Genomic DNA, 55,973 nt, shown 5'->3' with positions numbered 1-55,973 from the left:
TTCACTGTCGTAATCATCTTCGACAATCCAGAACCGCCGCTCGGCAGCCATGTGCAACAATTGTTGCCTGCGAGGTTCCGACAAAATGACGCCAACCGCACACTGGTGCGACGGCGTAACAAACACAAGCTTGGACGCAGGGGGAACATGGTCGACGCAAAGTCCGTACTCGTCAACCGGAACGGGAACAACTTGCATACGCCGATACTTCATCGCCATCCAGGCAGCAGGGAAGCCGGGATCTTCTACCGAAACCGTCTCTCCTTCTTGCAAAAGCGCTTGCGCGATCAAATCGAGACTGTGCTGTGCGCCAGAGGTTAACAGGATTTGGTCGCTATCCACATGAACGCCCCGTTCGAGCGACAAATAGCGTTGAATTTGCTCCCGCAGCGGCAAAAATCCATAAGGATCGCCGTAAGCCCAACTGTCCAGGCTTGTTTCTGTGGCAGCCTGCAAAAAGGATTGCCGCCAATTTCTTTGAAAATGCTCATCCAAATACGGCTCGTGGGGAGTGAAATCGATCGCTATTTTTGGATTGTCTTTAGCGCCGAACCAACTGTGCAACTGGCCGACCGCATCGTTTAATAAAGGCAACTCGGGCGGAAAAAGCTCCGGGGGCGAAGCCTCCTCTGCCGGACGAGCTGCATAAATCCATTCGCTCACTCTCGTTCCGCCGCGGCGAGAAGTTACCGTGTAGCCCCGGCTGTACAGCTCCTCGTAAACGATCTGTATGGTTGAACGGGAAACGCCAATCAATGGAGCAAGCTCGCGGGACGGGAGCAGCAGCTCGCCTGGCGGCCATTTTCCGGTTGTAATGTTATGAATCGCCTGATCCAAAAGTTGCTGCCAGATGGGCCGGGCGTCATCGCGGTTTACTTTTAGCATTTGTTCACCTTCGCGTGTTTGTACTGTTAGTATGGATTGCACGAGATGCTGGTTTATTGCTAAAAAGTGTCAATCCAATAATTGGTATACTAGCACGACAATCTTTGCTTTGGCAACACGGCAAGGCTATAGAAGAAACATAGCCGACTTTCCTCAACAGGAAGATTGGCTTTTTACAGTTGGAGCCTCAAGCTGCTCCTGCTGGCGTACGTCTTGTGCCACTCGGGAGTTGTGGTATAACTAGAAAAGAAGAACTGGCAGCGAAAGAGGTGACATTCCTTTTATGGAAGCAACCCTTCACGTTTGGAAAGAAGGCGGCATCATGCAGTGGGAAAGCACGCAGCCGTCCATCGAGATTACGTGCTTTGCGCCTACGATCCTCACTCCCATGACGGGCCGGATTCGCGTGAACGATGGCAAGAAAACGCTACAGCTGGAGTCGATGAGGATGCTGTTTTTGCGTCCGGGCGACTCGGTCACGTTGGTCCGGGACGGGGCGGAACTTCCGGCTGTCTGCCGCATTTGCTTCGAAAGCTATCGGTTGGCCCAGCACGATGACGACACCATTATGTACCGCAATGATCGCAGCGGTTTGCCTGCGAGCGGCTGGATCACCAACAAACTGCCGTATCGGGCAACTGTGCTCGTGAACGAACTCGTGCGTTTGCAGGCGAATCCGTCTGGGCATACGGCAAAAGCGGAGCGGCACCACCACCTTTTCAAAGAGCTGATGCAGCTCGTTTTGCACTATGAGACGACACCTGAGCTGGATTGGGAGCCTTCCATTCACAGGGCGATCACGTATATCGACGAGAACTACCGAAGCCCGATTACCCGTTCCGAGCTGGCGCGTCTGGCCGGGTTTCATACGAGCTATTTTTCCACGATGTTTGCCAAAAAGCTGGGGTGGGGCTATTCCGAATATTTGAATCGCGTACGGATTGACCGGGCAAAAGAGCACTTGCTGGCGTCGACCATGACGATCAACGAGATTGCCCTTGAGGTCGGCTACAGCAACGGCGAATATTTGAGCCGAAAATTCAAGCAGCTGACAGGCATGTCTCCCGGCGAGTTTCGCAGTCGTCCGGCCCCGAAAAAAATCGCGGCCTTTCAATTCGCAGGGGCCTTGCTGGCGCTCGGTGTCACGCCTGTAGCCACAGATGCCGAATTGGTGCGCGGCTCGCTCCTGTTGCAGGAGGAATTGCGCGATGTTCCGATCATAAAGGGAGCGTACGATGACGAACAGCTCGGCAAGCTGAAACCGGATCTCATTTTGGCGCCTACATACTTTTACCATACGCCTGGCCGGATGAAGCAATTGGAGAAGATCGCGCCTGTCCTCACTCTGGAATGGGCCAAGCTGGACCCTCTGGCGGAAATGCAGCTGATCGGCAAGCTGATTGGCAGAGAATCGGAAGCACAGCGATGGCTGACAAAATATCAGGCACAAGTTGACGAAGCGAGACAAAGTCTGCGCGCATTGATTGACAGAGGGGAGACGGCAGCCGTCTATGAATGGCGTAGCGACGGCATCTTCATTTGGGACAAAACAGCTCGCGGAGCGTTTAACTTGTACGAAGCTCTTGGCATCCGCCCGCCTGAAACTGTGCGCCGCGATGTACTCGTGCGAGGAAAGCATCTTTGGATAACGGAAGACAGGCTGCCCGACTACATGGCAGACCATATGTTTGTGATCGATGCCCGCGACGACCAGAGTGACGAGGGAGAGCATGTATTGGCGAGCATGCATGGAAAGGGACGGGTGTACCGACTGTCCTTGAACGAATTTTGGAGCAGCGGCGGCCTGGCATTGGAGCGGCAACTGCGCATCCAGACGAATTGCCTGATCGCTGGTGAGTCGGAGTGAACATTTATCCATAAAAAGCGGCAACATTATGAAATAGACGGCCTGTGGAAAAGCTTGCTATGATGAGTACGGATTTTAATGATAATGATTATCGTTATTGCTTTGATCTTTTCTCATTATGAAGCAAGAAGGAGCTGTGCAGGATGAACAGAACAAGCGAGCGAGTATCCCGGCCGCTGATGAAATTGGCCATGTGGCTGCTGGTCATGACGGTGTTGCTGGCTGCATGCGGCGGTACCGCAGGAACAAATCCGCAACCGGAGGGGCAAAAAGACACGGCTGCTGCGTCTGACGAACAGAGCAAGCCAGCCACCCGAAAAATACAGACCGTCAACGGAGAAATCGAAATTCCCGCTGAGCCGAAGCGGATTGTCGCCCAAGGATATTTGGCTACGTTCCTGGCGCTTGGCGTCAAGCCTGTCGGAGCGCCGTTTTGGGATATCGATTCGCCGCACATCAAATCACAGACGGCTGGCATCGAGGATATCGGAACGATTGACGCCGGCAGCGTCGAGAAAATTTTGTCGCTCAATCCCGATCTGATCGTTACGTTGAGCGATGATCCCAAGCTGTATGAGCAGTTGAGCAAAATCGCGCCGACGATCGTCTTCGTCCATACGACCTTCAAAGACTCACGCGATCAAATTCGGACGTTTGGCGAGATTTTGGGCAAGGAAAAAGAAGCCGAGGCGTGGATTGCCTCCTTCAACGACACCGTTGCCAAAGCCAAACAAAGAATCAAGGGAGTCGTCGACGAAAATGCGACCGTGGCGATCATGGGCGGGTTTGAAAAGCAGCTGGTCGTTTACGGGCAAGGTCTGTGGCGAGGAGCGGAAGCGATGTACAGGCACCTCGGACTGAAACGGCCGCCACAGGTGCAAAAATTCGTCGATGAGGGCAAGGAGAACATGACGATTTCGCTGGAGCAGGTCAAAGAGTTTTCGGGCGACTACCTGTTTGTCGAGTCTGGCAAGCAGGCGGGACTTGACCCGGAGAGTCCGATCTGGAATACGCTGGACGTCGTCAAAAAAGGGCATGTCTACCAGATGGACACCGATTATTTTTGGCCGTACGACCCGATTGCTGTCCAAGCGCAAATCAATCTGATTGCCGATATGCTCGTGGAGGGCAAGCACAAATTATAAGCGCAACCCGTATTCACACAACCGCATCATAGCTCGCCAATCGGCTCGTGCCTTTTTCCAAAAGGACGGGCCGATTTCGCTATTCCGAAGTGTTTGCTCCCTGATGAGTGTTGTTGTTTCCGGAAGGGCGATCCGCGTCTGTCGCGCCAGAACAGCGGCGTTTTTGGAGAATTGTGCATGTCCCTTTAGGTTTCTGTGTATTTCCAATTGCGAGCGCCCTTGCTACACTATGTATCGAGAATGATTATCAATCGAACTCGACATGAAAGTGCTGCTGCTTTGGAGAAGACAAGGCGGGCAGCCATGGCAAAAGAAAGGGATGATCGGCAAGCAGGGGAGCAAACGGAAAGCGCAAGGCCAGGTTTTCAATACAGGAATGAAACGATGCTGGAGGAACCGACATGAATAGATGGACAGGAATCATTTTTTCGCTAGTTTTGCTGATGGGAGTGCTGGCTGGCTGCGCTGGAGGGGGAACGGAGCAGACGCCTTCCGCGAGTTCTTCGTCAAAAGGCGAATGGCCAAGGACGATTACCGACGGTGCGGGTCATTAAGTGACGATCAAGGAGCAGCCGAAGCGCATTGCTGTGCTGCATCCTCTGTTCCTTGACTACTTTTTCGCATTGGACGTGCCGCCGATTGCCTCGGGCAGTGCAGAGAGTGCGCTGAAAGAATACGCGACCTTGCAGCCGTATGTGGGCAAGGCGGAGATTATCGATCTGGGCAGCGGCAAAGATTTGAACCTGGAAGCGATCATTGCGGCAAAGCCTGACCTGATTGTCAGCTTCAAAGGCCATGGCGATGCCCAGTACGACGATCTGTCGAAAATCGCGCCCTTCATTCAAATTGACTACAGTGACAAATGGGAAAACGCCACCATGCTGTGCGCACAGGCGATCGGAAAAGAACAATTGGGCGAACAGCTCGTCAAAGATACGAAAGAGAAGATCGCCAAAACAAAAGAGCGGCTGGGCGATCTGAAAACAAAAACGTTTGCCTTGCTGCGGGTGAGCAGCAAAAACGGTTTTACCGCCCAAGGGACGAAAAATACGGTTTACTACAACGAGACAGAAGGATTTGGCCTGAAAAAGCCAGATCAGTACCCGGAAGAGGGGGGCGAGCTTTCCCTGGAAGCCCTTGCGGAAATGAATCCCGACTACATCATCATTCAGCACAAGCTTGACGCTGCCCAAGCAGCCATCCAGGACAAGCAAGGATCGGCTGTATGGAACTCGTTGAAGGCAGTCAAAAACAACCAAGTTTTACTGTTTGATAACTCGTTGAATACAGGCAGCGTGTTGGCGATCCGCCTGGCTGCCGACAACTTTTCCAAGCTGGCGGGGAAATAGGCGAAACAGCCACCGGAAAAGAAAGCCTTGCAAGCGAGATGGAATGAGAAGCGGACCGAAGCAGCTTTGTTTCGGTCCGTTTTCGCATGTTTATGATTCCCTTGGTTGTCCCAAGCTTTTGCGTCGCCCGTTGATGAACAAGAGAGACAAGGCGAGCAGGAAGAGGACGGCTGCAAAAAGCACAACCCCTTTTGCCTGAAGAATGAGGCCGACCAGTAGCGAGGCGAGGATCGTCCCGGCGTAGCGGGCTGTCATGAACAATCCGGTGGCGACGCCAATGATCTCTTTTGGCGTGGAGCGGAACAAGGCGGCCTGCATGCCTACGCTGTTCAGCCCGTTGCTTACGCCAAACGCTGCCAATGCCACACAGACGCTGATCACCGGGGAGGCAGGATTCAACATCGCGAGCCAGACAGCGCCGAAGAGCATCAAGACAGCAGAGACGAGCAAAGCAGGGCGGGGTCCAGACTTGTCGATCCAGCGTCCGGCTAATGGCGATGCGATCAGCGAACCCAAGCCAAGGCTTAACATCAAGAGTCCGGTATGCAGCTCGGAGACGTGACGAACGGTTTGCAAATAAACCGGCAGGCCGAAAAATATCGCGTAAAACACGACGTTGACGAGGACAAATTGGATATGAACCCATGTCATGGCACGGTATTTGGCGAATGCGTGCAAAGGCAGAAACGGTGACGGTACCCGCAGCTCGTGGCGAATGAAGACCGCCAAGTTCACCAGGCCGATTCCGCCGAGAATGACGTTGCCATAAGCGAGAGGCCCGGCCGACTTCGCCTGGAAAAAGCCGATGAGCAAGGCGACGAGCCCCACTGTGAACAAGGCAATTCCCGGGATGTCCAACAGCGCAATCCATTGGCGCAAGGAAAGCTGCCGGGATACGCACATGGACGGCTCGTCGCGCGGAATCATTTTCCACACGAGCAAAAAACTCGCCAAAGCGAACGGAAGATTGACGAAGAAGATAGAAGGCCAATCCCACCAATGAATAAGCACCCCGCCAATAAAAGGGCCGATGGCAGCGGCCGTAGACTGGAACAAGGATAACACGCCAAGCGCCGTCCCTTGCTTTTCCGTAACATGATGCCGCACGATGGCGATTCCGACTGCCACGACCATGCTCGTGCCAATCGACTGCCCGATGCGACAAACAAGAAGCCAGCCAAACGTGGCGGAGAAGGGGGCAAGCAACGAAGCGATCCCGGCGATGACCAGCCCGACGAGAAAAATGCGTTTTCGCCCAAACATATCGCTGGCCTTGCCCATCACGGGCTGCGCGATTGCGCTTGTTATGTAGAACGAAAACAGAATCCAGGAAACGGTAGCAAAGTCCAAAGCATACACTTGTTGCAGTCTGGCAATGGCAACGGCGATCATCGATGAATTTAACGGATTCAGCAAGATGCCCAGTCCGACGGCGACCATCAGCCACTTTTGACGAATCTCCATGTTTGTTCCTCCCATACGTTATTGCTGTCATCGTACGGGAAACCATTCATTTATTCCAACGCATTTGATGCTATACTTTCATTGATTAAAAGGAATGAATGGAAGAGGGATGGCGGCATGGAACTTTTGCAGTTGCAATATTTTCTCACGGTAGCCAGGCTGGAGCATGTGACCGAGGCTGCCCGAAGCCTGCATGTGACGCAATCGTCGTTAAGCAAAACGATTCAGCGGCTGGAAGAGGACTTGGGGGCTCCGCTATTCGATAGAGTGGGCAGAAGGCTGCGTTTAAACGAGCACGGCAGCCGATTTTTGCTCCGGGCTGAGCGGGCTTTGCTGGAACTGGAAGAAGGCAAACGGGAAATTCGCGATTGGACCCAGGCTGAGTACGGAACACTCAAGTTGGCGGTGACCAATGCGAGCACGCTGCCCGGGATTTTGAGTGAATTTCGGAAACAATGGCCGATGATTCACTTTCACGTCCAAATGGTGACTACGCAAGAGATGCTGACGGCGCTCAGGCGCGGGGAGGCGGATTTTTGCCTGTCGTCTTTTCCGGTACAGGACGACGAAATCCAATGCCAGACATTGTTTCTCGATCCGATTCTCGTCGCTGTGCCCAAAAACCACCGACTGGCTGGACGGCGAAGTGTCGCTTTGGCTGAGCTGCAAGGCGAGTGGTTTGTCGGAGTCAAACGGGGGTATGCCACACGCGACTTGGTGGATGCGGTTTGCCACGAAGCCGGATTTGAGCCTGCCTATGTGTACGAGGGCGATGAACCTGCGAGGCTCGTCACCTTCGTGGAAACAGGGATCGGCATCGCTTTTATTCCGTGCACAGGGAGGAGCCTGCACGAACAAGTCCACTATTTGCGAATCGAGGATCAGCGGCTGGCACGAGAGATTACGTTGCTATGGCACAAAAGTCGGTATATTTCCCGTGCTGCGCAACATTTTCGCCGCGTCGTGGAAGCGTATTTCGCCGATGTGACCGGAAATGCCGTGCTGTCTTTTTGCCAAGCCGATTCTCCGCCGGACTGCTCTTGCTGATGCCAGTCCAGGTCAAGCAAGCCGAAGCCATGCTGCCAGCCCGAGTGGAGCATGGCTTCGGCTTTTGGAACTTGGACGATGCATTCACCGGCGTCTTGACACTGGAGCAGTTTCCCGCCATGTGGACATGAAAAACCCCGTTTCCTTGCGAACGGCAAGCTTTTGCCAGACGCAGGAAAGCGGGGATTTTTTTGTGGAAAAAGGCTAGGCAGATGTTTGTTTGCTTGGTTGACTTTGCCTGGTTCGCGCATTCGCCACCAAACTGAGCAAAATCAGCGCGAGGTTAAAGGCCATGGCGATTGTAACTCCTGCGGCCATGGACATTCCGGCGGTTTGGCTCATGGCGACTACGGCTCCGCCGATCCCGACCGCCACGCCGGGGGTAAAGGAGTCCGCGAATTGCAGGTTGCCAGATACTTGACCAGCTTCCCCTTCCCTGACCAGAGTGAAGGCGACTGTTCCGCTTACGGTATGCGCCAATCCGATGCCGATCCCGATGATGACTTCCCCGATCACCGCCATCGCAATCGTCAGGGATGGCACCCACAGCATGACGCCGATCCCGACAAGCATCAGCAAAATCCCGAGCGTGATTCGCTTCGAGCGTCCGCGACCTTGATCGGCTGCGTCCCAGCGAGCCTGCAAAATCGCCACGATGCACCAGCTGAACGCCGCGCTTGCCACGATCAGCCCCGCTTTGTCCAGAGCAAGCCCTTTCGTTTTTGTCAAAGCGAGCACGAGAAAATTTTGCGTGCAGACATAGGCGGCGAAAAAGAGTCCGCGGGAAGCGAGCAGAGCCGACAAGCCAGTTTGAAAAGTAAAGGTTCCTGAGGGCAGCAGCTTGCGGAGAGGTTGAACCATCAAAGCGAGGCCCACGATGATGAGCGCGACTCCCCATGCTTGCGGCAGCATGCCAAGTCCGCTCAAAAACAGCCCGGTTCCGACCGCGAGCAGCACAGACAGGCCGACCACGCCGGATTCGTCTTTCGCTGGAACAGCGGGGATCGTCAGCTTGCGGAAGGCAGGCAGCGTGAGAAGCACGGCAAGAAGCATGAAAGGCAGCACGCCCCAAAAGACGAATCGCCACGAAAAGTGTTCGGCAATCAATCCGGCTACATAGGGCCCGAGCATGGAGGGGAGCACGTAAGCAGTGCCTAGTGAACCCAATATTTTGGCGCGAAGTTCATCGGGATAACTCAGCGAGATGGCCGTGTACATGCAAGTGTACATGGCTCCCGCACCGAAGCCTTGCAAGACGCGCGAACCGATCATGACGTACATGTTGGAAGCGATGGCGGCTGCGACGAGTCCGAGCGCGAACAAAGCGACAGCGATGGTGAAAAGCAGGGCAGGCCCTTTTCGGTCAATCTGACGGCCGACCACGAGCGTACCGACAATTTGCGCCAGCAAATAAGCGCTGAATATCCAGCCGAACAAATGAATCCCTTGCAAATCGCCAGCAATGACCGGAGCGACTGTTGTGACGGCCAATCCTTCGAAACCGATCGCCATCGCTGACAAAATGATCCCAATCGATAAAGCAAGATAACGCGGGCCAAAAATGCTTTGTGCAGACAAGCTGGTCACCTTCCTTCGCGGATTGTAAACAGAGCGGCCAAGTATCCGGATACTTTGTAAAGAAATTTCTTTAATTAACAAATTATACCTGTGCTTTGACTTTGTCAATATTTTTCTTTATAATCTAGACAGTCCGAATTTTGAAGGTGATGGGATTGAAAAAGTCGAACACAAATGCAAAAGACGGGGCAGAAAGAACGAGGCGGTCGATCATCAATCTGCTCAAGCAAAACGGCGCCATGGACGCCAATCAGCTGGCGAGCGAGCTGGGGGTGACCGCCATGGCGGTGCGGCAGCATTTATACGACCTGCAAGAGCAAAGGCTCGTCACTTTTTCCGAGGAACCGCGCTCAATGGGCCGACCGGCCAAAATGTGGGCGTTGACCTCTGAGGCAAACCGCCTGTTTCCGGACGGCTATGCCGATTTGACTGTCAGCTTGATCGAATCGATGAAGGAAGCTTTCGGCGAGGAAGGCTTGGAGAAGCTGATTGAAATTCGCAACCGCAAGCAAGTGCTGGACTATCAGAGCAAGGCGCCGCTTAGCTTGCCGTTGCAGGAAAAATTGCTTGCTTTGGCCAAATCGCGGACGGATGAAGGCTATATGGCAGAGATCATTGCCAACGAAGACGGCTCGTTTTATTTTGTCGAGAAGCACTGTCCGATCTGCGAGGCGGCAAGGGCCTGTTCCGGCTTGTGCAACAAGGAACTGGAGATGTTTCAGGCCGTGCTCGGCGCTGGCTTGACGATAACGCGGGACGAACATATTTTGGCTGGGCATAATCGCTGTGTGTACCGGATCGTTCCTCAGGCCGATTCTGTCTGAATGTTTCGGCACAGCTTGCTGTGCGCTGTTGCTCCACAGGACTCGTAACAAAAGCGGGCTTGGCTACGGGTTACGGGTCTTGCGGGTCTATTTTCGCTATTCTTGACTTTAATTTCACGTGTGTTACAATAAAATGCAGAAAAGAACCTCTGGGCGCAAAGATGAGCCAGAAGTTCGCAAAGCCACTTGCGCTGGCGAGTAGGTCGCAGAAGCGTGCGAGTGGACGTGCCTTTGTTTTGCGGGTGTAGTTCAATGGTAGAACTCCAGCCTTCCAAGCTGGTCGCGTGGGTTCGATTCCCATCACCCGCTCCATAGCGTTTGGCGGTGTAGCTCAGCTGGTTAGAGCGTTCGGTTCATACCCGAAAGGTCGGGGGTTCGATTCCCTCCGCCGCTACCTGATCTGATTGTGTCCATGGCGGTCGTGGCGAAGGGGTTAACGCACCGGATTGTGGCTCCGGCACTCGTGGGTTCAAGTCCCATCGATCGCCCCATACAGCAAAAGGGAAAAGCCCAGCAGGTTCTTGCACGAGCCTGGCTGGGCTTTTTTGTGTTCTCGTCTTTTCGCGGGAAACAGCTTCTCCCAGCTTACGGAAAAGGATGCGGCTGGAAAAAGTGAATCCGGTTGCCAAAAGGGTCTGTCACAGACACTTCATGCGTTCCCCATGACGTCTTTTCCAAACCCGGCCGGGCGTATTTGTACGACTTGCCAGCCAGTGTCTGGTGAAGCAGCTCGATGTCCTCGACCTGCACGCGGATCGCTGCACCCGGGCACGCATCTCCGTGATGCTCAGTCAGATGCAGCACGCAGTCAGGCGAGGAGACTTGCATGTACAGCGGAAAATTGTCCTCATAGCGATGCTCCCAATCGACCTGAAATCCGAGAAAGTCGACGTAAAATTCCTTCGCTTTTGCTTCGTCAAAAATGCGAAAAATCGGCATAACGGCAAGCGTCATCTTTTCACAAGCCTCCTTCATGTAGGAATCGCAATCTCTTCATACCATTCCATGCGACCACCCCGATTTCCTATCAGCTAGAAAAGAGAGAGAACTGTTAACCGCAAGCGCTCACATCCCCGTTCATGCAAAACGTCGAGACGTGTTTCACAGAAAAAAGCGTGCCGAGTCCCCGGTGGACTGACACGCTTTTTCGGTTACATTCCTTTTTTCTCCAGGACATGTGACGGAGCAAACAGTTTGCGCCATTTGATTTGCGGCACGCAGATGGCAGCCAGGATCATCAGAACGCCGCTCCACTGGGAGAGAGTAACTGTTTCATGCAACACGAAGCTGGACAAGAGAACGACCGTCGGCAATTCGACTGCGCTCAAAATCGTCGCAAGCCCGTTGCCGATCCGGGGTACGCCTACAGCCAGACAAAAGATCGGGATGACGGAGCCGAATACAGCGACCAGCAAGCCGAGCGGCAGCAGACCTTCCAGCAGGCGTCCGTTGAGCAAAAACGTTGGCGGATAGACGATGGACAACATGACGGCAGCCATGCTGATCGTAATCGCGCTGCGCAAGTAAGGATTCATGCCGGGCAGGACGCGGCCGCTGAAGAAAATGACCAGGGCAAAGGTAGCGCCAGACAGCAGTCCGTAAATCAGGCCAGTGACGCTCACGTTTTGCAAGCCGCCTTCGCTAAGCCCGCTGGCGAGCACCGTTCCGCCTCCCAGCATGAGCAGCGAAACCCATTTGGCAGCTGACGGCCACTTGCGATCGACCACAGATTCGAGCAAAACCCCGATCCAGGTGAATTGGAACAACAGGACGATCGCGAGCGAAGCAGACACGCGGCTGACAGCCTGATGGTAAAAAATGCTGGTAGAAGCCATCATCAGACTGACAGGCGCGAGGATCAGCAAGTATTTGAACTGGAATCGTTCCCGCGAGAAGAACAAGGCCGCCACAATCATGATCAAGCCGCCGAAAACCAGTTGACTTCCGCTCATTTCATAGGGAGTGAAGCCCAGGGCAAATGCGTGTTTCATGAACAGCGACAACACGCCATAGCTGCATGCGCCAAACAAAACGAACAGAACAGAACGCCAGTATGTCATAGGTAAAAATTCCTTTCTTATGACTAAACTCGGTTGAATAATGCCTATTGTACACCAGTAAGAAAAATGGTACAATAAAAAATTTAGCTTTGCTTTATTGTGTTACTGAGGTAATCAACTATCTAGGTAACTCACTACTATGGTAGCGAAGGAAAGTATCTGAAACGCTTATATTGAGCATGAATACATAGCCGTTTGGCGGCAATTCCGGTACACTACTCTATATGTGTGGCACATGGCAAACTCGGTGGAGGCAGAAAAAATGAAACAGGGGATCTTTTATGCGGTTGCGGCGTATTTTGCATGGGGTTTGCTCCCTCTGTACTGGAAGCTGTTTCAGTCAATGGGTGCATGGGAAATCCTCGCTCACCGCATCGTCTGGTCCGTTCTTTTTGTCGCAATCATTATTCAGGTAACGAAACGCTGGAAGACGATGTGGGGCTCGGTAACCGGGGGGAAGATGTTCGCGGCTCTTGCCATTTGTTCGCTTCTGATCAGTGCGAACTGGCTGATTTACATTTGGGCGGTCAATAACAACCAGATCATGCAAACAAGCCTCGGCTATTACATGAACCCGTTGTTTACCGTGTTGCTCGGCGTCATCTTTTTAAAAGAAAAAATGCACGCAGGGCAGTGGGTTGCGCTCATTCTGGCAGCCTGTGGCGTCCTGTTTGTCACCTTTCAATACGGCGAAGTTCCGTGGATCGCGCTCTCTTTAGCCGTGACGTTCGCATTTTACGGTCTGGCGAAAAAGCTCGTAAAGCAAGAAGCGATGATCGGGCTTGCCTGGGAGACTTTGTTTGTCGCTCCAATCGCTCTCGGCTATTTGCTTATGCTCCAGGCGAACGGAACGGAGACGATCGCGACTCTCGCCTGGTGGCAAATGTTGCTGCTTGCGCTCGCAGGAGTTGCGACTGCGATGCCGCTGTACTGGTTTGCGCAGGCTGCCGTGCGCTTGCCGCTGTCGATTGTCGGCTTCATCCAGTATTTGTCTCCGACGATTTCTTTGCTCACGGCCGTCTTCCTTTATAAAGAACCGTTTACAACCACGCATTTGATCAGTTTTGCCTGCATCTGGTCTGCGCTGATCATTTTTACCGCAAGCTCGATGCGCAAAAAACCGGCCGCTGCTCCGATCAAACAGGAAGTGGCGATCAAAAAGCAGGCGTGAACGTGAACGAAAAAAACTCCTGACCAGTTCCGAGGCATATGCTTCGTCCGGTCAGGAGTTTTTTGTTTGCGCAAAAGCTTAGGCTTGCTGTTTGCGGCGATACGCGCCATGGTCGGTTGGACCGACGTACTGATTGAGGGCAAAGGAGTGGCGAATCGCTTCTGTAATGAAATCTTTCGCGACAGCAACGGCTCCGCGCACGGAGTTGCCTTTTGCCAGCTCGGCACAAATCGCAGCCGAGAATGTGCAGCCTGCTCCGTGTGTAAACGTAGTGTCAATGCGCTCGGACTCAAGCACTTCAACGGATTGGCCGTCATAGAAAACGTCGACGGCATGGCCGCCTTCCAGCTTGGTGCCGCCTTTTACGACAACGTAAGCGGTGCCGAAGTCATGAATGCGTTTTGCCGCTTCTTTCATATCATCAACGCTTTTCAGCGCGCCCATCTCACTGAGGATGCCCGCCTCGAACAAGTTCGGGGTTGCCACAGTCGCACGCGGAAGCAGAACTTCACGCAAGCTGATGGCGATTTCCGGGTGGAGCGCTTCAGCGCCTTTACAGATCATCACCGGGTCAACGACAACGTTTTTCAATTGGTATTGTTCTATTTTGCGGCTAGCAAGCTCTACCAGTTCGGTTGTACCGAGCATGCCCGTTTTTGCTGCGTCTACGCCGATTCCGGCCAGTACCGTCTCGATCTGCTTTTCGAGGATGGCCACATCGATCGGAAACACTTCATGGTTCCAGTTGTTGTGCGGGTCTTGGGCCACGATGACAGTAAGCGCTGTCAATCCGAATACGCCAAGCTCCTGAAACGTTTTGAGGTCTGCTTGTTGTCCAGCTCCGCCGCTGGTATCGGAGCCTGCAATCGTGAGTGCTTTTTTCATGGTCATTTTGATTATCTCCCTTATGTGCAGCAGCGAAGTGAATGCAGATCTTTACTGTCATGCACTGTAATGTCTCCCTCTATATTAAGAGGAAAAAAACGGCGATGTCAATAATATCTCCACAAATAAAAAACCGCTTCCCCGAGATGAGGAGCGGTTGCAGATGTGTGTATGCAATTAATTGGAAGCAGCGTGGTGGAAGGAAAAGCTGATTGGCGTGGACAGAGTGCGGGAGCGCTTGGTAGCGAGCTGTTTGGCTTGCTTCGCTGCTTCAAACATGCTTGGTGCCTTGATGATTTCCACCCATCTGCGCGTTGCGGTTTCAAATAAAAAGCGGTAGATTGTCATCGGTCATCGACCCTCCGTGTTTTCTTCACTCTCTTATTGTAGTACGGATTTGGCAGCAGTTGGTTACGCGTTTGTTACATGATTTTGAAGATCTTGCATCTTTTTTGTAACAAAACAAGGGAAAAATTGTTTTTCAAAAAGCCGTTACGTTTTGAACGTTTTTGCGTCTTTAGTATGAGAAATGAACGAATGAGGTGCTGTAAAAGATGGCCAACACAAAAGGAGAGCTGACAGTAACCGGGGTCAATCACAGCTACGGAACAGGGAAACTCAGGGTGCCCGTACTGTTTGATATTAACCTGCACATCAACCGCGGCGAGTTTGTGGCTCTGTGCGGTTCGTCCGGTTCAGGGAAGTCCACACTGCTGAATCTGCTCGCGGGCCTGACCAAGCCGGAAGAAGGAAGCGTGACGGTAAGCGGAGAGGAGATCTCCAAGTTTAGCGAAAACCAGTTATGTCTGTTTCGGCGCAAAAACATGGGCTTCATTTTCCAGTCGTACAATTTGCTGCCCAACCTGACTGCGCTGGAAAACGTGGAGCTTCCGCTGATCTTCGCGGGCGAAAGCGTCAAGAAGCGTCGGGCGAAAGCGACGGAGATTTTGAATCGCGTCGGGCTGGATGGGCGGATTCATCACCGTCCAAACGAGCTGAGCGGTGGTCAGCAGCAGCGTGTCAGTATTGCGAGAGCGCTGGTCAACCAGCCGGATATCATTTTGGCTGACGAACCGACGGGGAACCTCGATTCGAAGACGGAGCAAGAAATCCTTCATCTTATGAGGGAAATGAACAAGGAAAATGGGACTACGTTCATCATCGTTACCCATGAGCAGGAAGTAGCAGAACAGTCCGACCGCGTGATTTACTTGCAAGACGGCCGGGTTGTACAAAAAAGGACGAGACCAGCGTAGGCGAGGGTATGAGGTGAACATATTGTGAAGGTAATAGATTCGTTTCGCATCGTCTGGAGAAATCTGTGGCGAATGAAGCTGCGGACGGCTCTGACGTCCGTCGGTGTAATGATCGGAACGGCGGCCATTGTCGCCATGATGGCGCTCAGTCTGGGCCTGAAGGAAAGCGCTGTGAAAAGCTTGGAAAACTTCGGGAACCTGACGGAAATGGACGTCGAGCCGATGTATTACAATCAGGAAAAGGACGAGCCGATCCCGGATGACCAGCGCAAGAGGCTGAACATGGAAGCCGTGCAAGAACTGAAAAAGATCCCGGGAATCGCCAGCGTCATGCCCGTCAAGCGGCTGAACGAGCAGGCGAAGCTCAAAGTAGGCAGGCGCGAGGGCTACGTGGAGCTGGTAGGGGTAGACGTGAATGAATCGGCTGCCTACCGGAAAAACGATGTGGAAAAAGGGAACTATTTGACAGGCTCTCCGCAGGAAGTTGTTGTGGCATACGATGTTCCAAGAGAAATGCGCGATGTGGAAAAAGAAAAACGCGAGGCGCGCAGACGAAATTCCGGAGGCGGCAGGCAGTCCGACATGCCGCCGGATATGATGGGCGGCGGTGGCGAGGGAGCAGCCTTCAACATCGTCGACAAAGCGGCCACACTCGTTTTGACGCGGGAATACCGCATCGACGACGAACCGAAGTTTGAGAAAAAAGAACTGCGGGTGAGAGTCGTCGGACAGTTGCGCAAATCGGAAAACTTCCGATACTCCAGCGCTGTGTACGTGCCGCTCAGTGTCGTCAAAGAGCTGAACGATTGGGTCAACCGCAGCCGGGGCAACGAGAGCGATGAAGGCTCACCGCGCCGTACGCGCGAGCAAGCGAAGAAAGACACGTTCGAATTTGACCAGATGACCGTCAAGGTGGAATCGCGCGAGCAGGTAGAGAGCGTCGTCAAAGCCTTGAAAGAAAAAGGCTACGAAGTCTGGTCGCCAGCGCGCGAGCTGGAAACGATCAACAAATTTTTCTTCGTGATTCAGATGGTCTTGGGCGGTATCGCGGCGATCTCCTTGCTGGTAGCCACGATCGGGATCGTCAATACGATGATCATGTCGATTTTGGAGCGAACGAAAGAAATCGGCATCATGAAAGTGATTGGCGCAACGGTATTCAACATTCGCTGGCTGTTCCTGATGGAGTCGGGCTTTATCGGTCTGATCGGTGGATTGGCCGGGCTTGGCATGGCCTGGGGCGCTGTAGAACTGGTGAATTATTTCGGAGCCTCGGGCGGCATCATGGACAGTTTGAACATGGGGTATGGCGGAGGCGGACCGGAAGGCGAACCGAGCAAATTGGCAGTCATTCCAGCCTGGCTGGCACTGTTTGCCATCGGCTTCTCCTTTGTTATCGGTTTGCTCGCAGGGATTTTCCCGGCTATTCGGGCTTCCCGTTTAAGCGCACTTCAAGCGATTCGATCAGAATAAGAAATGTGGGGAACGAAGATGAACAAGAAAAAATGGATCATACTGGCAGCAATCGTGGTCGTTCTGGGAGGGGGCGGCTACGGTGGCTACGCATACTACCAGTCGCAAAACACGGTGGCAGAAGAACCGCCGGCAGAAGAGCCTTCCTTCCCGACGGCTGTCGTAGATGTAGGGGAAGTGAAGAAAACGATTTTCTCTTCCGGGACCGTGGAAGCAAAAGCGCGTGAGGAAGTCCGGTCCGAGAGCAGCGGCAAGGTGCAGAAACTGCTCGTGAAAGAAGGACAAGCGGTGAAAAAAGGCGACGTGCTGTTTACCGTAGACAGCATGGACGCCCAGCTTGAATTGCAAAAGCTGGAGCTGGGGATCACCCGCTCGCAAAAAGAGTTGAGTGAGCTGAAAAACAAGAAAGACCGGATTGTCTCCAACAAAGCCGGGAAGGTGAAAGAGCTGCTCGTGAAAGAAGGAGACTCGGTTACTCCTGACACGGTTGTAGCGAAGCTGGTCAACACCGACAATTTGAAAATTGTCGGGAAGTTTACGGCGTTTGAAGCGGATCAGTTCCGCGTCGGCCAGCCTGTGAAGGTGTTTGTCACCGCCTCCCTCTATTATGTGGATGGAGTGGTGACGAAGGTCGACAAGATCGGGAAAAAGGAAAAAGGCGTGGGTGGCGTTCACGACGTCGAAGTGCTGGTCAAGAAGCCGGGTGCACTCTACGCAGGAGATATCGGGCAAGTTCAGTACACAGACCCTAAAGGGGTGCTGTACATGAGTCAGCAAGCCACTCCGTTTGAATTGTCGGATGAAATGGAGATTTTGGCCGGAACGCATGGCAAGATCGGAAAAGTGGAGATTGACAAGGAAGACGAAGTCAAAAGCGGACAGCTTTTGTTCAAAATGGATTTGACCGATTCCGAGCTGGAACTGAAAGACAAAGAGCTTTCCTTGAAAGAAGCGCTGCTGAACCTGGAGCAGAAAAAGCGGGAAATCGCCAAAAAGCAAGTGGAAGCGCCGATCAGCGGGGTCATCACGAAGCTGAATGTCAAAGAAGGCGAAACCCCTGGTTCTGAGCCAGTTGCCGTTATTATGGATACTTCCTCTGTTTACTTTGTAGCTGCGGTAGATGAGATGGATATTCCAGCGATCAAGCTCGGCCAAAGCGTAGATGTTTACTTGAATGCTTTTGGCAACAAGCCGTTCAAAGGGAAAGTCACCGAGCTTCCGAAAGAAGGGACAAAAGAGGACAAGTCTGTTCGCTTCGCCGTCAAGGTGGAGTTGAGCGAGGCTGCCGATATGAAGCACGGCATGACGGGTGATTGCGATATTTACGTCGGGCAAAAAGACAACGTGAAGCGATTGCCGCTGAATGCCGTTGAGGTCATGGAAGCAGGACATGCAACCGTCATGGTCAAAGACCCGTCGTCTGGAGAGCCGACACCGAAAGAAATTGAGATCGGACTGGAAGGCGCGGACTTTGTAGAGATTGTCAATGGCCTGAATGAAGGCGAAGAAGTATTGATGATGAATCCGGAAGGCATGTAAGAATTACAGCACGAGCATGCAACGAGAAAAGACAACAGCCTTGTGTACCCGTCTTGCAAACGGATCGCGTTGGCTGTTGTCTTTTTTAGCGATAGCGGGTCAATGAAAGTCTCTCGCAGACGTTTGAGGTCAAGCTTTTCAAAGGATGAGCCACCAGCTGGCCTGTCTCGCGGCTGAACTGCTCAACTGCCGGACCCATGGACAGCTGCGCCGCTGCCAAGGCTATACCAGGGCGGGCAAGTTGAAGGTGATGGAGCGCTTCCTTTATTTTGGCGCAGTATGCTTCTTGTCTGTTTGCCATCAGCAGGTCAAACGAATTTTCGATGATGTGAAGCTCGATTGCGGGATCGCTCCCGGCTGCTTGCGCGTAGCTCCGCAAGCGGTTCATGGTCGGCTCGACTGTGGCCGGGTTGCTGAACAAAAGCAGCTTCGCACCGGGATCAAGCGACAGCTCCTGAAGAAGCGGGCCGTCTATGGTGAAAATGGGAACCGCGAAGCTGGCCTCGTCTTCTGGGGTTAGGTAAGAAGCGTACTGGGTGCAGGTGATGATCACGGCGTCTGCCGAACATTGACTCATCCACTGCAAATGGTCGCGCAGTTTCGCGTGCGCCTGCTCAATTGCAAGGGCAACAGCTCCTGTGCTTTGCAAAAGAATGCCCGGATCGACGAAATGAACAAGTTCGACGTCGAGCGCGGCGAAGGCATCGGCTAAAAGCGCAATATTCGAATGGTGCGCGTGCAAGCAGGCAATTCGCTTCATCGGCTGGCATCCGGCTGCAAAGAGGTTGGCGTGGCTTCCTTGCGGGCGATGAAGCGCAGTCGCTTGTAGTCCATGACCCAGCTGCCAGCGTGGAAAAGCGCCGGGCGCAGCAGCTCCGTCACCTCTTCGCGGATGTCCGTCCTCGCTTGCGCGGACAGTCCCGCGAAAAAAGGGCTGCAAAAGGAATCCAGCCAATGCTGTAACCCCTGATCGCCATCTGGCAGGGTGGTTGGTCTGTCGAAGTGGGAGGCCAGTGTGACGCGGAAGCCCTGCTTTTCCAAAAGGGCAGTGTACTCGCCGATGCTTGGAAAATACCAGGGAGAGCGCTCATCTGCCGAAATATTGTGCCGACTCAATGCGATCCGCAAAGCTTGGAGGATGTATTCGCAGTTGCCTTTTCCGCCAAGCTCGGCAACGAAGCGTCCGCCGGGAACGAGCAGCTGCCAGACAGACTGAATCACTTCCTGCGGCTTTTTCATCCAGTGCAGCGCCGCATTGGAAAAAACAGCGTCATACAGCTCGTTTGATTGATAGGAGTGGGCATCGGCTACGGAAAAGGCAATCTGTGGATATTTTTGTTTGGCTGTCTCGATCATACTTGCAGAAAAGTCGATGCCTGTCACCTTGGTTCCAGTCTCTACCAGTTGCGCGCTCAAATCCCCGGTGCCGCAGCCTACATCGAGAATGTTTTCGCCGGGCACGGGGGAAAGCCACTCCAAAAGTCCTTTGCCATAAGCGGACACAAAACCCATCTTGTCATCGTAGAGCTTGGCATTCCATTGATTCGTGAGACTCATCTGTCTCCCTCCTTTTCTCTTGTTTTACCAGTTTTATAGGTATAAATCAAATCTATAAAAATGATCAAACGAATAGTTTTTGCCTATGTGAATGGCGCGGAATTTTTTCAAACGGCACAGGAAATCAGGCTCATTTTGTCGAAGAAAGACGAGTGGAAACACTACAGCGAATGCAAAGAAAGGTAGAGAATATTCCGTGAAAAAATGGGTTGTAAAAGCACTTCTTGTGTGTCTGGCTACTGGCACCTTTTTGTCGGGAGTATCGGCTCCGCCAGCCATGGGAGCAGGGGCTGCAACATCTATGAAGAAAAACAGCCAAGTAGCAAAGCCCGTTTCGCAGCCTGTTCACAATATGATTATCTTTAACGACTATCAAGTGGCTGGCCAGGATTCAGGAGGGTGGAACTGGGTAAAAAATGACGAATTTATCCTTCCGCCAGATACTCCTCTCGATATCGACCTGCTGCAAACGACGTATGGCAGCGGCACGAACCTCAATAAAAGCGAGGTGATGCTTGACGGCGTTGCCATGCCGGAGTACCAGGCCGAACAGCAGTCTTCGCAAAGCACGTTCCGTTGGCAAGTTCCCCGCTTTTCCATTCCGGCTGCCAAATTGACGGCTGGCCTGCATACACTCACGTTTGTCGTATCAGATGCCAAAGGGCAGAAAAGCACCGTGCATGTGCGCTTTCAAGTAGAAGCGCAAAACTACCCGAGCGTTTTTGAAGGGGAGAAGGCTGAGGGCGAGGAAGTTCCAGCCGGCCGTCAGACAGTTATTTTCGGCATGATGGGCTCTACGAATTTTGCCAGCACGGTACCGGGAACGTGGAAAATGACCAACAAAGCAACAGGTGCCGAGCTTAAAGCGGTACCGGGAACCGTTTTTGCGACGGGAACGCTGGCAAATGGAGAATACGATCTCGTGTTCACTCCCGATGACATGAGCATGAGCATCTGGACGACAAATATTCGCGTCGGCATGGCGGAACTGTACATGGGAACGGACGCCAATGGTCAAAAGCTCTCGCAAGGCCAGCAAATCTCTGCCCCTGCGGCTCCGGGAGTGGTTCCGCTGTATTCTCCCGTTGCCGGACGCTGGTCGGCGAATGGGACAGGACAGACTTTGACCGACTCCCAGCATTTCGAGGTGGCGATTCCGGAAATGATGGCGGGAATGACGATGACGGTCACTTTTGAGCCGAATCAGACAACCAATCCTGACAACATCTGGGGCAGCTCAGCAACGGAAGTAAAAATTCAGGTTCCCGGTGCGCCCAACTCGTGTGATTCAGCGAGTGCAACTGCGACGATGGATGTGCTGATGCAGCAAAATGCGCAATCCTCGATGATGGTCGAGCGGGAAAATTTGTCCTCGTCCGATATTACCGTAAAGCTTTACCAAAGACCTGTACATGTGATCTGGCTGGCGACAGCGGCGGAGCATGTGGAGCATGGCAGTGAAGCGTCAGACGACGAAGGGCCGGGCTTCTGGGCCGTTGACAACGTGGTGGTGGATGAATCGAAGCTGAACTGGGATCATACAGCGCTCCTGCTGTCCAGCTACAAGCCAGGCCGACTCAAGGTGAACTATTACAGCAAGCGGGAGCCTCGCCAGTCGTGGTGCGGCTATATTCAAGTAATTGAAGATGTCCGGCCAATCCCGGCTGTCCCCGCCTGCGACAAGGATGAATCAGGCTTGGCTCCTACCCAATCGCCGCTGCTGTTGATCAACAATCGCGGCAAGGAATATCGCGACGGGCAGACCATTTCAGTCAATTCCTTGGCAGAGCTGGACAATGACAGAGAGCTGCGGCTAAAAGCTACGTACGCAAAACGCAGCGGAAACAAAAAGCTGCGGGATGGAACGGGACGCAACGGCACGGCTTACTACATGCCGAACCTCGTCTGGACGTACGGAGAGACGCCAGTTGGCTCCAATCAGACGACTGTTGGAGCGACGATTTCATCCGACAACACGGTTCAAGTGTTTTATGAAGGACAGGAAATCGCGCTTTTCGAGTCAGACCCGGATGATGAATACGAAGATGAGGGAATGTCATCCCTCGATTTGCGGCAAATTATCGAGGACAACGACGGAAAAGCAGGCGTCTACACAATCAAGGTGACCAACCACCTTACGTACAAGACTTGCTCGCTTGTGCTAAAAGACAAAAAATACGTGAAAGACTTGAACGTCCAGGAACGAAATGAAACCATGTCTCTGAAAGTAGAAGTGAAATAAGCAAACGTCCCCCTTGCAGTTGGCAGGGGGGTTTTTGTTGGGAAAAGTGCTCAAAGGGGAGGGCAAGCGCAGATGACCAGTGAACAGATCGCCATTCTGAAACAGTTCGGTTTTTGCATCGAAGGGGAGCAAGTGAAACATTTGAAGCTGGGAATCGTAACAGACAGTAAGGAATTTGCACGCTTTTCCACGCCTGAGCAGTTGCGGGAGCATATCAAACAGCTGCTTCGCAATCAGTGCTTATGGAAGCAAAAGCGCGGCGAGCAATAGAAACGGAAGAGCGGAAAGGTGTGGGAGGGATTGGGACAGATGGAGTCGAGAGCATATTTGCAGCAGGAGCTGGCAGAGGTAGAAGCATGGGAGAAAGATCAAAACGACTTGTGGTTTTGGGAAAAGCTGGGCAGGCTTCCTTTCGTCTGGCTGGATAAAATAACGCCGAATTTCGTCAGGGATAAGCTGGGAACGGCAGTAGACGAGATGGCGGCATTTCTTGAAACGGGAGGGACGTATCTCGTTTCGGATGCGGCGATTTACAGCAAGTTCGCTCAGCGGCTTGAGCAGGAGCAATCCGGTTCGAGGCAGCCGCGAGCAGAAGAGGTCGCAGGAGCGCCGCTTGTGCTCATGGATGAAGTGGCTCTTAATCTGAAAGAGTCGCGGGCGACTTTTGCCACGGTGCAAGGTGCGACGACGGGGATCGGCGGAATTTTTACATTGGCTATCGACATTCCGTTGCTTTTGGGCACTTCGTTGAAAGTGTTGCAAGAAATGGCCCTCTGCTACGGATATCGGCCAGAAGAAAAGCGAGAGCGCCTGTTCGTGGTCAAGTGTCTTCAATTTGCTTCCTCGGATATTGTCGGGAAAAAAGCGATTTTGGCTGAGCTTTCCCGGTTTGACGAGCCAGCTGCGCAGAAAGACGTCATCGCGCAATTGCAAGGCTGGCGGGAGGTCGTCGTGACGTACACCGAAAATTTCGGGTGGAAAAAGCTGTTTCAGCTGGTACCGATTGCGGGTATTTTGTTCGGAGCGTACTTGAATCGTTCAACCGTACAGGATGTCGCCGAAGCGGGGAGAATGCTTTACCGCAAGCGGCGAATCCTGGAGCGATTGCGGGCACAAGAAACAGCGCAGCGTGATTAAGCCAGGTCTTCGGCTGTCAGCGCGAAAATCAGATGATCTTCCCACACGCCGTTGATCTGCAAGTAGTGCAAGGACAACCCTTCCTTGCGAAAACCGTTTTTCTCCAAAACGCGAATAGAGGCCGTATTGCGAGGCATGACAGCGGCTTGCACGCGGTGCAAACCGGCTTCTTGAAAGGCGAAAGCGAGAGCGAGCCTGACGGCGGCTGTCGTGTAGCCTTTTTGGTTGCAGCTTTGATCCATGAAGTAACCGATGGTCGCGTTTTGCCAGGCGCCGCGTACGACGTTTGACAGGGCAACACGGCCGATCATGTCGTCCGTTTCGCGCAGAAAGACGCCAAAAGCGTAGCCTGTGCCAGCGGCAAAGTCTTTTTCCGCCTGGGCGATTTGTTCCTGTTGGCCCGTGAGCGTCAAAAAGGAAGACGACCGAATCGGTTCAAAAGGTTGCAAAAAAGCATGATTACGCAGCCGAAGCTCAAGAAGCTCGGCTGCGTCGTCCATGCCCAGAGGTCGCAGATAGACCGTTTCTGTATGTAGCGTCATGATATCAATCCTCCCTGGAAAAAGTCGGATCGACATTGTACCATGACTTGATTTAAGTGGAAAGGCTTTTTCTTTTCAGCGGCCTTCTGGTCTTAGCCCAGCAATTCGGAGAAAGAAACGCCAAACGCCTTGCAGGTTTCCACTTCTTTCGCTGTAGGGGACAGCTCGATTTTCAAGCCTTCAAGTGGTGTTTCCGCACCGCGCTCGCTCGCCTTTTTCAAGAGAGTATCTACGGCAGCGCCAACGTGCTCGTAAGCGGAATCGCAGGAACCGAATGCGACTACTTTTTTGCCAGTCAGATCGATGTCGTCCATCTCTTCGTAGAAGTCCAGGCACTCGTCCGGAAGATCGCCGTCGCCCCAAGTGTAAGCGCCGAGCAGGATGCCATCGTAGTCCTCAAGCTCCTTGGCTGTTGCGTCCATCACTTCTTTTATCTCCAGCTCTTTTCCTGTGGATCGAATACCCTCAGCAATCGCTTCAGCAATCTCTTGTGTGTTTCCAGTCATGCTTGCGTAAACCATCAAAATGCGGCTCATAAGGTTGAAACCCTCCAAATAAGATAATGAAAATCATTCTCACAAAAATAAGATAATGAAAATGATTCTCGTTGTCAACGATTTTTTTTCTTTCTATAAAGCTGTTGCCACATGGGAATGATTTTGGTAGAGTTAAATGAAATTATAATATTGGAAGTCTAAATAGAGGTGCGCCGAAGAATAGTACATCTTTTCGTCATCTGCCGGGGGGCGGGAAAAGGAGGAAAGGCTAAAGCGCCGAAGCGGTTGTTGTTCCCCTCGAACAGCAGCGGCTGGGGTGGCTCATGAACAATGAACATCCTGTCACAAAAGACGATTGTCTTCTTGTGGAGCGCTATTTACGATTTGCTTGGGCAGTTTGGAAAGCAATGAGATAGCGAATGCACTCATTGCTTTTTTTAGTCAATTTAAACAAGGCAAGGTTTTGATCAAAAAGGAGGATTTACCTGTGAACATGATGGATGCAAATGAAATTATCGCGTTTATTCAAAAAAGCGAAAAGAAAACACCTGTGAAAGTATACGTGAAAGGCAATCTGGAGGGCATTGACTTCGGTGCCAGCGCAAAAACGTTCATCACTGGCTCTACTGGCGTCGTCTTTGGCGAGTGGAAAGAGATCGAGCCTGTTTTGGCTGCAAACGCCGACAAAATCGAGGACTACGTGGTAGAAAGCGACCGCCGCAATTCCGCGATTCCATTGCTCGATACAAAAGGCATCCAGGCTCGCATCGAGCCGGGCGCGATCATCCGTGACCAGGTTACCATCGGAAACAACGCGGTGATCATGATGGGAGCTTCGATCAATATTGGCGCGGTAATTGGCGAAGGCACGATGATCGACATGAACGTGGTTGTAGGTGGACGCGGTACAATCGGGAAAAATTGCCACATCGGCGCTGGTTCTGTCATTGCAGGCGTTATTGAGCCGCCTTCCGCACAGCCGGTTGTTGTCGAAGACGATGTCGTGATCGGTGCCAATGCGGTTATCCTCGAAGGCGTTCGCGTAGGAAAAGGCGCGGTCGTAGCAGCAGGCGCGGTCGTGATTGAGGATGTGCCGCCATACGTGGTTGTTGCGGGCACACCTGCTCGTGTCATCAAACAAATCGACGACAAAACTCGCTCCAAGACGGAGATCAAGCAGGAGCTACGTCAGCTGTAGGGGAGAGAGCTCACATGGACTGGCGTACGCTCGACGAACAATACATCGTCTCTTCTTATAAACGTTTGCCTATCGCGATCGCCAAAGGGGAAGGAAACTACCTGTACGATACAGCGGGCAACAAGTATTTGGACCTGTTTACGGGCCTGGCAGTCAATGTGCTGGGCCACTCCCACCCGCGGATTGTTCAGGCGCTGCGCGATCAGGGAGAACGTTTCCTGCACATTTCCAACGTATTTTTGAACCAGCCGGCGATCCTGTTGGCCAAGCGGCTGGTCGAGCAGACGATCCCGGGAAAAGTGTTCTTCACCAATTCCGGCGCAGAGGCGACCGAGTCCGCGATCAAAATGATTCACAAATGGACGAAGACCGACGGAGCGGGACGCGAAGGGATCGTCGTCTTGCGCAACAGTTTTCACGGCAGGACGCTGGGCGCCGTTCGGCTGACCAGGCAAGCGCACGTCTATCAAGATTTTCCGCAGCCGGATTTTCCCGTGTACGAGCTTGATCCGGAGGACACAGCCGGATTGCGCGCCATCTGTCGCGAGGCAAAGCCAGCAGCCGTCCTGATGGAGCCTGTTCTTGGCTCCGGGGGTGTCGTGCCTTTGTCTGTAGACTTTTTGCGCGAGGTGGCGACCATTTGCCAAGAGGAAGGCATGCTGTTTGCCATGGATGAAATCCAGACAGGCATGGGACGGACGGGAAAACTGTTTGCCTACGAGCACGCAGGCGTGACGCCAGATTTGATCCTGTTTGCCAAAGGAGTAGGCGGCGGACTTCCGCTCGGTGGCGTCATTGCCGGGACGAAGCTGATGAACCAGTTCAAGCCGGGAGATCACGGCACGACTTTTGCGCCGTCTCCGCTTTCGGCTGCTTTGGGCAATGTCGTGCTGGACGAACTGCTCGATCCCGCATTTGCAGCGAGCGTAGACGAAGTGATTGCCTACCTGTGGGCTGGACTGGAAGCACTGCGTGAGCGCCTCCCGGAACAGCTTCAGGCGCTGCGCGGCAAAGGCATGATGGTGGGAATCCCGCTCAGTGCTGCTCCCGAAGAGGTCAGCCGCTTGCAGCAAGCCATGCTGGATCGGGGAGTTCTCGTGGATGTGACGCAAAAAACGATTGTTCGCTTGCTGCCGCCGCTCACTTTGACCAAGGAAGACGTAGACCGTTTCCTGGAAAGCTTTGCAGCGGAACTGGCTGAGCTTCAAGGGGCAAAAGGGGAGGCGTAAGCGATGACGACATCTTTGTTTACCCAAATTCGCCGCGATCTGCACCAAATTCCCGAGCCGGGCTTTCAAGAGGTAAAAACGCAAAAGTATTTGCTCGATTACCTGGAGAAGCTTCCGCAAGATCGGCTGGAGATCAAGACATGGCGCACCGGGATTTTGGTCAAGGTTGCCGGAACCAATCCGAAGCGGACGATTGCCTGGCGGACTGACATGGACGGCTTGCCGATTGCAGAGGAGACGTCCTATCCGTTTCGCTCGTTGCATGAAGGGTATATGCATGCGTGCGGACACGACATGCACATGGCGATTGCTCTCGGGCTGCTGACGCATTTTGTGCAGCAGCCGATCGCAGATCACCTGCTGTTCCTGTTTCAGCCGGCGGAAGAAGGGCCAGGCGGCGCCCTGCCGATGATGGAGAGCGAAGAGTTTGCGCTCTGGCGGCCCGACTGCATTTTTGCCCTGCACATCGCTCCCGAGTATCCTGTGGGCCATATTGCTACAAAGCCGGGCATTTTGTTTGCGAACACGTCCGAATTGTACATCGATTTGGTCGGAAAAGGCGGACATGCGGCGTTCCCGCACAAAGCAAATGACATGGTAGTTGCCGGGAGCCATCTGGTGACGCAGCTACAGTCGATCATTTCGCGCAACATCGACCCGCTCGATTCCGCTGTCGTGACCATCGGCAAGCTGGAGGGCGGAACCAAGCAGAACATCATCGCCGAGAAGGCGCGGCTGGAAGGGACGATTCGCACGTTCTCGACAGAGTCCATGGCTCTGGTCAAAGCGAGGATTGAATCGCTAGTAAAAGGGATCGAGGCCGGTTTCGACTGTACAGCATCCATTGACTACGGCGTGGGCTACTGCCAGGTGTACAACGAAGAAAAGCTCACGACAGCGTTCATGGACTGGGTTCGCGAGCATGGGGAGGATGTGACGCTGATCGCCTGCAAGGAAGCGATGACCGGAGAAGACTTCGGCTACTTCCTGCAAGAGATTCCCGGCTTTTTGTTCTGGCTGGGCGTTCATACCCCCTACGGCTTGCATCATGCCAAAATCGAGCCGAGCGAGGAAGCGATCGAAGTCGCGATTCGTCTCGTCTCCCGGTATTTTACCTGGCTTTCGCAGCAAGACTAGCGTGCGACGGCAAAAGAAGAGCGGCTGTGCTGGCCGTTCTTTTTTTATCGGCCAATACCAATAGTGTGCGGACGGCCATATGCCCGCATTGTCAAGAGTCCGGAGTGGTTATTCACAAAATGGTGAACAAGTCTTTCTTCCTGTGCGGCCGTTGCTTGTGGATTCTGTGGATATTGTTGAAAAAACTTGTCTTTGCACCACAACTATTTGCCGTTTTTCACGTATAAACTAGAGAGAAGAAATTCCGGAAGAACAAGCGCTGCCGCGCACACATACAGGAGGATTATGACATGAAAAAAGCATGGTTATCGGCCTTGTTGGCGCTGACTGTAGCGGGAGTCGGGACTACCGCTGCTTTGGGAGAAGGTGCGTTGCGCGTATTTGTCGGCTCAGAAACGATTGCGAGTGACATGCCGGCTTCCAAAGCTGATTCGGTTGAATCGTTGGTCAATAAGCTTGGCGGATTCGTCGATTACGATCAGAAAACAGGAAAGCTGCAAGTAGTCAAGCCCAATGTAAACATCATTGTCCTGGAAGGGATTCAGCAGACACGCAACAAAACAATCGTGTTCAGCAACCCGATCAAAGGCTACAGTGACAAAAATGTTCCGCGCACCTTCAACGTCTTTGTCGAAGTGGACGAAGCTCCCGTCGCCAAAGACTTGCGTATACAACTGGTTCTGATCGGACCGGATGGCAAAGAAGTAAGCAGAGGAAAAGAGCTGAAGTATTCGACGCAAAACGCGAACAGCTTCTATTTCGCCGAGCCGTTTGTTTCGACCAAGCTGGAGGACTACGGCAATTACAAGGTGCAAGTCCAAATGAAGTCGGAGAAGTTCCCTACGTATGTCGTAGTAGGCGAAAACACTTTTACGGTAGGGCGATAAATTAAATGGCTTGGAAACGTTCCCACTTGGCTTGGTCACATGGTATAATAGACTGAATAAACCAATATACATGTTGAAAGCAAGTACATGAAAGAAAGGAACGATGGGAGCAGATGGAGACAAATCCCCCGCGATCGTCCACGGATGTAGAAGGCCCGAGTATACACATTGCCTGGAAAGATGAGCATTCGATTCAGGCAGAGTGGAGTATGACGAAGGAGTTCGAGCAGGAAGTGGAGAAGAAATTTGCGATACCTTTTGCCGAACTGCCGTTTGTCCTGCGCCTTTTTGACGTGACTGAGCGCAAAGAGATCCGTAACGATGGCACAGACCTTTACACTGATTTTGATATTAATCACCGCTCTTCCGAATGGATTTTGTACGGAGTCACGCAAGGATTGGAATATTGCGTCGATCTCGGCATTCGGATGGTGGATGGAAGGTTCTATTCGCTGTCAAGATCTCAAATGATTTGATCAACGTGCTCGTTTGATTTGGCTGTTTGGATGTGTGATCCAAGGCAGCCGCATAGGAAGTAGTACCCGTTTTCTTATAAGGAAAAAGCCCCGCTGGCCCACGTTTTCGTGTGGCTGGAACGGGGCTTTTATTTTTGCGGCGGATGGCTTATGGAACTTGGCGCTGTTTGTCCAGCAGGCGAAGCGCGATAGCGAAGACCGCCCAGGCAGGCAGCGGCTCATCCAGCTTGCCGAGCCATTCCGGCGACGTAATCAAACCTTCGCGCAATGCCCGTTTGCCGAGATCGAGCTTCCAAGGGGGATAAGGGGATGGCTCTTCAGGCGTAAATTGATCGTAGGCGCTCAAATTGTAATTTTGAATCAAACGAATCAGTTTGTCAGCGTATTGCGGATCAGTGGCATACCCGGCTTTTGACAGCGCCTGGGCAGCTTCCTGCGGCGTCTGGGCCATCAGCACTTTTTTGTATGCGGGCTTGAGCAGAAACTGGGCATGATCGTCGATGGATTGTTGATAGTTGTAATAAGCTTTGAACTCGGATGGGTGGGACACGGTTTCCCCGTTTACGACTTCCTTGCTGACGGTGGTGACCGATCCAGCGGGGCCTGTGCCTTTGATGCCAAACAAATTGTAGGAGGAGCGGCCTGTCGTCGAATCAACAGGCACTTTTTGCCCCCAGCCTGATTCCAAAATGGCTTGCGCAATCGTGATGGAAGGGAAAATGTGATAATTCAAGTAAGACTGCCTGGCGGAGCCTGCCACCAGCTCGATGAATGCTTGCGGCTCCATACGCTTTTCACCTCTTTCGTCGTCGCTGACCTCTGGCGGTGGGTACTGGCAAATTCGGCTATCTGTACCCATGTTATGCCGGGCGCAGCGAAAAAAGCTCCGCGAGGAAAGCAGCGCACGCATGCAGACGTAAAAAAACAGCAGGTCAGAGCCTGCTGCTTCATGGTTACGGTTTGCGAGGTTGAAAATATTGGACGCGTTTGTTGAACAAATGCAGCTCCGCCTTGTAGTCGCGGGCCAAGTAACGACAGTATTCGTTGGCTTTGTTCATGTCTCCGTTCGTGGCAGCTTCCGGGAGCGAAATCTGGATGTAATGCTTCTCGGTGCCATCTTCGTTGGCGCTGCCAACTCCGACCACGATCGATTTGTACATGCTCGGGTCTTTTCCCTTGAGGAGGAACCACGATTCCTTGCCTTCCGGACGTTCTTCTATGGTGTATGGAAACGCTGCCTCTTGATAGGACCAGCCGAGTTGCTGCCCTGTTTTAGCGGTCATGTCCATATATCGCGTAAACTTGGCTTTCACGTCTTCAATAGTTGCAGATTGGGCGGTAGAGCCATTCACAAAATAGATGTAGGCCGATTGAAGTTTCACGATTGCACCCTCCTAGTACCGGGAATATCTGCGTTTAGTGTAGCATTGCTTCCACTCTTTGGCAATGAGACAGTTGCGAAACGAAAACAATTGCGCGTCTTTTCTGAAAAGTGTAAAATATAAATACTATTTATATAGTCGATAAGTGAACGATAAAGGATCATGGAGGAGTAAGCCCATGCAGGAGGCCTCGATTAGACACGTATTTGAAGCATTGAACACGATGCGCGCCATTGATGTGGTAAACAAGGAAGACTGGGAGCGGGCGGCGAAGGAAGCCGAATTGGATTCCTCCGTGCAGTTAAACATTCTCTGGATCATTTACTGTTATGAAGGAGTGCGTGTCACCCAAATTGCCGATTGGACTTTCTGGCACCCGTCTTCGATCGTCATTCACATCAAAAAGTTGATGGAGAAAGGGATGGTGACGATTGAAAAGTCTGAGCTGGACGGACGGGTCGTCCATGTGTACCCAACCCAGCGAGGCAAAGAAGTTTTGGAAGAAAGCAGAAGAAATGTCCCATCAATTTTCAGATTGACGTATGCCCTGGAGAAAATGGAGGAACGATACAGTACAGCAGTAGTCGAATTGTTCTTCGAATGCCTCTCCTTTGTCGCCCAATCGCTGCACGGAGCGGAGAAGGTGAGATGGATTCAGGAGGGCGAAGATCGCGTGATGAATCCTACTCATCTGATTAGTTAAGGAGCAGAGGGTGGCAAAAAAGCCGATTTTCGTGTATACTGTTAAATACTCCGAATATTTTTGAAATATTTCCGGAGTGAAAACCAAGATGAGGAGGGATTGCTGATGGAGCACTACGAACACTTATACGACGTTTCTGAGAACGCGAATGTCCGTTTTCTCGGATTTGTTTCTGAGGGAACCAGACACGACTTTGGGATTGTATTTACACACAAGTTTTATGGAAAGCCGTTGGTGGTCTGTATGCAAACGGGGCAATCAACCCTTCTCTGTTCAGAGGATGCGGTAAAGCCGGGATATTTGCAAAAAGTTTTCCGACTGGACTCGGAAAGCGAAGCCCAGGCGCTCGCTGAATTTTTCCAACAGTACCTACCGACCATTTCATTTGAAGAGAATCAGTACTAGCAGGCGGGCAGAAGTTTATCTTCTGCCCGTCTTTTTTGCTAGAGCGCCGTGGCTGTCTCGAAAGCAAGCGGAGTACCCTGTTTACGAAGGCGGGCGACCCGGCTTACAATCGGGATAAGGAACAGGAGGCCAGATCGATGAACGTACATAAATGGGCGGCCAGCGAGCCGAGAGGAGCAATCGTGCTGGTGCATGGAACAGGAGAACACCACGGGCGGTATGAGCATGTCGCCGCTTTTTTGAATCAGCAAGGCTGGGATGTGTATGCAGGAGATTTGCCAGGCTGGGGGCGTTCGCCGGGAATCAGGGGGCATATCGACTCGTTTGACGATTATTTGCAAAGGGTGCGGGAGTGGACGGCGTTTGCCCTGCAAGACAGCGCCGGAAAGCGTCCCGTCTTTTTGCTCGGGCACAGCCTGGGCGGATTAATTGCGACTCGCTTCGTGCAGGAAGAGAAGCTCGCTCGTGAGCTGACGGGACTGATCCTGACTTCTCCGTGCCTTGCGCTGAAGCTGGCGGTTCCGGCGTGGAAGGCGCGGGTGGCGAGTCTGCTCGACCGCGTTTGGCCGACGCTTGCCATCGCCAACGGGATCAGCCCTGACATGGTTTCGCGGGATGTGGCGGTTCAGGCTGCTTACAAAAGCGATCCACTCAACTATCCAAAGGTCAGTGTACGGTGGTTTCAGGAATTGCACAAAGCGATGAACATGGCTTTTGCGCAAAGTGGACAGCTTGCGGTGCCTGTGCTGGTGCTCCAGGCAGGTGACGACTCTCTCGTCGATGCCGATGCTGTCGAGCGCTTCGCCGAAGGCATACAGGGAAACAAAACGTTTCGGCGTTTGCCAGGCTTGCGCCACGAGGTGCTGAACGAGCCGGAGCGCGAGGATGTACTCCGGCAAATCGGCAACTGGCTGGATGAAATCGCCAAAACCAATGTGACATACTAATTAAATTCAAATTGTGTGCAATTACCGTATTGACTCCTAATGGTGTGGCATATTAAGATGAGAGTACGTTGAATCGAAGGATATGTGTTATCACATTTCATGAGGAATCCAATGCGGAGGGGACACAGATGGGAACTATCGTATGTCAGACTTGCGGGACCATCATCGAGCATTTTGAGAGCAACTCAGTGAAAACGCTTTATGCGGCTTGCAACTGCGAGTGCCGACCTGATCAGAGACAGGAAAAAGAATAGGATAAAACGCGCAGGCCACTCAGTTCAGGGCCTGTTTTTTTTTGACAACCTTTTCATATTGAAGGATAATGGGGAAGTGTGATAATCGTTGCAAAAGGAGGAATTGTTTCATGAAACGAAAGCCCATGCAAGGACTGATGGCCGCAGCGCTACTGGTCAGCTCCTTGTGGACCGGGACGCCAGCGTTCGCTAACAGTGTCGGAGAGGAAATCAAAATAGACGCTAGTCAACCTGAAATTTCTGAGGATGGTTTCGACATTTCCAAAGATTATGCCGTATGGAAAGTGGAAGGCGAGAAAACACTCACCCTGTACAACCTCAGCAAACAGACAGAATTGAAAATCGGTGATAAAAAGTCCGACAAAACAAGCCCGAGAGTGGACGGGAAATACGTCGTCTGGATCGACTCTCGCAACGGAGGCTCCGACGTATACCTGTACGATATCGCCAAAGACGAAGAGATCCGTTTGACAAAAGACGCTTCGGTAAGCGGTCTGGAAATCACAGGCAAGCAAGTCGCCTGGGCAGACAAGAGCGATGAAGGCACAGACATTTATTTGTACAACATCTCGACAGGTGATACGACACGCGTGTCCACAAGCGGGAAAGCCGAGTCTCCAACCGTGGGCGACAGCTATGTAGCTTGGGCAGACAAGAGAGAAGGCAACTACGACATCTACTACTACGACATCGAGCGCGGAGTAGAAAAAGCGGCAGTCTCCGGAAAAGGCGATCAGATCGAGCCAAGCATTTACAGCGACAAGATCGTGTACGAGAACAGTACGAGCCAACAAATTTACCAATATTCGATCAGCGGCGGTAAAAACAAACAGCTTACAGATAGTTCGGACAGCAAGGGATTCGTACATATTTTCAAAGACAGAGTCGTCTATTTGGAAGATGACGATTTGGTTTACCACCAATTAAACAAAACGTTTGGCAAAGAAATCGTCAGCAACATTTTTGACGAGGTCGGTCCTCGCCTTTACGAAGACTACGTGCTGTATGCCAAGAAGGACAACAACAAAAAACTGCGCTTGAGTCTGTACGACCTGGACGAACAAGAAGTCATTCCGCTCGGGACCACTTCCGGCAAGCCGATTCAGCCAGACGCTTCCGACCGTTATGTCGTGTACGTGGCAGAAGCCAAAAAGGGCAATGCTGTCATTCTGTATGATACAGAAAAAGGTACAAGCAAAACGATCAGCAGCGAGGACTCCGATCCGGAAAGAGCCGTTGTAAGTGGACGCTACGTCGTCTGGTATGACCAGAAGGAAGACGCGCTGGTTGCCTACGATATTCGCAAAGGGACAACCAAACAGATTACGGACGAAGATGAAGATCAGGAGCCGAGCGACAAGCTGTACGAAGTCGATGGCGACAACCTTTTCTGGGTGAACATCAATCGCCGGGCTGATCTGATGATTACCGATTTGGCGACAGAAAAAACGACGGAGATCGAGAGCTTGAAGAGTGAGCCGCTCTCCATCGATATTTACGGAAACTACGCTGCCTGGGTGGCAGAGACTGGCAAGAAAACGGCGAGCGTTTATTTGTACGAAATCGATGAACAAGACACGACAGAAATCCGCAAAAATGTTAACGTGCAATCGGCGCAAATCGGTGACGATTTTGTCGTTTGGAGCGAAACAAGCGACAAGTCTAAGACTGGCTGGGATTTGTACCGCTACAACATGGATCGCCAACGGACCGATTTGCTGATGCGTTTCAACGATCGCGATCAAAAAAATCCGCAAGCTTCCCGCAATATGGTGTTGTTTGAAGACAACCGCCTGACGAAGAAAGACAATGATTTCTACTATGAGCTGTATGATGCAGAAGACGGTTCGTTCAGCGACGTCGAATGGAACGAAAAAGCGGAAATGTCCAGTGCGCGAATCGGCGGCAACCGCGTTGTTTGGATCGATGAGCGCGATGGAGATCCGGTTGTGTACACGATGGCATTTGCGAAACCGCAAGATAGCGATGAGGAAGAGGAGCCAGGGGAAGAAAAGCCGGAGCCTGGTGAAGTAAAAGAGTTCAAGTATGTCGACTTGCTCAATAACAACACTTTGGGCAAACTGCTCAAAGAAGTCGGCTACAACAATTTTGTGTATGTGTTCTTTGCAGGAACGGACGAGGAAGTTACCATGACCATGCGCGAGGTCGTAAACGACAAGAGACGTTTTGACGATTACATGAAGCAAAGCGACGTGGACGAAGTCGTGGTGCGCGTCACCTACTAGAAGGAATGCGCAAGCAAAAAGCAGACAGTGGACATTTTCCAGCTGTCTGCTTTTTTGCGTGCAAACCGTTTTGCACTGCGCGAGCGCTTTTTGGCACAGATAAGAATTGATCAGATGCTTATCCAGTATAAGTGCAACCAAGACTGCGCCAAAGGCTTGGCGCAGCCAGGTTTTCTAAGCAGGGGGAGTTGCTGGAATTTGGCATAAATACGGCTTTGTCAGCAGTAATCCGGCCAGAAACAAAAGGACGGCCACATAAGCGGGGAACAAATGCCAGAAGTCGACGTAGCCGACGGCAAAGTGAATCCCGATGCCCGCAGCGAACCCCGGTATGCCAGCGAGGAACAGTGTCCACCACACCCATGCTTCCCCGCGGCGGAAGCCCCACAAGCTGATCAAGAGGACAGCGAGACCGTCCGATACAAGTGCACCGCCAAAACCTGCCCTGTCGTGAGCGATCAGCGGAATCAGCTTTTCGTTAAAGGCGTTCAGCATTTCTGCGGATACGCAAAGAAAGACCAAATCGGATGGAACGAAGACGCCAGTAATCCCGATCAGGGAAATGATCAGTCCAGCTCCCGTCAGGCTAAAGCCGATGATGACAAAAAGCAGCTGCCCCCACAAAGCCATTTTCCACGTCCGGTCGTTATGTACGTCTGGCGGAAGGGCAGGCATATGTCTGTTGGCTCGCGTACGCAGAGCAAGCAAGAACAGCGGGAGCAAAAGCAGCGCCAGAATCGCGTGCATGTAGTCAAAATAGCCGTAGCCAATAAACAGGAAAAAGCTGGAGAATCCGACCGCTCCGGAAGCGAGCAGCACGGCGCGCGTCCAATGAATGTCGTTGCGCAAGCCGTGATACGATAGCTGCGCATACATGATGCCGATCGAGATCATCGTTCCCGCCAGGCTGATCCGGTCGTGAGCCATAAACGAAAGCAGCTGCGGGCTGATCAAAGCAAGTTGTTCCGCGCTCATTTGCAAAAAACGTTCGTCGTACGGGAGGATGACGCTGGCAACGGCAACCAGCCACGCCAGTGCGCCGCCGATGATCATCCCGATGCCCAAAAGCAGCCCGCAAAGCCAGGAAGGAAGCCACAAGGCAGATCGTTCCTGTGGCTTTTTCGTAGTCGTGGTCGTTTCAGACACTGCCGCTGCTTCCTTGTCCATGTCCGGGAGCGGACAGTCCAGCGAAGCGCATGCGCCGAAACGGGATTGCAAAATCGCTTCGTTGATTCGCTTCGGCAGGCCAGGACCGGAGTAGACCAAACCGCTGTGCAACTGGACAAAGTCAGCGCCAGCGTCAAAAAAAGCAAGAGCGTCTGCCGGTTCCAGGATGCCGCCAGAGCCGATCAAAAGGCATTCAGGCCAGGCCGCTCTGGTGCGGGAAACAGCTTGGAGAGAAGCTGTGTGTGACGGCTCGCCTGTGACGTATGCAGCAGTATGCACATTTTCCGCATCCCGCTCCCGCTGCTGTACGCCTACGCCTCTGACGCCCCCGCATACGATCACGCCGTTCAGCCCTGCTTGCCGGGCCAGGCGGAGCAGACGAAGCCACTGGTTTTCCTCCAGGTCAGGCGGGAGCGCCAGCAGGACGGGCAGCTCGGTAGCTTGCCGCAAACAGGCCAGATGATGCTGCCACTCGGCGTCACTCCACGGGTTGTCTCCCTCCATGGCGCGGCAGTCCAACGAAAAAAAGGCGCAGTACGGCTGCAAACGGGCCATCAGCTGTTCTCTCTCCGTTGTCGCTTCCTCTAATGTTGCCCCCGGACGAAACCCCAATCTGGCTCCGAGCGGGATCGCTGACGGCGTGGAAGTGGATTGGCGCAAACGGCTTTCTACGGCTTCGATTCCCGGATTTTCAAGCGGTGTCCTGTACGTAATGGCGGAAGTGCCCACGTTCCGAGCCGTCTGCCCGGAATCGGCAAGCGGCGCAAGCGTAACTGGCCCCAGCTCGATGTAGCCAAAACCGAAGCGCGACAATGCTCCAAGCGCTGTTCCAGCCGGGTCTAGACCAGCTCCCAGGCCAACCGGAGCAGGGAAGGTCAGTGCGCCGACTGTTTTGGATAAAGTTGCAGGCGGATGCATATGGCCCATCAGCTCGATGATGGACGAGCCGCCAGGCAGCTTTGCCAGCGTGCCGATGGCGGTGAGGGTCAGGCTTCTGGCGCGTTCGGCTGGCAGCAGAAAAAGCAAGGGCCGAAACAACGTTTGATAGGACCAGTCTGGCAAAAGGATCAACACCTTCCTGATTTTTCCCATTTCTATCTTATCTCAAAAGGTTCAGGCGATACATGCCCAAAAAAGCAAAAAGCCGTTGTCTCCGCAGAGGCAACGGCTTGGGATGCAAGTTCGGCGAGCTTATCCCGAAATGGCGGTTTGGCGTTTGATGACTTTGATCGTTTTCAGCGATTCGTCTTCCGGGCCTTGTACAGGAAGTCCGACACGAATGTTTTCCTGGATGTAGGCGATGTTTTCTTCGGTGATGACTTCTCCCGGCAAGAAAATCGGAATGCCTGGCGGGTAGACCATGATAAACTCGGTAGTTACGCGGCCTGCCGCTTCCACCAGCGGAATGGTTTCGGTTTCGGCATAGAACGCATCGCGTGGTGTCGTGGACAGCACCGGGATGTTCGGCAGGGAGATCGTTGGCTTTTCTTCTGCCTGCACGTGGGAAAACTCCACTGACAACTCACGCAGAGCGTTGACCAGCGCTTGAACGGAGTCTTCCGTATCCCCGGCGGTAACAAAACAGAGCACGTTGTACAAGTCGCTCATTTCCACTTCGATGTTGTACTTGTCGCGCAGCCAGTTTTCCACTTCCCAGCCCGTAATGCCAAGATCGCGGACGTGAATCAACAGCTTGGTCGGGTCCATGGCGTAGGTGGCAGGCTTCCCGAGAATTTCTTTGCCGACACAGTAGATGCGCGGAATCTCATTGATCATGTCGCGCGCTTTGTTCGCCAGCTGCATGGCCTGGTCAGCCAGCATTTTGCCGTTGAGCGCCAAGTGCTGACGGGCCATATCGAGCGAGGCCAGAAAAATGTACGAGGTAGACGTCGTCGTGAGCATGCTTAGCACTGTCTTGACGCGGTCGACATCGACCAATCCTTCGCGGACGTTGAGAATGGACGTTTGCGTAAGCGATCCGCCCAGCTTGTGAACGCTCGTTGCCGCCATGTCAGCCCCGGCTTGCATCGCTGAAATCGGCAACTCAGAGTGGAAGTGGATATGCACGCCGTGTGCTTCATCCACCAACACCGGAATTTCGTAGTTGTGGGCCGTGCGCACGATTTCGCGCAAGTCTCCGGCAATCCCGAAATAAGTAGGGTTGATGACCAGCAGGGCAGCCGCGTCAGGGTGGGCTTCCAGCGCTTTTTGCACGGCTTTCACTGTAATCCCGTGGGAAATCCCCAAACGCTCGTCCATCGCTGGATGAATGAAAATCGGTACCGCTCCGGCAAAAATAATCGCCGACATGACGGATTTATGCACGTTTCTCGGCACAATAATTTTGTCTCCAGGGCTGCACGTCGCCATAATCATCGCCATAATCGCGCCGCTCGTCCCTTGAACAGAGAAAAATGTATGGTCAGCGCCGAACGCTTCGGCAGCCAGTTCTTGCGCTTCTTTAATCATTGCTTTCGGATGGTGCAAGTCATCCAGCGGGGCAATGTTGATGAGGTCTATCGAGAGAGCGTTCTCCCCGATGAACTCGCGAAATGCCGGATGCATGCCCATACCTTTCTTATGGCCCGGAATGTGAAATTGAATCGGGTTCCGGTTGGCGTGCTCCAACAACCCGCTGAACAAAGGAGTTTTCATTTGTCTCACTACGATCGCCTCGCTTTACGAATCAAGAATAAAGGGGATAAAACAAACAAATTGAGTATAGCAAAATAGGGGGGGAAAGCAAGCGAATTTTTATTCATATTCGCGTGTGGCAGCAGGAGTTTCCTCTGGTAGCCGAGAAGCATAACAAAAATGGGGGGATGGGGATGAAAACAAGAGTAACGGAACTGCTGAAAATCGACCATCCGGTAGTTCAGGGCGGATTGGCCTATCTAGCATACGCAGAATTGGCAGCAGCTGTGTCAAATGCGGGAGGATTGGGACAGGTCACCGCGATGTCGCTGCCCTCGGCAGAAGCGCTGCGCGAAGAAATTCGCAAGGTGCGGCAGTTGACGGACAAACCTTTTGGCGTCAACTTCGCGATTGGCCAATACAACCGCCCTTATGAGGAGGCGCTGGAGGTTGCCATCGAGGAGGGCGTAGCAGCCATCTCCGTGACGGGAGGCAATCCCGAACCTCTTTTGCGCAGGCTGGACGGTCATCCGATCAAAAAGCTCGTGCTGGTCGCTTCCGTGCGGCAAGCGCAAAAAGCGGAAGCGATCGGGGCAGACGCGGTCATGGCGGTCGGACAGGAAGGCGGCGGCCACCTTGGACGCGATGATATCGGTACGTTCGTGCTGATTCCGCGCGTCGTGGACTCTGTAAACATTCCGGTGCTGGCAAGCGGCGGAATCGGTGACGGTCGCGGGCTTCTCGCCGCGCTCGCTCTCGGTGCCGAAGGGGTGGAGATGGGAACACGCTTCATCGCCACACAGGAATGCGTGCATGCCCATGAGGCGTACAAGCAGGCTCTATTGAACGGAACCGAGCAAGATACCGCCGTCATCAAAAGGACGCTGGGAGCCCCGGCGAGGGTCGTGCGCACGCCAGGATCGGACCGCATTTTGCAAATGGAAAAAGCAGGAGCCGGCTATGAAGAGCTGAAAAGCTTCATCAGCGGCGAAAATAACCGCACCTTTATTTACGAAGGCGACTGTGACAACGGCTTTGGCTGGGCTGGTCAAGTCATCGGCCTGATCGACGACATCCCGACCGTGCAGCAGCTGTTCGAGCGGATGCTGCAAGAGGTGGAAGGCGGACTTGGGCGATTGAACAGTCTTCAGGGCAGATAGGCAGGTAAGCGAGCCTATTTTAGAATGCCCGTTATTGTGCCGTCAGGGTGTGCCAAAAACAAAAGAACAGGCAAGCGCTTTTCAAAAGAAAGCGGACCTGTTCTTTTGCATATACCTTAACCAAATGCCAGGGAGGCGATAGATGAAAGGTTAACGACCGATTGTATACAGCTTGCCGAGGACGGTAAACGTGTTTTCGAGGCGTTCCAGCAAGGCTTCCGGATCGGCGAGCACGGGATCATGGCGATCAATCGTAATGCCGCAGAGCAGCTCCGCCTTTTTTACTTGAGCCAGCCTGTCCATCAGCTTTTTCACGCCGTCTCTGCCCAGTTCTGCCTGAGAATGGCTCGTTGGCTCCGTGTGGTCAGGCGACCAGTGGAACGTATCCGGCACGAGCGTCATGACCTCGTCGAGTTTGGACTGGAGCGACTGGCTGATCTCGGTTTTCGCCGGCGCTTCGTAAATCACGGCATACCAGACAAACAGGTGAGTCTGCCACAGCCCGATTTGAAAGTGGGGATGCTTTTTGTACCCGCGTTTGTCATTGGCCCAGGCAACCCACGTATCTTTTGGCGGGTTGACGGTACGGCGAGCGTGCTTGGCTACATGAAAAAACATCTCGTCCCCGGTTTTAAGCGACAAGACAGGCGCGAAATGATGGCCAAGCGCTTCAAGCTTGGGACGAACAATCGTTTTGATGGCGTCCATTCGCTGGTCGAGTCCATCAATGGCAAAAACGTCAAAGTCTTCCTGGTGAAAGCCGGAAAAAGCAGTCATGAAACAAACACCTCAATTTATCCATGATCGATCGCCATGCAAAAGAAAAGGGCGAACGTCCTTGTCAAGGGAGCTTGGAAACCTCCATATGATATCATACCACGCAGGAAAAAAATACTTGCCGGGATATGAATAGCAAAACCGAAGCGTGAATAATATGATATACCACTCACTCCCTTACAGCGAAAGTGAAATCTGAGTATTCTGTCAACGGGAGGGGCCTGGATGAATCTCGGCATGGAGTTGGAGTATTACAATCTCGCGGTTTGGTTTGATCGCAAAACATTGCACGCGATGGTGCAGGCCCTGGTGGAAGCGGGGGTGAGCGTCACGTGGAAGGAATCTCCCGAGCAGTTTCACCTCCTCGTGAATACCACAGACGGCCTTTCCGACTGGAAAATGCAGCGATTAAACGGGTCTTACAAGCTGCAAGTGGCAGGTGTTCCGGTGCATGACTCCCGCGTGGCGCTGGTGCTATACCGCTTCGTGGAGCAAGCCAAGGGGCACGCCATCATCAAGGTCACGTTTGAAGACTGCATCTTGGTGAAGCACGTCCAGTACGGCGAAGTCGTCAGAATAGTGGAAATTAAAGGAGCTGAGAAAACAATGATCTACGAAAAATTTTGCAACGTGACGATGGACCAGGTGATTGCTGCTTTGAAACGACGCGACTCAGAAGAACGGATTCCTGTCTTGCGCCTGGAGCTTGATTACGAATTGGCGACGTTGTTTGATGCGATACAGGCAGAAGATCAGACGCAAATTGGCAAATCCATGGAAATACTAAAACAGCTTCGTCGGGAAATGCTGCTGCTGGAAGCGTAGGTAGACTGGAGGATAACCATAGGACGATGAGTTTGACACATAGGCGTGCGAATTAAAAAAAGCGACATCTCACAATGGAGAGTGTCGCTTTTTTTGGTTGCGCAAATTTTAGTAATTCTTGTTTTGCCCAAGACTTTGTTTGAACGCCAGGCAATGCGGAGGTACAATAGAGGAGGTTTTGACTGCTTATACGCACGCACGTATCAGAAAGGAAGAAAATGTTTTGGAACCATTCCTATCCCAGACTTCCAATGTAGCGATTTTGCTCTTGGCGGTCATCGCGCTGACCCTGATTTTGCTGCTCGTCATCATCCTGCAATCCGTTCGCATCAACCGGATGCGCAAATCGATCAACAGGCTGATGACAGGTACCGGAGGAGCCAACCTGGAGGAAGGACTGCACAGATTGCTTGATCAGGTGGATGAAGTGAAAAAGCTGCAAAGTGATCAGCAGTTTACGATTAATCGCCTGTCGCAGCGCATTGCAGCCCAATGTGGCAAAGTAGCGATTATTCGCTACAACGCTTTTGGAGATGTCGGAAGCGATCTCAGCTTTTCCATGGCGATTTTGGACGATGCCCAAAACGGCGTGGTGATCACCAGTATTTTCGGCCGGGAAGAATCGCGCGTGTATGCCAAGCCGATTGAAGCGGGCGCATCCACTTACCATTTGTCCGAAGAAGAACAGGCCGCAATCAAAAAGGCGATGACTGCCAATCCTGGATTGTAACTCCTAGCGAATTCTTTTGAAACCGCAAGCATATGAATGATTCAGGGAGATCCTTTCGTCTCCCTGCGCTATATTGCAGATATTCGTTATTTTTGCGCAAATTCATCTGCTTTTTCATCAAGACTTTTGAGGGCGCCTGTTGTATAATAAAGGTGTCAAGGATGGCTTTTTTTCGGAAAAACAAAAAGTAGGTGATCCGCCTTCATTACCCAAATCGATTTTCGATTCGCGGGGCAAGGCCAGGTTCTACAGCGTTCCTTCGTTGACACTTAGCGTATCTCCTCTACATTTGGACACAGTTTGGTCGTAATCGGCCCACGGAAACCAAAAGAATTGAGGAGATATTTATGGCACAGCGTTTAGCAACCAACTACGCCAAGGCCTATTTTACGGTGAATGAAGAGGAGCTGAACCAATTCGTCTCGCTCTTCACCAATGAACACATTTCAGTCGATGTCAAAGTATGCGACAACGGCGACCGCGACGTGATTCTGACTGACCATAACGGCGAAATTCAACTGAGTTTTTGCCGTGCGGGCAACCGCTATTCCTGCGACAGCTCCTATCTCATTCGGGACAGACAGCTGGCAAACGCGATGCGAAAAGCGATGAAAACGTTTCGGGGCTACGGAATCGTCCACAGAATTTACGAAGGCTTCACCATGGTCTACCATTACGACCAAGGTTCTGTTGTAAGCATTCAGGAATTGTCTGGGGATGAGGAGACGTCCATCTTTGAAAATACCTCTCTGAACGCGGCGAGCGAGCTGGAGTCGTTGTTCCAGCAAGAAGGCAGCGAAAGAGAGATCGAGTCCTTGCGTCAGGAGACGGACCGCTGGCTGGATTTGCGAAATTGGGCAAAGGGAGCTGCGCCTGAGAAGCTTCCAGCAATCGATGCACGCTTAGTGTCATTGTCGCAGCGGCTGTTTGAATTAGAAGTGTAGGAACGTTCGAGAAAACGGGTGCCAGATGGTGCCCGTTTTTTTCTTGGACTTTTTCTTGAAAAGGGTATTGTCAAAGTAGGCAAATACATGGTATTGTTGTTTTCGTTGGAAACAGGATTAGGAACCAGGATTCACTTCAAAGGGTGGATAACAAGAGGGAAACCGCCCCCGTTAGTGAATGACGCAGGTCCTAGCGATGTTTAACATTACACTCGTTAGGAAGGGGGAACCGAAAGATGGAATACTCGACTTTCGGAAGACACGTTGCTGTTGACACATGGGGAGTTCAGTTTGACTTGTTGAACGACGCAGAATTTTTGAAAAAGGAAATGATTGAAGCTGCTGAGGCATGCGGAGCTACGGTGCTTAGCGTGCAAGCAAAGCAGTTTTCTCCTCAGGGTGCTACCGTACTGGTTCTTCTCTCGGAAAGCCACCTGTCCATTCATACTTATCCTGAGCGTGGTTTTGCTGCTCTGGATTGCTACACTTGTGGCGAGACAGTCGATCCGCAAGTTGCTATCGACTACTTGGTATCCGTGCTGAAGCCGGAGAAAACCTACGCGAAGAAACTCGTTCGCGGAATTGGTGAACTGCAAGTGATTGAGCCAGAAATCAAAGTGGCTGAAGTTGTGAGCAAGTAACAAACGGAAGAGTATTCAAGAGGTGCGGAACCACATTCCGCACCTCTTTTACGTGAGTGAGCGACATCATTACGGCTGTTTGACGGTCGCGCCCATATCGTGCAGGAGTCTGGTGAACTCCGTCGAGGTGTTCATCACTTTTTGTCCGGCCGTACCGCCTTCGTGCAAAAGATCGTTGGTGCGATTGGTGGCTTCCTGGTAAATTTGCGCATTGATCGCGCGTACCCGATCAAATACGGATGGCTCGGATGATACTTGCAGCTGCAAGGCAGGGGAAACTGCGCGGCAAGCCGAGTGCACCTGTTGCTCAATCACTTCTGCCTGGGGCTGGGCGAGGTTGTCGCGCACTTTGACGCCTATGACGGCGTCGTTGCCGCTGACGACCACTGTGGCCCGATCTACGCCGGGAACGTCGTCTGCCGCTTTCGTCAGCTGTTCAGCGAGGTTTTGATTGAAGCCGTTTGAGGTGTAGCCTTTCAGGTAGTTTTGCGCGTTGATTCCTTGTGTATAAGCGTTATGATCGTGCGCGATGCTGGATCGCGTCAGCGGTGTCTTCGAATACGAGCTGCTTTGCGTCTGCGCTCCTGTGTCGGGACCTGCTTTGGAAGTTGCGCACCCGACCAGCGCTGCTGCAATCAAACATAAGCCTGCTAAATAGCTCGGCCCTTTTTTCCTCATGGCAGACCACCTCCTGTCTATAGTATGGCGCTTGTGGCACATGCTAATCAGGAAGTGCTTTCCGTCAAAAAATGCCCATTGTGCCGGGTTTCACGACCTGTTAATATGGAAGGTATGCATAACAGAGGAGGTTCACATGAAGCGTCTTGACATACGCAACATCGCGATTATTGCCCACGTTGACCACGGGAAAACTACTTTGGTTGACAAGCTTTTGATTCAATCGGGCACATTCCGCAGCAATCAGCAGGTAGAGGAGAGAATGATGGACTCCAACGACCTGGAGCGGGAGCGCGGGATTACGATCCTGGCGAAAACGACATCCGTGAAATACAATGAGTTCACCATCAACATTTTGGATACCCCGGGCCACGCCGACTTCGGTGGCGAGGTAGAGCGGATCATGAGCATGGTGGACGGCGTTCTTTTGATTGTTGACGCATTTGAAGGCTGTATGCCACAAACGCGTTTCGTATTGAAAAAAGCGCTCGAAGCAAAAGTTACCCCAATCGTTGTCGTGAACAAGGTAGACCGCGACAATGCACGCCCTCAAGAAGTCATCAACGAAGTGTACGACCTGTTTATCGATCTGGACGCGACGGAAGATCAGCTGGAATTTCCGATCGTTTACGCTTCCGGTCTGCAAGGTATCGCAGGCATGGAGCCAGATAAGCTGGAAGGCGACCTTCGTCCACTCTTCGACACCATTGTTGAGCATATGCCTGCACCTGATGCCGACGAAGCGGCTCCACTCCAAATGCAAGTAACCATGCTGGATTACAACGACTTTTTGGGTCGTATCGGGATCGGCCGCATTTATCGCGGAACGATGAACGTAAATGAAATGGTATCTGTTACCACACGCGAAGGCGAAGTGAAAAAAGCGCGGATTCAAAAGCTGTTTGGCTTCTCCGGCTTGCAGCGCGTGGAACAAAAAACAGCAAGAGCGGGCGATATCGTAGCGATCGCAGGGATTGACGATATCAACGTCGGGGAAACGGTGTGCCATGCAGACCATCCAGACGCATTGCCATTGCTGAAAATTGACGAGCCAACGCTGCAAATGACTTTCCTGGTGAACAACAGCCCGTTTGCAGGTCGCGAAGGCAAGCACGTAACATCCCGCAAGCTGCGTGATCGCCTGATGGCGGAATTGGAGACAGATGTATCTCTTCGTGTCGAGGAAACAGATTCTCCAGATGCTTTCATCGTATCTGGGCGCGGCGAATTGCATCTGTCCATCCTGGTCGAAAACATGCGTCGCGAAGGCTTCGAGCTGGGCGTATCCAAGCCGGAAGTTATCGTGCGTATGGTCGATGGACAAAAAATGGAGCCGGCAGAGTTTCTCGTGATCGACGTACCGGAAGAGTACACCGGGCCAGTCATGGAGACGCTTGGCCAACGCAAGGCTGAGATGGTCAACATGATCAACAACGGCTTCGGTCAAGTTCGCCTGGAATTTATCATTCCATCCCGCGGTTTGATCGGCTACCGGACAGAGTTCTTGACGATTACTCGCGGCTACGGCATCCTCAACCACTCCTTCGACAGCTATCGTCCGCTGGTGCAAGGCGCGGTAGGTGGACGCCATGCCGGGGTGCTCATTTCCCATGAGACAGGCACAGCGACCACGTACGGACTGATGTCTGTAGAGGATCGCGGAATCATGTTCATCCAGCCTGGTACGGAAGTATACGAAGGCATGATCGTGGGCGAGCACAACCGCGACAATGACCTGACTGTGAACGTCTGCAAGGAAAAGCATGCGACAAACGTGCGTTCCGCAACGAAAGACGAGACGGTAAAAATGAAGACGCCACGTCTGCTGACGCTCGAAGAAGCTTTGGAATACTTGAATGACGACGAGCTGTGCGAGGTAACTCCGCATTCCGTTCGCCTGCGCAAAAAGTATCTGAACAAATCGGATCGTGAGCGCTATGAAAAACAAAGACGCTGGGAAGCACAACCGCAAGCCTAAGCGTGAATAACAAGAAAGCCGCTTTGCCCTGACCGGGACGAAGCGGCTTTTTTGACTTTGGTTGATCTACAAAAGACTTTCGATGTCGGCTGCAAGCTCTTCCGGTTGCACGCGGGCGCCGATGCGCTTGGCCACCTGTCCGTCCTTGTCGACGAGAAATTTTGCGAAGTTCCATTCGATATCTTCGCTTTCGCCTTCCGGTGCGTGTGCTTTCAGGTGCTGGTACAAAGGATGGGTGCCAGGGCCATTGACCTCGAGCTTGGCAAACAACGGGAAGGTCACGCCGTAGTGACTTTCGCAAAAGGAAGCGATCTCTGCTTCGCTGCCTGGTTCTTGACCCGCAAACTGGTTGCAAGGAAAGCCGAGCACGGCAAAGCCTTTGTCCTTGTATTTTGTGTACAGTTCCTGAAGTCCTTTGTACTGCGGAGTCAAACCGCACTGGCTGGCTGTGTTGACGATCAGAAGCACTTGTCCTTTGTAAGCGGCAAGCGTCGTCTCTTCTCCGGAAATCGTTTGGACGGCAATATCGTACAAGCTCATTGGATTCCCACCTTTTTGGCATACTTGACTTGTCCATCATAGCATGTTCGCCCAAAAATAGGCAGTAACTGGCGCGTGCCAAAGTGTGTGCCGATCTATTTTGACAAATGAAACGGTTACCTGATAAAGTAAAAAGGATACATAAAAATGTGGAAACAGAATAAGAGGATGCAAAAGAAACAGTCGATTCCCGCATGTGAAACGAGAAATCCTTTTGCGTTACAGGAGAGATCAGGATGGACTGGATACAGCTTGCTTCAACTTACGTACCCGCCAACCCGGATCAGCTCACGGCGTTTGACAGCTTCCGCCTGTGGGCAGACCATAACCGGGCTTGGATCTTGTTTGTGCAATTGATTATCGTGTACTACCTTGGATTTGCAACCCGCATTCGCATGCCGATTTTGAAAACATTGCTTTTGTACATTTTGCTGTTCGCAGGTGCGCTTATTTTTGCCATTCTTGATGTCCAGCTGCCGGTGAAGAGCGCGATGCTGGTTGCCATTGCGATTTTGGTCGTTGTGAAATTGCGCATCAAGCCGGAGCAAACAGAGCGAAAGTGAGGATTTCTCATGAAGCGTGAAGATGCCCTTTTTAACTGGCTGCAAATTCAGGTTGTGGCAGAAGCCCGCCCCGACGATCGGTCTGCGCTCGACACTGCCGCGTTTTTTGCCCAGCTGTTGCTGGAGGATCATGCCATCAGCGAGCTTTCGTACCGGGTGGAAAACGGCTGGTATCATTTGTCGGGCAAGCAGGAAGCGGGTGCGGTAGATAACCGCTATCCCGCGGAAGCGGTGGAGAGCCTGCTGGCTGCGATTGAAAACGAGCCGAAATTCAACTGTTGATGAGCGAAACAAAAAGACTCCCGAAGCCTTGGGGACGAATCCGAGGCTTGCGGGAGTCTTTTTTAATCCAGGTGCGGGTGATTAGCCTCAAAACAAACTGGTTCTGCAAGCGGAAAATGGGCCATTAGGAGTGGTTTTCTTCCGGATGCAACTTTTGAAAAAAATGCGCCGTCTGTATGGTTGCCCTGGGCACAGAGGGAATGACTGGCAGAATAGAGGGGGAACAACAATGAAAAAAATCATGACCAGGCCCGTTTTGGCTGTCGTAACAGCGGCGGGACTCATCGGTTGCCTGACACCGCTTCTGGCGGACGCAAGCTCGACAGGAGCAGCCGAAACATCCAAGGTAGTCATGAATGAGCAAGGACAGAAAGCGACCCGATATCAGCTCAAGGAGCTTGTCCAAAGCGATCCGGCTACGCTGAACACGCTCCTGAAAACACAGGCAGACCATCTGTACATTATCGTCGATAAAATTAATTTGAACGTAAAGTTGCAATCGTATATGGAAACGAACAAGGCGGAATGGGAGCGGATTTATCGCGACTACTACAACGACATCTGGCTGGAAGTGCGCAGCCCGAAAGCGGATGAGCAACTGGTCAGCGTGAGCGCCCAGACGAAAAGCGACAAGGTGTACATCAAAGGTCTTGTGACACCGGACGTGACCAAGGTGGTCGTGACCAAGCCGAACGGTGATATCATCGAGACGGTGCCGACCAGCGAGCACTCGTTTACCGTCAGCTTCCCTGCCGTCGGTACGTCCGCCGAGCAGTATGTGACTGTTCAGGCTTTTGCGGGAAGCGTGCTTGCCGACACGGAGAAAGTAAAGCTCGTAGCGCAAACGGAAGAGGACAAAAACAGGCTGCTCCATATGTTCACGGTTTATGACGCGAAAAAAGCAGAGTGGCAAGTCAAAGGGATTGTCAAGCACGGGGCGGAGCGGGTTGTCGTCACGTATAACGGCGTGCGAAAAGAGGCCAGCCTGAAAAAGCTGCTCGATAACGTTGACAGCTTCAGTGTGACTTTCGAGAATCCGACGACGGATGCCAAGAGCAGCAAGGCTGTGATCGAAGTGTATGAGGCCGGGAAAAAGGTGGACGAGGACTCGATTGCGATTGAGCCGAAAAAGACACCGGACAACAATCCGGCAGTAGACTACAGCATTGCGGGCACAGCTGTGCACGACATAAAGAAAAAGCAGATCGAACTGAAAGGTACCGTCAAGGGCTGGGACAAAAAGCAAAAGGCGAAGCTTTTCGCGATTAAACCAGACGGCAAGAAAAAAGAGATCAAGCCCAATGACAAGGGCGAGTACACGCTGGAATTGACGTACAAAGATCGCTCGTACACGGCCAAAGCGATTCAGCTTGAACTGTATGTAAAAGACAAGCTGGTCAAGCAAGCAGACATCGTCCTGAGCACGAAGGTCATCGTCGCGCCGCCTAAGCATGATGAGGATGAGAAGAAGCACAAGCATCCGAATGGCAAAGCGTACGGCTTCTGGAAGAAACACGATGGCAAATGGGACGATGACGATCGGGACGACGATGACCGCGATCGTGACGAAGATGACGACGATCGTGACAAAAAGAAAGACAAGTAGCTGCTGTTACGGCTGTTTGTAAGTCTGGACGTAATCGACCAGTTCGCGGATGTAGTCGCCGAGGATCGGGATCGAGAGAAATTGTGTCAGTAGCGAACCGAGCAGTGCGAGAACGATAGCAGTCCCAATCGTCAAACCAAGACCCCGGGCAAGACCTGCGAGGAAATTGATCCAGAGCAGCTTGCGCGGGGCTGTGTAATTTTGGATGACATCAGCAAGCCGGATATCCTCCAAAAACATGGCGATCTTATCCATGCGCTCGTTCATTTTCCGCACTTCCTGAAGCTCGTGGAGGACTTGATCTATTTTGTGCATGAGCCGATCTGTAGGCGTAGGAGCCACTTGTTTCAACCTCCTTGTTCCTGGAAGCATTGTTTTCTACCAGTTTAGGGAAAAAGCCGACCAGAATCAAGGCGGGGAGGAAAGGTTTGCCTCCGGCTTGCGGGAGGGGTACAATAGACGTACAAAAGTATACGAGGAGGCATCCGAATGGCTGAAACCGTATCCCAAACCTTATCGGAAGAACTGTTCGCGCTCCTGCAAAAAGAGCGCTTTGTGACGTTGGCCACAGTCGATCACGAGACAGGTGCGCCATCCGTCAGTTCCTTGTCCTGGACTTTTGCTGTGAACAGCGGACTCATCCGTTTTGCTGTAGACAGCCGCTCCCGCATTCTCGCCAATATCGCCAAAGAACCGCAGGTCGTGCTGCATTTGATCGGGGCAGGCTCTTCTTTTGCGATCAACGGGCGCGCCGAGCTGAAGGCAGAACGGCTGGAAGGGGTTCCCCTGAAGCTTGCGATGGCGGAGATTGCGATTGACTCTGTCAGAGACGTGATGTTTTACGGTTCGCGCATATCCGTAGAGCCTCAGTACGAAAAGACATACGACAAAAATGCCGCAGCGAAGCTGGACAATCAGGTCATGGACGCCTTGAAAAAAGCGTAGGCGCGGTTGTCACACTCTTGTGGAAAATCTTGTTGACAAGAAACAGCGCTATCCTTTAGTATTAGGTCATTCAAATTGAATAGCAAACTTCTTATCCAGAGAGGCGGAGGGACTGGCCCGATGATGCCCGGCAACCAATCACCTGTATGTTCGTTCATACGGGGAGATAATGGTGCTAATTCCTGCAGAGTTTTTTAACTCTGAAAGATGAGAAGGTCTTGCTTACGGCGACGTAAACAAAGCCTTCTTTCAGAGGAAAGGGGGCTTTTTTCATGCCCCTCGACATCATTGGAGGGAGAGAATTACGGTATGAGACTGGAAACAAAATTGATTCAGGCAGGCGTAGGCAAAGATGAGAAAACGGGTGCGGTGAGCTTCCCCGTCTACTACGCTACCGCTTATCGCCATCCGGCGCTGGGACAGAGCACAGGTTTTGACTATACGCGGACGGCGAATCCTACCCGTTCTGTTTTGGAAGAGACAATCGCTGAGGCAGAGGGAGGCGATGCCGGCTTTGCCTGCGCGTCCGGGATGGCGGCAGTCCATACGGTAATGGGGTTGTTTTCCCAAGGCGATCACCTCATCGTATCGCTCGATTTGTACGGCGGGACGTATCGCTTGTTTGAACAAGTGCTTTCCCGTTACGGGCTTGCTTTTACTTACGTAGATTTGCGCGATCTGGAAGCGGTGAAAAAGGCGCTGCGCGCAGAGACGAAAGCGATTTTCGTCGAGACGCCGACCAATCCGCTCATGCAGATTACAAATATTCGTGAAATAACCAGCCTGGCCAAGCAACACGGGCTTTTGACGATTGTAGACAACACGTTCATGACTCCTTATTGTCAACGCCCGCTAGAGCTTGGGGCTGATGTGATTTTGCACAGCGCAACGAAGTATTTGGGCGGACACAACGATGTGCTGGCAGGGTTGATCGTTACAAAGGGCGAGGAGTTGTCGGAAAAAATCCGGTTTTTGCACAATTCGATCGGCGCGGTGCTGGGGCCGCAGGATAGCTGGCTTCTGGTGCGCGGCATGAAAACGTTGGCGCTGCGCATGGACAGACACCAGTCGAATGCGCTCGCGGTAGCGAAAAAGCTGAAAGAACATCCAGCCGTTGCCGAAGTGTTTTATCCCGGACTGGAAGAGCATCCCGGGCATGAGATTCAGGCGAGCCAGGCGAGCGGATACAGCGGCATGGTTTCGTTCCGGGTACGCTCCCAGGAGCAGGTGGGCTTGTTTCTGCAAAATTTGCGCGTCGTCTCCTTTGCGGAAAGTCTTGGCGGGGTAGAGTCGTTGTGTACGTACCCGGCGACACAGACTCACGCAGACATCCCCGAGGAAGTGCGGGCGTATGTCGGCGTGTGCGATCGATTGCTGAGGCTTTCGGTGGGGATTGAACATCCGGATGATTTGATCGCTGATTTGTTTCAAGCGCTGGATGCAAGTCTCGTCGTTGGGGGGGCTGTTCGATGAATTTCGCGACAAAAGTTTTGCATGGCTCCACAGGCATCGATCCGTTTACAGGTGCGTCGTCGGTTCCGATTTACCAGGCTTCCACTTTTCATCAGTTTGATATCGATCAGCCGGGCACATACGATTACGCCCGCTCGGGGAACCCGACGAGACATGCGCTGGAAGAAGCGATCGCCGCACTCGAAGGCGGAGCGCGCGGGTTCGCCTTTTCTTCCGGCATGGCGGCCATTTCCAGTGTGTTCATGCTCTTTTCGGCGGGCGATCATATCGTGGTCGCGGAAGATGTGTACGGCGGCACTTTCCGTTTTCTGACGAGAGTGCTGTCGAGAATGGGAATTTCCGTCACGTTTGTGGATGCGACACAGACGGAAGCGGTGCGCGCGGCGATCACTCCGGCTACTAGAGGGGTCTATCTGGAAACTCCGTCCAATCCGACGTTGAAAGTGACCGATATCGCTGCCGTTTCCGCCATTGCGAAAGAGCATGACCTGCTCGTCATCGTGGACAACACGTTCCTGACGCCGTACTATCAGCGGCCATTGGAGCTGGGGGCGGATATCGTCATCCACAGTGCAACCAAGTTTATCGGCGGCCACAGCGACGTTGTTGCAGGTCTGGCGGTAACCCGCGATGAAGCGCTCGGCGAACAGCTGTACCTCATCCAAAACGGCATGGGAGCCGTTCTCGGCGTTCAGGATTGCTGGCTGGTCATGAGAGGGCTGAAGACGCTCAAAGCGCGTCTGGATGTCAGCACGAAGTCTGCCGGAGTTTTGGCGGAATGGCTTTCTTGCCACCCCGAAGTGAGCCGCGTCTACTATACAGGCTTGGCTGAGCATCCGGGACATCTCGTTCAGCAAAAACAGGCGAGCGGCCACGGCGCCGTATTGTCTTTTGACGTCGGGAGCCGCGAGCGGGCAAAAGCGTTGTTTGACCGCGTAAAGCTGCCGATTGTAGCGGTCAGTCTTGGCGCGGTGGAGACGATTCTCTCGTATCCGGTCATGATGTCGCATGCGGCTATGCCAGCAGAGGAGCGGCAAGCTCGCGGCATTACAGACGGTTTGATCCGGTTGTCCGCAGGTCTGGAAGACGCGGACGATTTGCTGGCAGACTTGAAACAGGCTTTGGAAGCACTGCCGCCTTTGCCATCCGCGATTCCAAGCAAAAAAGAGGCATACTCCCGGGTGTAACGACCCGGGGGCTATGCCTCTTTTTTCTTATGGAGTGCCAGTGCGATTTACGTTGATTTTTCCTTGCGGGGTACGCCCATCGTTGTTGATCTGTTGTTGCTGATTTTCCTGCGCCGGTGTTTCTTCGCGCCTTCTGACATCTCGCGGCAGTTGCGGAATGATCCGTCCGACGATGTCGGCCAATTCCTCTGCGAAGCCGGAGATCGGGTGGCCTCTGCGAATGTCTGCCGCCATTTCTTTCAGCCGCTGAACGATGTCCGGGTCGGCTGTTACGACGGCATTGGCCCCCTGCGGGTCTTCTTTCAGCGCTTCTGCCACAGTGTACTTGATGACGCCGACTTCCGGCCGATCCAATTGGGCGTCTACATCGATCCCGACGACGGCGTATTTGCCAATCACGACGGCTGTGGCGCCATTGACTTTTTTCACGCGAGTAGCCAACTGGACGAGACGGTCGGCGGTCGCCTGCGAAGATTGGTTGTAAGCTGGTTCCGGTGCCGTTTGCTGAACGCGCTGGGTATGGGGCGCTTGCTGTTGGTTGGGTTGTGGCGCAGCCTGGTTCGCTTTGTTGCCCGCCATGCACCCTGACAAAACAAGGCTCGCACCCAGGCAACCAATGATGATCCGTTTCACACGCATACTCCCTTTCCCCGTAGTGCCTCCGATCAGGAGGGCAGGTTACCTGTATTTTGTTCCCCTCCGCCCCATTTCATTCTGCCAAGGGTCGTCTATCTCTGTTCGACCGAACATAGACTGTAGTACATCACGTCGCCACAATTGAGCATCCCTCCAAAAATTGCATACCGTATATAAGAAGGGTAATAGGAGGCGAGATTTTGAAGAAAATCTACGTACTGGACACCAACGTACTCCTGCAAGATCCACGGGCGATGTTCTCTTTCGCTGACAACGAAATTGTCATACCCGCAGTGGTGTTGGAAGAAATCGATTCCAAAAAGCGGTACATGGATGAAATTGGCCGCAACGCACGGTACGTATCGCGGCTCTTTGACAGTTTTCGTGAGCTGGGTCATTTGCACAAAGGCATTACCCTGGAGACAGGCGGGCTCTTTCGGGTGGAGCTGAACCATTCTTCGCTCCATCAGTTGCAAAAGCAATTTACGGAAATGACGAACGACAACCGCATTTTGGCGGTCGCACTCAATTTGCAGGAGGAGGAGAACCAATCCCCACAGCCCAGACCCGTCATTTTGGTGAGCAAGGATGCGCTCATGCGTGTGAAGGCAGATGCCTTGAACATTTCAGCGGAAGATTTTCTTTCGGATCGCGTCGTAGGTGAATTTTCCAGCATTTACACCGGCTATCAAAAGATGATGGTAGCCTCGGAGATCATCAAGTCTTACTACGCGACGCGCAAGCTTCATCTGGCTACCTGTTTCCCTCGCTATCGCTTTTATCCGCACCAGTTTCTCGTATTGAAGGACGAGTGCAACCCGTCCATTTCCGCGATTGGAAAAGTAGACCCTGACGGCAAAACTTTGGAAATGCTTGTATCAGATGACGATCCGATTTGGGGCATCCGGGCCCGAAATGTGCAGCAAAGAATGGCGACAGAGCTGTTGCTGCGAGATGATATTCCGCTCGTGACCATGACGGGGAAGGCGGGAACAGGCAAGACGTTGCTGGCTTTGGCTGCGGGGCTGCTGCAGATTGAAGATCAGCAAAAGTACAAAAAGCTGTTGGTAGCAAGACCTATCGTTCCTTTAGGAAAAGACATCGGTTATTTGCCCGGCGAGAAAGAAGAGAAATTGCGGCCGTGGATGCAACCGATTTATGATAATTTGGAATATTTATTCAACACAAAGCGCCCAGGCGATCTCGACAAAATTTTGGCGGGAATGGGCAGCTTGCAAGTAGAAGCGTTGACCTACATTCGCGGCCGCTCCATTCCGGGACAGTTTATCATTATTGACGAAGCGCAAAACCTGACCAAGCACGAGGTAAAAACGATTTTGACCAGGGTAGGCGACGGCTCGAAAATCGTTTTGATGGGCGACCCGGAACAGATCGACCATCCGTATTTGGACGAAAGCAACAACGGTCTGACTTATGTAGTGGAAGTATTCAAAGACCAGAAGCTGGCCGGGCATATCCGCTTGGAAAAAGGCGAGCGGAGCGTGCTTGCACAACTCGCGGCCGATTTGTTGTAAAAAGCGTGTATGAAAATCGTTTTGCGGACCATACTATAGTTGTCGAGCCCGTCAGATTCATGTAGCAAACGGCGAAATGCCTTGCAGGAGGCGAAGATCCGTGGATAATCATGAATTAGCAATCGACGAAAGTCGAATGGAAATAAGCCGAGTTCTTGGGTAACCTAATCTCTTCAGGGAGGTTGAAGTGCCAAAGAGAATAACCGGTAAAACCCCATAAGCAATCGGGCTCGACAAAGAACCGCTCCCAATCTGGGGGCGGTTTCATTTTTGGTGCGCCACGCATGGCG

The 55,973-nt window shown here is 52.6% G+C and carries 57 protein-coding genes, 3 tRNA genes and 2 riboswitches (1 of these 62 running past the window's edge); of the genes, 40 read left to right on the top strand and 20 right to left on the bottom strand.

Annotation, left to right across the window (positions count from 1 at the left end; translation table 11 throughout):
* Positions 1-885, bottom strand: the 5' portion of a protein-coding gene (gene pdxR / locus DEP07_RS00980; protein ID WP_287101979.1) for a MocR-like pyridoxine biosynthesis transcription factor PdxR. It extends 546 nt beyond the left edge of the window; 885 of the gene's 1,431 nt are visible here — the first part of the coding sequence; it begins with the start codon at positions 883-885; the stop codon falls past the left edge of the window.
* Positions 886-1,168: 283 nt separating this feature from the next.
* Between pdxR and DEP07_RS00975 the strand changes: the two genes are divergently transcribed.
* The 4 genes from DEP07_RS00975 (at position 1,169) to DEP07_RS00960 (ending at position 5,246) form a co-directional block, all read left to right on the top strand.
* On the top strand, positions 1,169-2,752 hold the full coding sequence (locus tag DEP07_RS00975; protein ID WP_287101978.1) for an AraC family transcriptional regulator: 1,584 nt from the start codon (positions 1,169-1,171) through the stop codon (positions 2,750-2,752).
* 143 nt (positions 2,753-2,895) lie between these two features.
* Complete coding sequence (locus DEP07_RS00970) at positions 2,896-3,897, top strand: ABC transporter substrate-binding protein (RefSeq protein WP_242775170.1); 1,002 nt, start codon at positions 2,896-2,898, stop codon at positions 3,895-3,897.
* Positions 3,898-4,298: 401 nt separating this feature from the next.
* Positions 4,299-4,451, top strand: a complete 153-nt coding sequence (locus DEP07_RS00965) for a hypothetical protein (RefSeq protein ID WP_287101977.1) — start codon at positions 4,299-4,301, stop codon at positions 4,449-4,451.
* The gene (locus tag DEP07_RS00960; protein WP_287101976.1) at positions 4,452-5,246 is read left to right on the top strand and encodes an iron-siderophore ABC transporter substrate-binding protein; all 795 of its coding nucleotides are present in this window, start codon (positions 4,452-4,454) and stop codon (positions 5,244-5,246) included. It abuts the gene before it with no gap.
* Positions 5,247-5,336: 90 nt separating this feature from the next.
* On the opposite strand, the gene DEP07_RS00955 is transcribed toward DEP07_RS00960, so the two are convergent.
* On the bottom strand, positions 5,337-6,710 hold the full coding sequence (locus DEP07_RS00955) for an MFS transporter (protein WP_287101975.1): 1,374 nt from the start codon (positions 6,708-6,710) through the stop codon (positions 5,337-5,339).
* A 117-nt stretch (positions 6,711-6,827) separates the two neighbouring features.
* Here DEP07_RS00955 and DEP07_RS00950 point away from each other — a divergent pair, with 117 nt between their 5' ends.
* Together DEP07_RS00950 and DEP07_RS00945 are read left to right on the top strand one after the other, a co-directional pair.
* Positions 6,828-7,757 (top strand): LysR family transcriptional regulator, encoded by a 930-nt coding sequence (locus DEP07_RS00950; RefSeq protein ID WP_122964928.1) that lies wholly within the window; start codon positions 6,828-6,830, stop codon positions 7,755-7,757.
* A complete protein-coding gene (locus DEP07_RS00945; protein WP_255679099.1) occupies positions 7,757-7,888 on the top strand; it encodes a hypothetical protein in 132 nt (43 codons plus the stop codon). The genes DEP07_RS00950 and DEP07_RS00945 overlap by 1 nt, the downstream gene beginning before the upstream one ends.
* Before the next feature lie 73 nt (positions 7,889-7,961).
* On the opposite strand, the gene DEP07_RS00940 is transcribed toward DEP07_RS00945, so the two are convergent.
* Entirely contained in the window at positions 7,962-9,344 is a 1,383-nt protein-coding gene (locus tag DEP07_RS00940; RefSeq protein WP_353772861.1) for an MFS transporter, read from the bottom strand.
* Between the two features lie 146 nt (positions 9,345-9,490).
* On the opposite strand from DEP07_RS00940, the gene DEP07_RS00935 reads away from it, so the two are divergent.
* The 4 genes from DEP07_RS00935 (at position 9,491) to DEP07_RS00920 (ending at position 10,650) form a co-directional block, all read left to right on the top strand.
* Positions 9,491-10,159, top strand: coding sequence for a helix-turn-helix transcriptional regulator (locus DEP07_RS00935; RefSeq protein ID WP_122964929.1), 669 nt, complete (start codon positions 9,491-9,493; stop codon positions 10,157-10,159).
* Between the two features lie 238 nt (positions 10,160-10,397).
* Positions 10,398-10,471, top strand: a tRNA-Gly gene (locus DEP07_RS00930).
* A gap of 8 nt (positions 10,472-10,479) precedes the next feature.
* A tRNA-Met gene (locus DEP07_RS00925) sits at positions 10,480-10,553 on the top strand.
* 21 nt (positions 10,554-10,574) lie between these two features.
* Positions 10,575-10,650, top strand: a tRNA-His gene (locus DEP07_RS00920).
* A gap of 94 nt (positions 10,651-10,744) precedes the next feature.
* On the opposite strand, the gene DEP07_RS00915 is transcribed toward DEP07_RS00920, so the two are convergent.
* Positions 10,745-11,113, bottom strand: coding sequence for a glyoxalase superfamily protein (locus DEP07_RS00915; protein ID WP_122964930.1), 369 nt, complete (start codon positions 11,111-11,113; stop codon positions 10,745-10,747).
* Positions 11,114-11,310: 197 nt separating this feature from the next.
* Positions 11,311-12,219: an EamA family transporter gene (locus DEP07_RS00910; protein ID WP_122964931.1), complete on the bottom strand. Its 909-nt coding sequence runs from the start codon at positions 12,217-12,219 to the stop codon at positions 11,311-11,313.
* Positions 12,220-12,481: 262 nt separating this feature from the next.
* Here DEP07_RS00910 and rarD point away from each other — a divergent pair, with 262 nt between their 5' ends.
* Positions 12,482-13,390, top strand: a complete 909-nt coding sequence (gene rarD, locus DEP07_RS00905) for an EamA family transporter RarD (RefSeq protein WP_173599302.1) — start codon at positions 12,482-12,484, stop codon at positions 13,388-13,390.
* Between the two features lie 78 nt (positions 13,391-13,468).
* Here the strand turns inward: rarD and pdxK are convergent, their stop codons facing one another.
* Positions 13,469-14,281: a pyridoxine/pyridoxal/pyridoxamine kinase gene (gene pdxK, locus DEP07_RS00900; RefSeq protein ID WP_122964933.1), complete on the bottom strand. Its 813-nt coding sequence runs from the start codon at positions 14,279-14,281 to the stop codon at positions 13,469-13,471.
* Positions 14,282-14,452: 171 nt separating this feature from the next.
* Positions 14,453-14,623 carry a hypothetical protein gene (locus DEP07_RS00895; protein WP_167470319.1) on the bottom strand — a complete coding sequence of 57 codons (171 nt, stop codon included), beginning with the start codon at positions 14,621-14,623 and terminating at the stop codon, positions 14,453-14,455.
* A 206-nt stretch (positions 14,624-14,829) separates the two neighbouring features.
* Here DEP07_RS00895 and DEP07_RS00890 point away from each other — a divergent pair, with 206 nt between their 5' ends.
* From DEP07_RS00890 to DEP07_RS00880, 3 genes are read left to right on the top strand one after another with little or no spacing between them, the layout of a single operon-like run.
* Complete coding sequence (locus DEP07_RS00890; protein ID WP_122964934.1) at positions 14,830-15,531, top strand: ABC transporter ATP-binding protein; 702 nt, start codon at positions 14,830-14,832, stop codon at positions 15,529-15,531.
* 24 nt (positions 15,532-15,555) lie between these two features.
* Positions 15,556-17,004, top strand: coding sequence for an ABC transporter permease (locus DEP07_RS00885; RefSeq protein WP_122964935.1), 1,449 nt, complete (start codon positions 15,556-15,558; stop codon positions 17,002-17,004).
* 18 nt (positions 17,005-17,022) lie between these two features.
* A complete protein-coding gene (locus DEP07_RS00880) occupies positions 17,023-18,543 on the top strand; it encodes an HlyD family secretion protein (RefSeq protein WP_173597005.1) in 1,521 nt (506 codons plus the stop codon).
* Positions 18,544-18,628: 85 nt separating this feature from the next.
* Here the strand turns inward: DEP07_RS00880 and DEP07_RS00875 are convergent, their stop codons facing one another.
* Positions 18,629-19,303, bottom strand: coding sequence for a hypothetical protein (locus tag DEP07_RS00875; protein WP_173599301.1), 675 nt, complete (start codon positions 19,301-19,303; stop codon positions 18,629-18,631).
* The gene (locus DEP07_RS00870) at positions 19,300-20,100 is read right to left on the bottom strand and encodes a class I SAM-dependent methyltransferase (protein WP_274874086.1); all 801 of its coding nucleotides are present in this window, start codon (positions 20,098-20,100) and stop codon (positions 19,300-19,302) included. Before DEP07_RS00870 ends, DEP07_RS00875 begins: the two co-directional genes overlap by 4 nt.
* A gap of 196 nt (positions 20,101-20,296) precedes the next feature.
* Here DEP07_RS00870 and DEP07_RS00865 point away from each other — a divergent pair, with 196 nt between their 5' ends.
* The 3 genes from DEP07_RS00865 (at position 20,297) to DEP07_RS00855 (ending at position 23,479) form a co-directional block, all read left to right on the top strand.
* Positions 20,297-22,342, top strand: a complete 2,046-nt coding sequence (locus DEP07_RS00865; protein ID WP_173597008.1) for a hypothetical protein — start codon at positions 20,297-20,299, stop codon at positions 22,340-22,342.
* Between the two features lie 72 nt (positions 22,343-22,414).
* Complete coding sequence (locus tag DEP07_RS00860) at positions 22,415-22,612, top strand: hypothetical protein (RefSeq protein WP_122964940.1); 198 nt, start codon at positions 22,415-22,417, stop codon at positions 22,610-22,612.
* Positions 22,613-22,651: 39 nt separating this feature from the next.
* Positions 22,652-23,479 carry an EcsC family protein gene (locus DEP07_RS00855; RefSeq protein ID WP_173597009.1) on the top strand — a complete coding sequence of 276 codons (828 nt, stop codon included), beginning with the start codon at positions 22,652-22,654 and terminating at the stop codon, positions 23,477-23,479.
* Here the strand turns inward: DEP07_RS00855 and DEP07_RS00850 are convergent.
* Together DEP07_RS00850 and DEP07_RS00845 are read right to left on the bottom strand one after the other, a co-directional pair.
* Positions 23,476-24,021 carry a GNAT family N-acetyltransferase gene (locus DEP07_RS00850; protein WP_173597010.1) on the bottom strand — a complete coding sequence of 182 codons (546 nt, stop codon included), beginning with the start codon at positions 24,019-24,021 and terminating at the stop codon, positions 23,476-23,478. The two genes, DEP07_RS00855 and DEP07_RS00850, sit on opposite strands and share 4 nt — an antisense overlap.
* 92 nt (positions 24,022-24,113) lie before the next feature.
* Positions 24,114-24,557 (bottom strand): flavodoxin, encoded by a 444-nt coding sequence (locus DEP07_RS00845; RefSeq protein WP_063229726.1) that lies wholly within the window; start codon positions 24,555-24,557, stop codon positions 24,114-24,116.
* Between the two features lie 155 nt (positions 24,558-24,712).
* A riboswitch (Lysine riboswitch) is annotated at positions 24,713-24,902 on the top strand.
* A 103-nt stretch (positions 24,903-25,005) separates the two neighbouring features.
* Between DEP07_RS00845 and dapD the strand changes: the two genes are divergently transcribed.
* From dapD to DEP07_RS00820, 5 genes are all read left to right on the top strand, one after another.
* Positions 25,006-25,716 carry a 2,3,4,5-tetrahydropyridine-2,6-dicarboxylate N-acetyltransferase gene (dapD, locus tag DEP07_RS00840; protein WP_173597011.1) on the top strand — a complete coding sequence of 237 codons (711 nt, stop codon included), beginning with the start codon at positions 25,006-25,008 and terminating at the stop codon, positions 25,714-25,716.
* A 14-nt stretch (positions 25,717-25,730) separates the two neighbouring features.
* The gene (locus DEP07_RS00835) at positions 25,731-26,945 is read left to right on the top strand and encodes an aspartate aminotransferase family protein (protein WP_122964944.1); all 1,215 of its coding nucleotides are present in this window, start codon (positions 25,731-25,733) and stop codon (positions 26,943-26,945) included.
* A gap of 3 nt (positions 26,946-26,948) precedes the next feature.
* Complete coding sequence (locus DEP07_RS00830) at positions 26,949-28,082, top strand: N-acetyldiaminopimelate deacetylase (RefSeq protein WP_122964945.1); 1,134 nt, start codon at positions 26,949-26,951, stop codon at positions 28,080-28,082.
* A 290-nt stretch (positions 28,083-28,372) separates the two neighbouring features.
* Positions 28,373-28,969, top strand: a complete 597-nt coding sequence (locus DEP07_RS00825) for a hypothetical protein (protein ID WP_122964946.1) — start codon at positions 28,373-28,375, stop codon at positions 28,967-28,969.
* Positions 28,970-29,082: 113 nt separating this feature from the next.
* Positions 29,083-29,445 (top strand): DUF4912 domain-containing protein, encoded by a 363-nt coding sequence (locus DEP07_RS00820; protein WP_063229721.1) that lies wholly within the window; start codon positions 29,083-29,085, stop codon positions 29,443-29,445.
* Positions 29,446-29,593: 148 nt separating this feature from the next.
* Here the strand turns inward: DEP07_RS00820 and DEP07_RS00815 are convergent, their stop codons facing one another.
* Positions 29,594-30,232 carry a glycoside hydrolase family 73 protein gene (locus DEP07_RS00815; protein ID WP_122964947.1) on the bottom strand — a complete coding sequence of 213 codons (639 nt, stop codon included), beginning with the start codon at positions 30,230-30,232 and terminating at the stop codon, positions 29,594-29,596.
* A gap of 166 nt (positions 30,233-30,398) precedes the next feature.
* Complete coding sequence (locus DEP07_RS00810) at positions 30,399-30,827, bottom strand: DUF1885 family protein (protein WP_122964948.1); 429 nt, start codon at positions 30,825-30,827, stop codon at positions 30,399-30,401.
* 178 nt (positions 30,828-31,005) lie between these two features.
* Between DEP07_RS00810 and DEP07_RS00805 the strand changes: the two genes are divergently transcribed.
* From DEP07_RS00805 to DEP07_RS00785, 5 genes are all read left to right on the top strand, one after another.
* On the top strand, positions 31,006-31,530 hold the full coding sequence (locus DEP07_RS00805) for a MarR family winged helix-turn-helix transcriptional regulator (RefSeq protein WP_122964949.1): 525 nt from the start codon (positions 31,006-31,008) through the stop codon (positions 31,528-31,530).
* A gap of 105 nt (positions 31,531-31,635) precedes the next feature.
* Complete coding sequence (locus DEP07_RS00800; RefSeq protein ID WP_063229717.1) at positions 31,636-31,935, top strand: DUF3055 domain-containing protein; 300 nt, start codon at positions 31,636-31,638, stop codon at positions 31,933-31,935.
* 137 nt (positions 31,936-32,072) lie between these two features.
* Positions 32,073-32,882 (top strand): alpha/beta hydrolase, encoded by an 810-nt coding sequence (locus DEP07_RS00795; RefSeq protein ID WP_122964950.1) that lies wholly within the window; start codon positions 32,073-32,075, stop codon positions 32,880-32,882.
* A gap of 128 nt (positions 32,883-33,010) precedes the next feature.
* On the top strand, positions 33,011-33,136 hold the full coding sequence (locus DEP07_RS00790; RefSeq protein ID WP_083955739.1) for a GapA-binding peptide SR1P: 126 nt from the start codon (positions 33,011-33,013) through the stop codon (positions 33,134-33,136).
* A gap of 110 nt (positions 33,137-33,246) precedes the next feature.
* Entirely contained in the window at positions 33,247-35,382 is a 2,136-nt protein-coding gene (locus DEP07_RS00785; RefSeq protein ID WP_173597016.1) for a hypothetical protein, read from the top strand.
* A gap of 174 nt (positions 35,383-35,556) precedes the next feature.
* Here DEP07_RS00785 and DEP07_RS00780 read toward each other — a convergent pair whose 3' ends face one another.
* Both DEP07_RS00780 and DEP07_RS00775 read right to left on the bottom strand, forming a co-directional pair.
* On the bottom strand, positions 35,557-37,611 hold the full coding sequence (locus tag DEP07_RS00780; protein ID WP_173597017.1) for a dihydroorotate dehydrogenase: 2,055 nt from the start codon (positions 37,609-37,611) through the stop codon (positions 35,557-35,559).
* A gap of 129 nt (positions 37,612-37,740) precedes the next feature.
* A complete protein-coding gene (locus DEP07_RS00775) occupies positions 37,741-39,213 on the bottom strand; it encodes an aminotransferase class I/II-fold pyridoxal phosphate-dependent enzyme (protein WP_287101973.1) in 1,473 nt (490 codons plus the stop codon).
* 164 nt (positions 39,214-39,377) lie between these two features.
* Between DEP07_RS00775 and DEP07_RS00770 the strand changes: the two genes are divergently transcribed.
* Positions 39,378-40,343, top strand: coding sequence for an NAD(P)H-dependent flavin oxidoreductase (locus DEP07_RS00770; RefSeq protein WP_173597019.1), 966 nt, complete (start codon positions 39,378-39,380; stop codon positions 40,341-40,343).
* A gap of 150 nt (positions 40,344-40,493) precedes the next feature.
* Here the strand turns inward: DEP07_RS00770 and DEP07_RS00765 are convergent, their stop codons facing one another.
* Positions 40,494-41,120, bottom strand: a complete 627-nt coding sequence (locus DEP07_RS00765) for a YktB family protein (protein ID WP_287101972.1) — start codon at positions 41,118-41,120, stop codon at positions 40,494-40,496.
* Between the two features lie 225 nt (positions 41,121-41,345).
* Here DEP07_RS00765 and DEP07_RS00760 point away from each other — a divergent pair, with 225 nt between their 5' ends.
* The 4 genes from DEP07_RS00760 to speD all read left to right on the top strand — a co-directional run bounded on the left by DEP07_RS00760 (position 41,346) and on the right by speD (position 44,260).
* Positions 41,346-41,945, top strand: coding sequence for a hypothetical protein (locus DEP07_RS00760; protein ID WP_122964953.1), 600 nt, complete (start codon positions 41,346-41,348; stop codon positions 41,943-41,945).
* Between the two features lie 223 nt (positions 41,946-42,168).
* Positions 42,169-42,675, top strand: coding sequence for a DUF4446 family protein (locus tag DEP07_RS00755; protein WP_122965469.1), 507 nt, complete (start codon positions 42,169-42,171; stop codon positions 42,673-42,675).
* 347 nt (positions 42,676-43,022) lie between these two features.
* The gene (locus DEP07_RS00750) at positions 43,023-43,619 is read left to right on the top strand and encodes a hypothetical protein (RefSeq protein ID WP_063229710.1); all 597 of its coding nucleotides are present in this window, start codon (positions 43,023-43,025) and stop codon (positions 43,617-43,619) included.
* A gap of 236 nt (positions 43,620-43,855) precedes the next feature.
* Positions 43,856-44,260, top strand: coding sequence for an adenosylmethionine decarboxylase (speD, locus tag DEP07_RS00745; RefSeq protein WP_063229709.1), 405 nt, complete (start codon positions 43,856-43,858; stop codon positions 44,258-44,260).
* Between the two features lie 69 nt (positions 44,261-44,329).
* On the opposite strand, the gene DEP07_RS00740 is transcribed toward speD, so the two are convergent.
* On the bottom strand, positions 44,330-44,938 hold the full coding sequence (locus tag DEP07_RS00740; protein ID WP_122964954.1) for a YhcN/YlaJ family sporulation lipoprotein: 609 nt from the start codon (positions 44,936-44,938) through the stop codon (positions 44,330-44,332).
* A 136-nt stretch (positions 44,939-45,074) separates the two neighbouring features.
* On the opposite strand from DEP07_RS00740, the gene typA reads away from it, so the two are divergent.
* Positions 45,075-46,916, top strand: coding sequence for a translational GTPase TypA (gene typA / locus DEP07_RS00735; protein ID WP_173597020.1), 1,842 nt, complete (start codon positions 45,075-45,077; stop codon positions 46,914-46,916).
* Between the two features lie 66 nt (positions 46,917-46,982).
* On the opposite strand, the gene DEP07_RS00730 is transcribed toward typA, so the two are convergent.
* On the bottom strand, positions 46,983-47,456 hold the full coding sequence (locus tag DEP07_RS00730) for a glutathione peroxidase (RefSeq protein ID WP_122964957.1): 474 nt from the start codon (positions 47,454-47,456) through the stop codon (positions 46,983-46,985).
* Between the two features lie 236 nt (positions 47,457-47,692).
* On the opposite strand from DEP07_RS00730, the gene DEP07_RS00725 reads away from it, so the two are divergent.
* The 3 genes from DEP07_RS00725 to DEP07_RS00715 all read left to right on the top strand — a co-directional run bounded on the left by DEP07_RS00725 (position 47,693) and on the right by DEP07_RS00715 (position 49,907).
* On the top strand, positions 47,693-48,019 hold the full coding sequence (locus DEP07_RS00725; protein ID WP_122964958.1) for a YlaH-like family protein: 327 nt from the start codon (positions 47,693-47,695) through the stop codon (positions 48,017-48,019).
* Positions 48,020-48,028: 9 nt separating this feature from the next.
* A complete protein-coding gene (locus DEP07_RS00720) occupies positions 48,029-48,301 on the top strand; it encodes a hypothetical protein (RefSeq protein WP_122964959.1) in 273 nt (90 codons plus the stop codon).
* A 229-nt stretch (positions 48,302-48,530) separates the two neighbouring features.
* A complete protein-coding gene (locus DEP07_RS00715) occupies positions 48,531-49,907 on the top strand; it encodes a hypothetical protein (protein ID WP_281868070.1) in 1,377 nt (458 codons plus the stop codon).
* A gap of 6 nt (positions 49,908-49,913) precedes the next feature.
* Here the strand turns inward: DEP07_RS00715 and DEP07_RS00710 are convergent, their stop codons facing one another.
* Positions 49,914-50,222: a DUF5665 domain-containing protein gene (locus DEP07_RS00710; RefSeq protein WP_173597067.1), complete on the bottom strand. Its 309-nt coding sequence runs from the start codon at positions 50,220-50,222 to the stop codon at positions 49,914-49,916.
* Between the two features lie 174 nt (positions 50,223-50,396).
* On the opposite strand from DEP07_RS00710, the gene DEP07_RS00705 reads away from it, so the two are divergent.
* The 3 genes from DEP07_RS00705 (at position 50,397) to DEP07_RS00695 (ending at position 53,512) form a co-directional block, all read left to right on the top strand.
* Positions 50,397-50,852 (top strand): pyridoxamine 5'-phosphate oxidase family protein, encoded by a 456-nt coding sequence (locus DEP07_RS00705; RefSeq protein ID WP_122964962.1) that lies wholly within the window; start codon positions 50,397-50,399, stop codon positions 50,850-50,852.
* An 88-nt stretch (positions 50,853-50,940) separates the two neighbouring features.
* Positions 50,941-51,066, top strand: a riboswitch (SAM riboswitch).
* Positions 51,067-51,161: 95 nt separating this feature from the next.
* Entirely contained in the window at positions 51,162-52,325 is a 1,164-nt protein-coding gene (locus DEP07_RS00700; protein ID WP_122964964.1) for an aminotransferase class I/II-fold pyridoxal phosphate-dependent enzyme, read from the top strand.
* Entirely contained in the window at positions 52,322-53,512 is a 1,191-nt protein-coding gene (locus tag DEP07_RS00695) for a trans-sulfuration enzyme family protein (protein WP_122964966.1), read from the top strand. The genes DEP07_RS00700 and DEP07_RS00695 overlap by 4 nt, the downstream gene beginning before the upstream one ends.
* A 27-nt stretch (positions 53,513-53,539) precedes the next feature.
* On the opposite strand, the gene DEP07_RS00690 is transcribed toward DEP07_RS00695, so the two are convergent.
* On the bottom strand, positions 53,540-54,151 hold the full coding sequence (locus DEP07_RS00690; RefSeq protein WP_122964967.1) for a YhcN/YlaJ family sporulation lipoprotein: 612 nt from the start codon (positions 54,149-54,151) through the stop codon (positions 53,540-53,542).
* A gap of 197 nt (positions 54,152-54,348) precedes the next feature.
* On the opposite strand from DEP07_RS00690, the gene DEP07_RS00685 reads away from it, so the two are divergent.
* Complete coding sequence (locus DEP07_RS00685) at positions 54,349-55,683, top strand: PhoH family protein (protein WP_122964968.1); 1,335 nt, start codon at positions 54,349-54,351, stop codon at positions 55,681-55,683.
* The last annotated feature ends 290 nt before the right edge of the window (positions 55,684-55,973 follow it).

Source organism: Brevibacillus sp., from assembly GCF_003521185.1.
GTDB lineage: Bacteria > Bacillota > Bacilli > Brevibacillales > Brevibacillaceae > Brevibacillus > Brevibacillus parabrevis.
This window is presented reverse-complemented; position numbering and strand designations above follow the sequence as displayed.

Bases quoted from the DNA above. Each gene is read 5' to 3' on its own strand.
- DEP07_RS00970 (WP_242775170.1), top strand. From the start codon at position 2,896: ATGAACAGAACAAGCGAGCGAGTATCCCGGCCGCTGATGAAATTGGCC.
- DEP07_RS00695 (WP_122964966.1), top strand. From the start codon at position 52,322: ATGAATTTCGCGACAAAAGTTTTGCATGGCTCCACAGGCATCGATCCG.
- DEP07_RS00855 (WP_173597009.1), top strand. From the start codon at position 22,652: ATGGAGTCGAGAGCATATTTGCAGCAGGAGCTGGCAGAGGTAGAAGCA.
- DEP07_RS00705 (WP_122964962.1), top strand. From the start codon at position 50,397: ATGGCTGAAACCGTATCCCAAACCTTATCGGAAGAACTGTTCGCGCTC.
- DEP07_RS00700 (WP_122964964.1), top strand. From the start codon at position 51,162: ATGAGACTGGAAACAAAATTGATTCAGGCAGGCGTAGGCAAAGATGAG.
- DEP07_RS00710 (WP_173597067.1), bottom strand. From the start codon at position 50,222: ATGCACAAAATAGATCAAGTCCTCCACGAGCTTCAGGAAGTGCGGAAA.
- DEP07_RS00975 (WP_287101978.1), top strand. From the start codon at position 1,169: ATGGAAGCAACCCTTCACGTTTGGAAAGAAGGCGGCATCATGCAGTGG.
- DEP07_RS00765 (WP_287101972.1), bottom strand. From the start codon at position 41,120: ATGACTGCTTTTTCCGGCTTTCACCAGGAAGACTTTGACGTTTTTGCC.
- DEP07_RS00730 (WP_122964957.1), bottom strand. From the start codon at position 47,456: ATGAGCTTGTACGATATTGCCGTCCAAACGATTTCCGGAGAAGAGACG.
- DEP07_RS00825 (WP_122964946.1), top strand. From the start codon at position 28,373: ATGAAAAAAGCATGGTTATCGGCCTTGTTGGCGCTGACTGTAGCGGGA.
- DEP07_RS00715 (WP_281868070.1), top strand. From the start codon at position 48,531: ATGAAAAAAATCATGACCAGGCCCGTTTTGGCTGTCGTAACAGCGGCG.
- DEP07_RS00760 (WP_122964953.1), top strand. From the start codon at position 41,346: ATGAATCTCGGCATGGAGTTGGAGTATTACAATCTCGCGGTTTGGTTT.
- DEP07_RS00955 (WP_287101975.1), bottom strand. From the start codon at position 6,710: ATGGAGATTCGTCAAAAGTGGCTGATGGTCGCCGTCGGACTGGGCATC.
- DEP07_RS00750 (WP_063229710.1), top strand. From the start codon at position 43,023: ATGGCACAGCGTTTAGCAACCAACTACGCCAAGGCCTATTTTACGGTG.
- DEP07_RS00860 (WP_122964940.1), top strand. From the start codon at position 22,415: ATGACCAGTGAACAGATCGCCATTCTGAAACAGTTCGGTTTTTGCATC.
- DEP07_RS00915 (WP_122964930.1), bottom strand. From the start codon at position 11,113: ATGACGCTTGCCGTTATGCCGATTTTTCGCATTTTTGACGAAGCAAAA.
- DEP07_RS00875 (WP_173599301.1), bottom strand. From the start codon at position 19,303: ATGAAGCGAATTGCCTGCTTGCACGCGCACCATTCGAATATTGCGCTT.
- typA (WP_173597020.1), top strand. From the start codon at position 45,075: ATGAAGCGTCTTGACATACGCAACATCGCGATTATTGCCCACGTTGAC.
- DEP07_RS00910 (WP_122964931.1), bottom strand. From the start codon at position 12,219: ATGACATACTGGCGTTCTGTTCTGTTCGTTTTGTTTGGCGCATGCAGC.
- DEP07_RS00850 (WP_173597010.1), bottom strand. From the start codon at position 24,021: ATGACGCTACATACAGAAACGGTCTATCTGCGACCTCTGGGCATGGAC.
- DEP07_RS00770 (WP_173597019.1), top strand. From the start codon at position 39,378: ATGAAAACAAGAGTAACGGAACTGCTGAAAATCGACCATCCGGTAGTT.
- rarD (WP_173599302.1), top strand. From the start codon at position 12,482: ATGAAACAGGGGATCTTTTATGCGGTTGCGGCGTATTTTGCATGGGGT.
- DEP07_RS00720 (WP_122964959.1), top strand. From the start codon at position 48,029: ATGAAGCGTGAAGATGCCCTTTTTAACTGGCTGCAAATTCAGGTTGTG.
- DEP07_RS00845 (WP_063229726.1), bottom strand. From the start codon at position 24,557: ATGAGCCGCATTTTGATGGTTTACGCAAGCATGACTGGAAACACACAA.
- speD (WP_063229709.1), top strand. From the start codon at position 43,856: ATGGAATACTCGACTTTCGGAAGACACGTTGCTGTTGACACATGGGGA.
- DEP07_RS00870 (WP_274874086.1), bottom strand. From the start codon at position 20,100: ATGAGTCTCACGAATCAATGGAATGCCAAGCTCTACGATGACAAGATG.
- DEP07_RS00725 (WP_122964958.1), top strand. From the start codon at position 47,693: ATGGACTGGATACAGCTTGCTTCAACTTACGTACCCGCCAACCCGGAT.
- DEP07_RS00785 (WP_173597016.1), top strand. From the start codon at position 33,247: ATGAAACGAAAGCCCATGCAAGGACTGATGGCCGCAGCGCTACTGGTC.
- DEP07_RS00880 (WP_173597005.1), top strand. From the start codon at position 17,023: ATGAACAAGAAAAAATGGATCATACTGGCAGCAATCGTGGTCGTTCTG.
- DEP07_RS00835 (WP_122964944.1), top strand. From the start codon at position 25,731: ATGGACTGGCGTACGCTCGACGAACAATACATCGTCTCTTCTTATAAA.
- DEP07_RS00690 (WP_122964967.1), bottom strand. From the start codon at position 54,151: ATGCGTGTGAAACGGATCATCATTGGTTGCCTGGGTGCGAGCCTTGTT.
- DEP07_RS00890 (WP_122964934.1), top strand. From the start codon at position 14,830: ATGGCCAACACAAAAGGAGAGCTGACAGTAACCGGGGTCAATCACAGC.
- DEP07_RS00895 (WP_167470319.1), bottom strand. From the start codon at position 14,623: ATGACAATCTACCGCTTTTTATTTGAAACCGCAACGCGCAGATGGGTG.
- pdxK (WP_122964933.1), bottom strand. From the start codon at position 14,281: ATGACCATGAAAAAAGCACTCACGATTGCAGGCTCCGATACCAGCGGC.
- DEP07_RS00950 (WP_122964928.1), top strand. From the start codon at position 6,828: ATGGAACTTTTGCAGTTGCAATATTTTCTCACGGTAGCCAGGCTGGAG.
- DEP07_RS00795 (WP_122964950.1), top strand. From the start codon at position 32,073: ATGAACGTACATAAATGGGCGGCCAGCGAGCCGAGAGGAGCAATCGTG.
- DEP07_RS00815 (WP_122964947.1), bottom strand. From the start codon at position 30,232: ATGGAGCCGCAAGCATTCATCGAGCTGGTGGCAGGCTCCGCCAGGCAG.
- DEP07_RS00790 (WP_083955739.1), top strand. From the start codon at position 33,011: ATGGGAACTATCGTATGTCAGACTTGCGGGACCATCATCGAGCATTTT.
- DEP07_RS00945 (WP_255679099.1), top strand. From the start codon at position 7,757: ATGCCAGTCCAGGTCAAGCAAGCCGAAGCCATGCTGCCAGCCCGAGTG.
- DEP07_RS00805 (WP_122964949.1), top strand. From the start codon at position 31,006: ATGCAGGAGGCCTCGATTAGACACGTATTTGAAGCATTGAACACGATG.
- DEP07_RS00830 (WP_122964945.1), top strand. From the start codon at position 26,949: ATGACGACATCTTTGTTTACCCAAATTCGCCGCGATCTGCACCAAATT.
- DEP07_RS00800 (WP_063229717.1), top strand. From the start codon at position 31,636: ATGGAGCACTACGAACACTTATACGACGTTTCTGAGAACGCGAATGTC.
- DEP07_RS00740 (WP_122964954.1), bottom strand. From the start codon at position 44,938: ATGAGGAAAAAAGGGCCGAGCTATTTAGCAGGCTTATGTTTGATTGCA.
- DEP07_RS00820 (WP_063229721.1), top strand. From the start codon at position 29,083: ATGGAGACAAATCCCCCGCGATCGTCCACGGATGTAGAAGGCCCGAGT.
- DEP07_RS00965 (WP_287101977.1), top strand. From the start codon at position 4,299: ATGAATAGATGGACAGGAATCATTTTTTCGCTAGTTTTGCTGATGGGA.